The sequence below is a fragment of the Streptomyces griseobrunneus genome (assembly GCF_046713465.1).
Classification (GTDB): domain Bacteria; phylum Actinomycetota; class Actinomycetes; order Streptomycetales; family Streptomycetaceae; genus Streptomyces; species Streptomyces microflavus.
Genome location: NZ_CP177080.1, coordinates 3,074,614 through 3,128,312 on the forward strand (window position 1 = coordinate 3,074,614; position 53,699 = coordinate 3,128,312).

60 protein-coding genes and 1 pseudogene (1 of these 61 running past the window's edge) are annotated in these 53,699 nt (G+C 71.2%); 19 read left to right on the forward strand and 42 right to left on the reverse strand.

Annotation, left to right across the window (positions count from 1 at the left end):
* Window positions 1-47: 47 nt before the first annotated feature.
* The 5 genes from ACK8N7_RS13610 (at window position 48) to ACK8N7_RS13630 (ending at window position 5,450) form a co-directional block, all read left to right on the forward strand.
* Window positions 48-1,172 (forward strand): LacI family DNA-binding transcriptional regulator, encoded by a 1,125-nt coding sequence (locus ACK8N7_RS13610; protein WP_500442520.1) that lies wholly within the window; start codon window positions 48-50, stop codon window positions 1,170-1,172.
* Window positions 1,173-1,304: 132 nt separating this feature from the next.
* Window positions 1,305-2,633, forward strand: a complete 1,329-nt coding sequence (locus ACK8N7_RS13615; protein ID WP_500442522.1) for an ABC transporter substrate-binding protein — start codon at window positions 1,305-1,307, stop codon at window positions 2,631-2,633.
* The gene (locus ACK8N7_RS13620) at window positions 2,630-3,592 is read left to right on the forward strand and encodes a carbohydrate ABC transporter permease (protein ID WP_500442524.1); all 963 of its coding nucleotides are present in this window, start codon (window positions 2,630-2,632) and stop codon (window positions 3,590-3,592) included. Before ACK8N7_RS13615 ends, ACK8N7_RS13620 begins: the two co-directional genes overlap by 4 nt.
* Window positions 3,589-4,440, forward strand: a complete 852-nt coding sequence (locus ACK8N7_RS13625) for a carbohydrate ABC transporter permease (RefSeq protein ID WP_403216147.1) — start codon at window positions 3,589-3,591, stop codon at window positions 4,438-4,440. The genes ACK8N7_RS13620 and ACK8N7_RS13625 overlap by 4 nt, the downstream gene beginning before the upstream one ends.
* Window positions 4,437-5,450 carry a hydroxyacid dehydrogenase gene (locus ACK8N7_RS13630; protein ID WP_500442526.1) on the forward strand — a complete coding sequence of 338 codons (1,014 nt, stop codon included), beginning with the start codon at window positions 4,437-4,439 and terminating at the stop codon, window positions 5,448-5,450. Before ACK8N7_RS13625 ends, ACK8N7_RS13630 begins: the two co-directional genes overlap by 4 nt.
* 90 nt (window positions 5,451-5,540) lie before the next feature.
* On the opposite strand, the gene ACK8N7_RS13635 is transcribed toward ACK8N7_RS13630, so the two are convergent.
* The 3 genes from ACK8N7_RS13635 to groES all read right to left on the reverse strand — a co-directional run bounded on the left by ACK8N7_RS13635 (window position 5,541) and on the right by groES (window position 9,059).
* On the reverse strand, window positions 5,541-6,776 hold the full coding sequence (locus ACK8N7_RS13635) for an IS30 family transposase (RefSeq protein ID WP_500445639.1): 1,236 nt from the start codon (window positions 6,774-6,776) through the stop codon (window positions 5,541-5,543).
* A 250-nt stretch (window positions 6,777-7,026) separates the two neighbouring features.
* Window positions 7,027-8,652: a chaperonin GroEL gene (gene groL / locus ACK8N7_RS13640; RefSeq protein WP_403216608.1), complete on the reverse strand. Its 1,626-nt coding sequence runs from the start codon at window positions 8,650-8,652 to the stop codon at window positions 7,027-7,029.
* A 98-nt stretch (window positions 8,653-8,750) separates the two neighbouring features.
* On the reverse strand, window positions 8,751-9,059 hold the full coding sequence (gene groES, locus ACK8N7_RS13645; protein WP_003966899.1) for a co-chaperone GroES: 309 nt from the start codon (window positions 9,057-9,059) through the stop codon (window positions 8,751-8,753).
* A gap of 278 nt (window positions 9,060-9,337) precedes the next feature.
* On the opposite strand from groES, the gene ACK8N7_RS13650 reads away from it, so the two are divergent.
* On the forward strand, window positions 9,338-9,811 hold the full coding sequence (locus ACK8N7_RS13650) for a DUF6234 family protein (RefSeq protein ID WP_500442528.1): 474 nt from the start codon (window positions 9,338-9,340) through the stop codon (window positions 9,809-9,811).
* A 38-nt stretch (window positions 9,812-9,849) separates the two neighbouring features.
* On the opposite strand, the gene ACK8N7_RS13655 is transcribed toward ACK8N7_RS13650, so the two are convergent.
* Window positions 9,850-10,773 (reverse strand): polysaccharide deacetylase family protein, encoded by a 924-nt coding sequence (locus ACK8N7_RS13655; protein WP_500442530.1) that lies wholly within the window; start codon window positions 10,771-10,773, stop codon window positions 9,850-9,852.
* A gap of 202 nt (window positions 10,774-10,975) precedes the next feature.
* On the opposite strand from ACK8N7_RS13655, the gene ACK8N7_RS13660 reads away from it, so the two are divergent.
* Complete coding sequence (locus ACK8N7_RS13660; RefSeq protein WP_500442532.1) at window positions 10,976-12,199, forward strand: THUMP-like domain-containing protein; 1,224 nt, start codon at window positions 10,976-10,978, stop codon at window positions 12,197-12,199.
* On the opposite strand, the gene ACK8N7_RS13665 is transcribed toward ACK8N7_RS13660, so the two are convergent.
* Window positions 12,117-12,428, reverse strand: a complete 312-nt coding sequence (locus ACK8N7_RS13665; protein ID WP_403216601.1) for a hypothetical protein — start codon at window positions 12,426-12,428, stop codon at window positions 12,117-12,119. The two genes, ACK8N7_RS13660 and ACK8N7_RS13665, sit on opposite strands and share 83 nt — an antisense overlap.
* 54 nt (window positions 12,429-12,482) lie before the next feature.
* Window positions 12,483-12,830: a hypothetical protein gene (locus tag ACK8N7_RS13670; RefSeq protein ID WP_403216599.1), complete on the reverse strand. Its 348-nt coding sequence runs from the start codon at window positions 12,828-12,830 to the stop codon at window positions 12,483-12,485.
* Between the two features lie 106 nt (window positions 12,831-12,936).
* On the opposite strand from ACK8N7_RS13670, the gene ACK8N7_RS13675 reads away from it, so the two are divergent.
* A complete protein-coding gene (locus ACK8N7_RS13675; RefSeq protein ID WP_403216598.1) occupies window positions 12,937-14,898 on the forward strand; it encodes a serine/threonine-protein kinase in 1,962 nt (653 codons plus the stop codon).
* A gap of 86 nt (window positions 14,899-14,984) precedes the next feature.
* Here ACK8N7_RS13675 and ACK8N7_RS13680 read toward each other — a convergent pair whose 3' ends face one another.
* Both ACK8N7_RS13680 and ACK8N7_RS13685 read right to left on the reverse strand, forming a co-directional pair.
* A complete protein-coding gene (locus ACK8N7_RS13680) occupies window positions 14,985-15,449 on the reverse strand; it encodes a VOC family protein (protein WP_403216621.1) in 465 nt (154 codons plus the stop codon).
* Between the two features lie 122 nt (window positions 15,450-15,571).
* Complete coding sequence (locus ACK8N7_RS13685) at window positions 15,572-17,062, reverse strand: MFS transporter (protein WP_403216596.1); 1,491 nt, start codon at window positions 17,060-17,062, stop codon at window positions 15,572-15,574.
* A gap of 104 nt (window positions 17,063-17,166) precedes the next feature.
* On the opposite strand from ACK8N7_RS13685, the gene ACK8N7_RS13690 reads away from it, so the two are divergent.
* The gene (locus ACK8N7_RS13690; protein ID WP_500442536.1) at window positions 17,167-17,868 is read left to right on the forward strand and encodes a TetR/AcrR family transcriptional regulator; all 702 of its coding nucleotides are present in this window, start codon (window positions 17,167-17,169) and stop codon (window positions 17,866-17,868) included.
* Window positions 17,869-17,913: 45 nt separating this feature from the next.
* Here the strand turns inward: ACK8N7_RS13690 and ACK8N7_RS13695 are convergent, their stop codons facing one another.
* The 4 genes from ACK8N7_RS13695 to tsaB are packed head-to-tail and all read right to left on the reverse strand — an operon-like array spanning window position 17,914 to window position 20,478.
* Window positions 17,914-18,183, reverse strand: a complete 270-nt coding sequence (locus tag ACK8N7_RS13695) for a hypothetical protein (protein ID WP_500442538.1) — start codon at window positions 18,181-18,183, stop codon at window positions 17,914-17,916.
* The gene (gene tsaD, locus ACK8N7_RS13700; protein WP_403216590.1) at window positions 18,180-19,286 is read right to left on the reverse strand and encodes a tRNA (adenosine(37)-N6)-threonylcarbamoyltransferase complex transferase subunit TsaD; all 1,107 of its coding nucleotides are present in this window, start codon (window positions 19,284-19,286) and stop codon (window positions 18,180-18,182) included. Before tsaD ends, ACK8N7_RS13695 begins: the two co-directional genes overlap by 4 nt.
* Window positions 19,286-19,774, reverse strand: a complete 489-nt coding sequence (rimI, locus tag ACK8N7_RS13705) for a ribosomal protein S18-alanine N-acetyltransferase (RefSeq protein WP_358267192.1) — start codon at window positions 19,772-19,774, stop codon at window positions 19,286-19,288. Before rimI ends, tsaD begins: the two co-directional genes overlap by 1 nt.
* A gap of 56 nt (window positions 19,775-19,830) precedes the next feature.
* Entirely contained in the window at window positions 19,831-20,478 is a 648-nt protein-coding gene (gene tsaB, locus ACK8N7_RS13710) for a tRNA (adenosine(37)-N6)-threonylcarbamoyltransferase complex dimerization subunit type 1 TsaB (RefSeq protein WP_015610775.1), read from the reverse strand.
* Between the two features lie 228 nt (window positions 20,479-20,706).
* Between tsaB and ACK8N7_RS13715 the strand changes: the two genes are divergently transcribed.
* Complete coding sequence (locus ACK8N7_RS13715; protein WP_500445744.1) at window positions 20,707-21,261, forward strand: hypothetical protein; 555 nt, start codon at window positions 20,707-20,709, stop codon at window positions 21,259-21,261.
* 10 nt (window positions 21,262-21,271) lie between these two features.
* On the opposite strand, the gene ACK8N7_RS13720 is transcribed toward ACK8N7_RS13715, so the two are convergent.
* From ACK8N7_RS13720 to ACK8N7_RS13755, 8 genes are all read right to left on the reverse strand, one after another.
* Window positions 21,272-21,457 (reverse strand): hypothetical protein, encoded by a 186-nt coding sequence (locus ACK8N7_RS13720; RefSeq protein WP_401822893.1) that lies wholly within the window; start codon window positions 21,455-21,457, stop codon window positions 21,272-21,274.
* Between the two features lie 142 nt (window positions 21,458-21,599).
* Window positions 21,600-22,145 carry a tRNA (adenosine(37)-N6)-threonylcarbamoyltransferase complex ATPase subunit type 1 TsaE gene (tsaE, locus tag ACK8N7_RS13725; RefSeq protein ID WP_500442540.1) on the reverse strand — a complete coding sequence of 182 codons (546 nt, stop codon included), beginning with the start codon at window positions 22,143-22,145 and terminating at the stop codon, window positions 21,600-21,602.
* Window positions 22,114-23,355: an alpha/beta fold hydrolase gene (locus ACK8N7_RS13730; RefSeq protein ID WP_403216586.1), complete on the reverse strand. Its 1,242-nt coding sequence runs from the start codon at window positions 23,353-23,355 to the stop codon at window positions 22,114-22,116. The genes tsaE and ACK8N7_RS13730 overlap by 32 nt, the downstream gene beginning before the upstream one ends.
* Window positions 23,352-24,515 (reverse strand): alanine racemase, encoded by a 1,164-nt coding sequence (gene alr / locus ACK8N7_RS13735; protein ID WP_403216584.1) that lies wholly within the window; start codon window positions 24,513-24,515, stop codon window positions 23,352-23,354. Before alr ends, ACK8N7_RS13730 begins: the two co-directional genes overlap by 4 nt.
* A 201-nt stretch (window positions 24,516-24,716) precedes the next feature.
* On the reverse strand, window positions 24,717-26,171 hold the full coding sequence (locus ACK8N7_RS13740) for an NAD(P)H-hydrate dehydratase (RefSeq protein ID WP_500442542.1): 1,455 nt from the start codon (window positions 26,169-26,171) through the stop codon (window positions 24,717-24,719).
* A gap of 65 nt (window positions 26,172-26,236) precedes the next feature.
* Window positions 26,237-26,605: a holo-ACP synthase gene (locus tag ACK8N7_RS13745; protein WP_015610767.1), complete on the reverse strand. Its 369-nt coding sequence runs from the start codon at window positions 26,603-26,605 to the stop codon at window positions 26,237-26,239.
* Between the two features lie 45 nt (window positions 26,606-26,650).
* Window positions 26,651-28,498 (reverse strand): glutamine--fructose-6-phosphate transaminase (isomerizing), encoded by a 1,848-nt coding sequence (gene glmS / locus ACK8N7_RS13750; RefSeq protein WP_403216580.1) that lies wholly within the window; start codon window positions 28,496-28,498, stop codon window positions 26,651-26,653.
* Between the two features lie 106 nt (window positions 28,499-28,604).
* Window positions 28,605-29,969, reverse strand: a complete 1,365-nt coding sequence (locus ACK8N7_RS13755) for a M14 family metallopeptidase (RefSeq protein ID WP_403216578.1) — start codon at window positions 29,967-29,969, stop codon at window positions 28,605-28,607.
* 265 nt (window positions 29,970-30,234) lie between these two features.
* On the opposite strand from ACK8N7_RS13755, the gene ACK8N7_RS13760 reads away from it, so the two are divergent.
* On the forward strand, window positions 30,235-30,696 hold the full coding sequence (locus ACK8N7_RS13760) for a DUF5707 domain-containing protein (RefSeq protein ID WP_403216576.1): 462 nt from the start codon (window positions 30,235-30,237) through the stop codon (window positions 30,694-30,696).
* 166 nt (window positions 30,697-30,862) lie between these two features.
* Here the strand turns inward: ACK8N7_RS13760 and ACK8N7_RS13765 are convergent, their stop codons facing one another.
* The 5 genes from ACK8N7_RS13765 to ACK8N7_RS13785 form a co-directional block, all read right to left on the reverse strand.
* Window positions 30,863-32,167 (reverse strand): RNA polymerase sigma factor, encoded by a 1,305-nt coding sequence (locus tag ACK8N7_RS13765; RefSeq protein WP_403216574.1) that lies wholly within the window; start codon window positions 32,165-32,167, stop codon window positions 30,863-30,865.
* 5 nt (window positions 32,168-32,172) lie between these two features.
* Window positions 32,173-32,523, reverse strand: coding sequence for a YciI family protein (locus tag ACK8N7_RS13770; protein ID WP_015610760.1), 351 nt, complete (start codon window positions 32,521-32,523; stop codon window positions 32,173-32,175).
* A 112-nt stretch (window positions 32,524-32,635) separates the two neighbouring features.
* Window positions 32,636-33,040, reverse strand: a complete 405-nt coding sequence (locus tag ACK8N7_RS13775; RefSeq protein WP_403216572.1) for a type II toxin-antitoxin system VapC family toxin — start codon at window positions 33,038-33,040, stop codon at window positions 32,636-32,638.
* Between the two features lie 9 nt (window positions 33,041-33,049).
* Window positions 33,050-33,247 (reverse strand): hypothetical protein, encoded by a 198-nt coding sequence (locus tag ACK8N7_RS13780; protein ID WP_403216570.1) that lies wholly within the window; start codon window positions 33,245-33,247, stop codon window positions 33,050-33,052.
* Between the two features lie 131 nt (window positions 33,248-33,378).
* Complete coding sequence (locus ACK8N7_RS13785) at window positions 33,379-34,413, reverse strand: hypothetical protein (RefSeq protein WP_500442546.1); 1,035 nt, start codon at window positions 34,411-34,413, stop codon at window positions 33,379-33,381.
* Between the two features lie 349 nt (window positions 34,414-34,762).
* On the opposite strand from ACK8N7_RS13785, the pseudogene ACK8N7_RS13790 reads away from it, so the two are divergent.
* From ACK8N7_RS13790 to ACK8N7_RS13805, 4 genes and pseudogenes are all read left to right on the forward strand, one after another.
* A pseudogene (locus tag ACK8N7_RS13790) lies at window positions 34,763-35,038 on the forward strand (RNA polymerase sigma factor); the annotation flags it as partial.
* The gene (locus tag ACK8N7_RS13795) at window positions 35,026-36,033 is read left to right on the forward strand and encodes a CU044_5270 family protein (RefSeq protein WP_500442548.1); all 1,008 of its coding nucleotides are present in this window, start codon (window positions 35,026-35,028) and stop codon (window positions 36,031-36,033) included. The pseudogene ACK8N7_RS13790 and the gene ACK8N7_RS13795, both read left to right, overlap by 13 nt.
* Window positions 36,034-36,126: 93 nt before the next feature.
* The gene (coaA, locus tag ACK8N7_RS13800; RefSeq protein WP_403216566.1) at window positions 36,127-37,122 is read left to right on the forward strand and encodes a type I pantothenate kinase; all 996 of its coding nucleotides are present in this window, start codon (window positions 36,127-36,129) and stop codon (window positions 37,120-37,122) included.
* 18 nt (window positions 37,123-37,140) lie between these two features.
* Window positions 37,141-38,106: a DUF389 domain-containing protein gene (locus ACK8N7_RS13805; protein WP_500442550.1), complete on the forward strand. Its 966-nt coding sequence runs from the start codon at window positions 37,141-37,143 to the stop codon at window positions 38,104-38,106.
* Window positions 38,107-38,115: 9 nt separating this feature from the next.
* Here the strand turns inward: ACK8N7_RS13805 and glmM are convergent, their stop codons facing one another.
* The 4 genes from glmM to ACK8N7_RS13825 all read right to left on the reverse strand — a co-directional run bounded on the left by glmM (window position 38,116) and on the right by ACK8N7_RS13825 (window position 42,605).
* Window positions 38,116-39,474 (reverse strand): phosphoglucosamine mutase, encoded by a 1,359-nt coding sequence (gene glmM, locus ACK8N7_RS13810; RefSeq protein WP_403216562.1) that lies wholly within the window; start codon window positions 39,472-39,474, stop codon window positions 38,116-38,118.
* A gap of 265 nt (window positions 39,475-39,739) precedes the next feature.
* Complete coding sequence (gene rpsI / locus ACK8N7_RS13815; RefSeq protein WP_015610747.1) at window positions 39,740-40,276, reverse strand: 30S ribosomal protein S9; 537 nt, start codon at window positions 40,274-40,276, stop codon at window positions 39,740-39,742.
* Window positions 40,277-40,320: 44 nt separating this feature from the next.
* Entirely contained in the window at window positions 40,321-40,764 is a 444-nt protein-coding gene (rplM, locus tag ACK8N7_RS13820; RefSeq protein ID WP_007453147.1) for a 50S ribosomal protein L13, read from the reverse strand.
* 221 nt (window positions 40,765-40,985) lie between these two features.
* Window positions 40,986-42,605: an ABC-F family ATP-binding cassette domain-containing protein gene (locus ACK8N7_RS13825; RefSeq protein WP_403216560.1), complete on the reverse strand. Its 1,620-nt coding sequence runs from the start codon at window positions 42,603-42,605 to the stop codon at window positions 40,986-40,988.
* A gap of 90 nt (window positions 42,606-42,695) precedes the next feature.
* On the opposite strand from ACK8N7_RS13825, the gene ACK8N7_RS13830 reads away from it, so the two are divergent.
* The 4 genes from ACK8N7_RS13830 to ACK8N7_RS13845 all read left to right on the forward strand — a co-directional run bounded on the left by ACK8N7_RS13830 (window position 42,696) and on the right by ACK8N7_RS13845 (window position 45,046).
* On the forward strand, window positions 42,696-43,544 hold the full coding sequence (locus ACK8N7_RS13830; RefSeq protein WP_403216558.1) for a hypothetical protein: 849 nt from the start codon (window positions 42,696-42,698) through the stop codon (window positions 43,542-43,544).
* Window positions 43,545-43,644: 100 nt separating this feature from the next.
* Entirely contained in the window at window positions 43,645-44,118 is a 474-nt protein-coding gene (locus tag ACK8N7_RS13835) for a nuclear transport factor 2 family protein (protein ID WP_403216556.1), read from the forward strand.
* Window positions 44,119-44,162: 44 nt separating this feature from the next.
* The gene (locus tag ACK8N7_RS13840) at window positions 44,163-44,711 is read left to right on the forward strand and encodes a TetR/AcrR family transcriptional regulator (RefSeq protein WP_403216554.1); all 549 of its coding nucleotides are present in this window, start codon (window positions 44,163-44,165) and stop codon (window positions 44,709-44,711) included.
* Entirely contained in the window at window positions 44,708-45,046 is a 339-nt protein-coding gene (locus tag ACK8N7_RS13845; protein WP_403216552.1) for a hypothetical protein, read from the forward strand. The genes ACK8N7_RS13840 and ACK8N7_RS13845 overlap by 4 nt, the downstream gene beginning before the upstream one ends.
* A 12-nt stretch (window positions 45,047-45,058) precedes the next feature.
* On the opposite strand, the gene truA is transcribed toward ACK8N7_RS13845, so the two are convergent.
* The 13 genes from truA to rpsE all read right to left on the reverse strand — a co-directional run.
* Complete coding sequence (truA, locus tag ACK8N7_RS13850) at window positions 45,059-45,913, reverse strand: tRNA pseudouridine(38-40) synthase TruA (RefSeq protein WP_500442554.1); 855 nt, start codon at window positions 45,911-45,913, stop codon at window positions 45,059-45,061.
* 89 nt (window positions 45,914-46,002) lie between these two features.
* Window positions 46,003-46,542 (reverse strand): 50S ribosomal protein L17, encoded by a 540-nt coding sequence (gene rplQ, locus ACK8N7_RS13855; protein WP_403216548.1) that lies wholly within the window; start codon window positions 46,540-46,542, stop codon window positions 46,003-46,005.
* A 92-nt stretch (window positions 46,543-46,634) separates the two neighbouring features.
* Window positions 46,635-47,657, reverse strand: coding sequence for a DNA-directed RNA polymerase subunit alpha (locus ACK8N7_RS13860; RefSeq protein ID WP_003966937.1), 1,023 nt, complete (start codon window positions 47,655-47,657; stop codon window positions 46,635-46,637).
* Between the two features lie 137 nt (window positions 47,658-47,794).
* Window positions 47,795-48,199, reverse strand: coding sequence for a 30S ribosomal protein S11 (gene rpsK / locus ACK8N7_RS13865; protein ID WP_003956432.1), 405 nt, complete (start codon window positions 48,197-48,199; stop codon window positions 47,795-47,797).
* 104 nt (window positions 48,200-48,303) lie between these two features.
* Window positions 48,304-48,684, reverse strand: a complete 381-nt coding sequence (gene rpsM, locus ACK8N7_RS13870) for a 30S ribosomal protein S13 (RefSeq protein ID WP_007446719.1) — start codon at window positions 48,682-48,684, stop codon at window positions 48,304-48,306.
* A 194-nt stretch (window positions 48,685-48,878) separates the two neighbouring features.
* A complete protein-coding gene (gene rpmJ, locus ACK8N7_RS13875; protein WP_003956441.1) occupies window positions 48,879-48,992 on the reverse strand; it encodes a 50S ribosomal protein L36 in 114 nt (37 codons plus the stop codon).
* Window positions 48,993-49,051: 59 nt separating this feature from the next.
* Window positions 49,052-49,273: a translation initiation factor IF-1 gene (gene infA / locus ACK8N7_RS13880; RefSeq protein WP_003956442.1), complete on the reverse strand. Its 222-nt coding sequence runs from the start codon at window positions 49,271-49,273 to the stop codon at window positions 49,052-49,054.
* A gap of 182 nt (window positions 49,274-49,455) precedes the next feature.
* Entirely contained in the window at window positions 49,456-50,292 is an 837-nt protein-coding gene (gene map, locus ACK8N7_RS13885; protein WP_403216546.1) for a type I methionyl aminopeptidase, read from the reverse strand.
* 144 nt (window positions 50,293-50,436) lie between these two features.
* Window positions 50,437-51,093: an adenylate kinase gene (locus ACK8N7_RS13890; RefSeq protein ID WP_015610737.1), complete on the reverse strand. Its 657-nt coding sequence runs from the start codon at window positions 51,091-51,093 to the stop codon at window positions 50,437-50,439.
* Window positions 51,093-52,406 carry a preprotein translocase subunit SecY gene (gene secY / locus ACK8N7_RS13895; RefSeq protein ID WP_403216544.1) on the reverse strand — a complete coding sequence of 438 codons (1,314 nt, stop codon included), beginning with the start codon at window positions 52,404-52,406 and terminating at the stop codon, window positions 51,093-51,095. The genes ACK8N7_RS13890 and secY overlap by 1 nt, the downstream gene beginning before the upstream one ends.
* A gap of 380 nt (window positions 52,407-52,786) precedes the next feature.
* The gene (rplO, locus tag ACK8N7_RS13900) at window positions 52,787-53,242 is read right to left on the reverse strand and encodes a 50S ribosomal protein L15 (protein WP_015610735.1); all 456 of its coding nucleotides are present in this window, start codon (window positions 53,240-53,242) and stop codon (window positions 52,787-52,789) included.
* A 1-nt stretch (window position 53,243) separates the two neighbouring features.
* On the reverse strand, window positions 53,244-53,426 hold the full coding sequence (gene rpmD / locus ACK8N7_RS13905; protein WP_015610734.1) for a 50S ribosomal protein L30: 183 nt from the start codon (window positions 53,424-53,426) through the stop codon (window positions 53,244-53,246).
* Window positions 53,426-53,699, reverse strand: the end of a protein-coding gene (gene rpsE, locus ACK8N7_RS13910) for a 30S ribosomal protein S5 (RefSeq protein WP_003966944.1). It continues 332 nt past the right edge of the window; 274 of the gene's 606 nt are visible here — the last part of the coding sequence; its start codon lies beyond the right edge, outside the window — the gene reads right to left on this strand; the stop codon is at window positions 53,426-53,428. The genes rpmD and rpsE overlap by 1 nt, the downstream gene beginning before the upstream one ends.

The following is a 53,699-nucleotide window of genomic DNA, read 5'->3' on the forward strand; positions in this document are numbered from 1 at the left end:
GGCCATCACTCATGGTTCGATCATTCTGCTCAAGGGGGGCTGTCACCGTGCGCGAAGGTGGAGCCGAACGACATGACCGGCTGCTGAACCTGGTCCGCGAGCGCGGGACCGTAAGGGTGTCGGACCTGGCGGGACGCCTCGGCGTCTCGGTGGTCACGGCCCGGCGCGATGTCGAGGCGCTGGCCTCCAGGGGGCTGCTGGAGCGGACGCACGGTTCGGTGTCCTGGCCCGCCGACCGGGGTCCGGCCGGTACGCCGGTGGGCGGCGGCCCGGTGATCGGGATGCTCGCCCCGGCGGCCGCGTACTACTTCGCCGAGGTCATCCGGGGCGCCCACGAGGCGGCCGCCCGGCTCGGCGCCCGGCTGATCCTGCGGGTCACCGACTACCGCCCCGAGGACGACGCCGCGCACGCCGCCGGGCTGCTGGCGGCCGGGGCCCAGGGGCTGCTGCTGGCGCCGAGCTGGACGGAGCCCGAGCACCCGGGGCGGTACAGCGACTGGATCGCGCGGCTGCCGGTCGAGAAGGTGCTGGTGGAGCGGGAAGGGGAGCCCGGCGGTCCGCTGGAGGGGCTGGACCGGGTCGGCTCCGACCACGCTCACGGGGTTCTCCTCGCCGTACGGCATCTGGTGCGGCTGGGGCACGGGACGCCGATGCTGGTCGCGCGGACGGACAGCCCCACCGCCCGGGCGGTACGCGCCGGTTACGGGCGGGCGTTGGAGACCCTGGGTCTGGCCGGGACCGAACCGCTGGTCGCCGCCACCTCCGCCGACCGGGACCCGGCCCTCTTCGAGCGGTCGGCGCTGGCCGTGCGGGACGCGGTGCGCGAGGAACGGGCGAGTTCGGTGCTGGTGCACAACGACGAGGACGCCATCCGTATGGTGCGCCGCCTGGCCGAACTGGGGGTGCGGGTCCCCGGCGACCTGGCGCTGGTCACGTACGACGACGAGGTGGCCGCGCTCGCCGACACCCCGCTCAGCGCGGTGGCCCCGCCCAAGCGGGAGGTCGGGCGGTGCGCGGCGGAGCTGCTGGTGGAGCGGCTGTCCGGGCACCGGTATCCGGGGGGCGAGGGGGCAGCGCCCCGGCGTCATGTGGCGCTGCTGCCGGCCTTGCGGGTGCGGGGGTCCTGCGGTCGGCCGGGGGCCGAGGAAGCCGACCGCATTGCAGCGGTATGACCCTCTTCGCACCTTCCTGAATCGATCATTATTCGATCATTCAATCTTTCGCTCTTGACTTCGCTCAGGAGGGATCGAAATATCGCGGCTACCCCGCTCGTACCGTCGTCACGTCCGTACAGGAGCCATGCCGTGAGCCGCAGTTGGTCCCGTTCCGTCCATGCGCTGGTCGGCGCCGCCACCGCCCTCGCCGTTGTCACGGCGTGCGGCGGCGCCGGGGACTCCCGCGCCCGAGGTACCGCCGACGACCCGGTGACCGTGTCCTTCTGGGCATGGACCAGGGGGTCGCAGGAGGTGGTGGACGCGTTCAACGCGACCCACGAGACAATGAAGGTGGAGTTCGAGGAGATACCGTCCGGCGGTCTCGGCGGCTATCCGAAGATCGCCAACGCGGTGAAGGCGGGCATCGCCCCCGACCTGCTCTCCATCGAGTATCCGCAGCTGTCCGCGTTCGTCAGCCAGGGCTCGCTGCAGGACATCAGCGGCTATCTGACCGAGGACATCAAGAAGAAGTTCCTGCCGCAGACCATCGAGATGACCACGCTCGGCGGCAGGAACTGGGCGGTCCCGTTCGACGCCGCGCCCCAGGTCTTCTACTACCGCAAGGACTTCTTCACCGAGCACGGCATCACCCCGCCCACCACCTGGGACGGGTTCCGCGACGCGGCCGAACAGGTGCGGAAGGCCGAGCCGAGGACCCGGATCGCCACCTTCTTCCCCGACGACCCGACGTTCTTCCAGGCCATGGCGTGGCAGGCGGGCGCGCAGTGGTTCCGGGCCGACACCGACGCCTGGCGGGTCCACACCACCGACCCCGCCTCCGCCCGCACCGCCGCGTACTGGCAGGGCATGATCGACGACAGGCTCGTCTCCACCGCCTCCTCGTTCAGCCCCGAGTGGACCGGCTCCCTGAAGCAGGGCACCACCGTCGGCTACCTCGGGGCCTCCTGGGGCGCCGGTGTGCTCGCGGGCATCGTGCCCGAGCAGAAGGGCAAGTGGGCGGCGGTGCGGCTGCCGAGCTGGGAGGCGGACCGGCCGGCCAGCGGGATGATCGGCGGCTCCACGTTCGCCGTCAGCAAGGGCAGCTCCAAGACCGAGGCCGCCGTCGAGTTCGCCCTGTGGATGTCGACGCACGAGGACGCGATCAACGCCCGGATCGGGGCGAGCACGTCGAGCGCCCTGCCCGCCTCCCCCGCCATGGTGCCGATCGCGAAGAAGGCCTTCGACACGAGCTTCTACGGGGGCCAGGACCTGTACGGCCTCTTCGAGGAGGCGGGCGCCTCCATCGGGCCCGGCTGGGTGTGGGGCCCGAGCCCCGGAGCCACCAACTCGGCGCTGGGCGACGCGCTCGGCGAGGTGGCCGGCGGCGGCTCGACGCTGCCGGACGCGATCAGGCGGGCCCATGACGCCACGGTCGCCGACCTGAGGAAGCGCGGCCTGAAGGTGGAGGACCCGTCATGAGCACCAACGGCGGAGGACGTCCACCGAAAGCGCCCAGCTCACGGGGGCGTCCCTCGAAGGTACTCAGCTCACGGGCACGGACCCGGCTGGCGGCGGGCACCCTCCTCGCCCCCTTCTTCGTCCTCTTCACCGTGGCGATGATCGTCCCGGTCGCCTACGCGCTCTGGCTCAGCCTCTTCACCGAGAAGCAGTCCGGCCTCGGCTTCGACGGTCCGCGTACCGTCTTCGACGGGCTCGGCAACTACGCGGCGGCCCTGGGCGACCAGGCGTTCCGCGAGGGCTTCTGGGTGCTGCTCGGCTACTGCGCCTTCTACATCCCGCTGATGGGCGGCGGCGCGATAGTCCTGGCCCTGCTCCTGGACACCGCCCTGGCCCGCGCCCGCCGCTTCTTCCAGCTGGCGCTGTTCCTGCCGCACGCCATCCCCGGCCTTATCGCCGCGCTGATCTGGATCTACCTCTACACACCGCAGCTCTCCCCCGTCGTCGCCGCGATGGAGGCGGGCGGGATCGGCTTCGACTTCTTCTCCTCCGAGGGCACGCTCCCCTCCGTCGTGAACATCGCGCTGTGGGAGTGGCTCGGCTACAACGTGGTGATCTTCTACGCCGCGCTCCGGGCCGTGGACCGCTCGCTGCTGGAGGCCGCGACCGTGGACGGCGCGGGCAACTGGCGGATCGCCTTCTTTATCAAGCTCCCCCTGATCCGCCCCTCCCTGGTGATGGTCCTGCTCTTCACGATCATCGGCTCGCTCCAGCTGTTCACCGAACCCCTGATCCTCAGCCGCGGCTCGGGCTCCGCGGTGACGAGCACCTGGACCCCGAACATGTACGCCTACAGCGCCGCGTTCGAGCGCAACGACTACGGCCTCGCGGCCGCCGCATCCGTCCTCATCGCCCTCGTCGCCGCCGTGCTCTCCTTCGCCGTCACCCGCTTCACCAACCGGAAGGAGGCACGGCCATGACCTCCGGCACCAAGAACCGGTGGCTGTCGAAGACCGCGGTCAACGGCGTGCTCCTGATCGCCGCCCTCTACACGCTCTTCCCGCTGATCTGGCTGCTCACGGCGGCCACCAAGGACGCCGGGAACCTGCTGGGCGGTGACGTCTTCTCCTTCGAGGGCTTCGACCTCGCGCACAACCTGTCGGAGCTGACGTCCTACCAGGACGGCATCTACTTCCGCTGGTACGGCAACTCCCTGCTGTACGCGGGCATCGGGGCGCTGGGCTGCTCGCTGATCAGCGTCGCCGCCGGGTACGCCTTCGACAAGTACCGCTTCCGGGGCAAGGAGAAGCTCTTCGCCCTGGTGCTGCTGGGCGTGCTGCTGCCCTCCACCGCCCTGTCCCTGCCGCTGTATCTGCTGGCCGTCGAGACCGGCACCGTCAACACCTACTGGGCGGTGCTGATCCCGGCGCTGGTCAACCCGTTCGGCGTGTACCTCTCACGGATCTTCAGCGCGGGCTACATCCCCGACGAGGTCCTGGAGGCCGCCCGGATCGACGGGGCCGGTGAGCTGCGGACCTTCTGGTCGGTCGGTCTGCGCATGGTCATGCCGGGCTTCGTGACGGTCTTCCTCTTCCAGTTCACCGCGATCTGGAACAACTTCTTCCTCCCGCTGGTGATGCTCTCGGACAAGGACCTCTACCCGCTGAGCCTGGGTCTCTACAACTGGCACAGCAACGCCAACGCCGACCCCGCCTTCTACCCGATGGTCGTCACCGGCTCCCTGCTCGCCGTCACCCCGCTGATCGTCGCCTTCGTCGTGCTCCAGCGGCACTGGAAGGCCGGTCTGACCGCGGGGAGCGTCAAATGACCGCCCCTACGGCCCTCCTTTCCATGGGCCCCGGCATCGCGGAACGCCTCTTCACCCCCGTACAGCGGGAACGGCTCACCGCGCTCGTGGACACCGACCCGGCGCTGGTCGCCCACCGGCTGACCGATCCGGCGCCCGGGGTCGCGGCCGCGCTCGCCGGGGCGGAGCTGCTCATCACCTGCTGGGGCGCGCCCCCGCTCACCGCCTGCGTCCTCGCCGCCGCCCCCCGGCTGCGCGCCGTCGTCCACGCGGCCGGGAGCGTCAAGCACCACATCACCCCGGCCTGTTGGGACCGGGGTATCCAGGTCACCTCGGCGGCCGGGGCGAACGCGCTGCCGGTCGCCGAGTACACGCTGGCCGCGATCCTGTTCGCCGGGAAGAACGTCCTGGGCACCGCCCACCGCTACCGGCAGCTGCGCGCCCCGCACGACTGGCGGGCGGAGCTGGCGGGGCACGGCAACTACCGGCGGTGCGTGGGGATCGTGGGCGCCTCGCGGATCGGCCGCCGGGTGATCGAGCTGCTGCGCCCGTTCGACCTGGACGTCCTGCTCTTCGATCCGTACGTGGACACGGGGGCGGCGGCGAGGCTCGGCGCGGTGAAGGTGGGGCTCGACGAGCTCTGCGCCCGCAGCCGGGTCGTCTCGGTCCACGCGCCGGAGCTGCCCGCGACCCGGCACATGATCGGCGCCGCGCAGCTCGCGGCGATGGCGGACGGCACCACGCTGATCAACACCTCGCGGGGTTCGCTGATCGACGGGGACGCGCTGCTGCCCGAGCTGGTGTCGGGGCGGCTGAACGCGTTCCTCGATGTGACGGAGCCGGAGGTCCCGCCGGCCGCATCCCCGCTGTACGACCTGGAGAACGTCCTGCTGACCCCGCATGTGGCGGGCTCCCTGGGGGACGAGATCCACCGCATGGGGGATTTCGCGCTGGACGAGGTGGCGCGTTACGTACAGGGGCTGCCGTTCGCGGACCCGGTCACGCCGGACGGGCTGGCCCGCATGGCGTAGGCGGCAGAGCGGCGGCCCGGAACGCACCGAGGCCCGGTGCCCCCGCGACGGGGGCTTGGGTTCCAGGGGTCATCGCAACACCACTTGGTTTTAGGTGGTGAGTAGATCACGTAGACGCTCGGCTGGGGTATCCCAGTCGAGCGTCTTGCGTGGGCGGCCGTTGAGTTCCTGGGCGACGTGTTCGAGGTCTTCGGGGCTGTGGAGGCTGAGGTCGGTGGCTTTGGGGAAGTACTGGCGGAGCAGGCCGTTGGTGTTCTCGTTGGAGCCGCGTTGCCAGGGTGAGGCGGGGTTGCAGAAGTAGACGGGCATGCCGGTGGCCAGGGTGAACTGCTGGTGGCGTGCCATCTCGCTTCCCTGGTCCCAGGTGAGCGATCCCCGCAGATGTGCGGGCAGGGTCTGGATGGTGCGGACGAGGCCGTCACGGACGGTTTCGGCGTCGTGGGCTCCGCCGGGCAGGTGGACCAGCATGGTGTAGCGGGTGCTCCGCTCGACCAGGGTGGCGATCGCGGAGCGGCTGCTGGCTCCGATGATCAGGTCGCCTTCCCAGTGCCCGGGAACGGCCCGGTCCTCGATAGCGGCGGGACGATCGCTGATCATGACCATTGGGTCGGTGAACCGTGGCGTGCGCCGCTCGGGGTCCCGGCGTGCTTTGCGGCGGGTGCGACCGGAGCGGATTGCTGCCTGCACTTCCCGCTTCAGGCCGCCACGGGCCTGGAAATACAGTGCCTGGTAGATCGTTTCCACGCTCACCCGCATGCTCTGGTCGTCGGGATGCTCCTTGCGCAGAGCGTGGCAGATCTGCTCCGGCGACCATCGTGTCCGCAAGCCGTCCTGGACGAAGCGGCGCAGCCGGCTCTCGCGTAGCAGCTTGCGGTCCTTGGGCCGGGGCCGGCGTGCTGCGGCTGCGCGGTGGGCCGCATAGGGCTGATAGCCCTCGACGCCCGAGTTCGCATCGATCTCCCGCTTGATCGTGCTGGCGGGCCGGCCCAGGGCGCGTCCGATCGCCCGCAGCGAGTGGCCCACCGCGAGCAGATCCCGGATCCGCTCGCGCTCGGAAAGAGCCAGGAACCTGGGGTGCAGCTGCTTGTCCAGGGTCGCCAGACCCATCGATGCTGTGGTCACACCGAACATCGTGGCGGTCCCCGCCGCGTAATCGACACGGCGGCCGTCGGCGTAGGTCCGCGTGGTGCGAGTTTTCTTGACGCCCTGGTCCCAGTCCCTGGCTGTGCGCCTGTTCACCCCGATGCGCCGGGCCGCCTCGGACTGCGAGGCGCCCGTGGCCCGCAATTGCTCGTACTCCTCCCGCCGCGGATGCCGCCGCGGCAGACGTACCGACCCGCGACCGGATCTCCGAGCCCAACCGAACGCCGTGTTCCGGTTCACACCCAGCTCACGCGCCACCACCGTCACGTTCCCCACGGCATCCAGCCGTGCAAGGAAACGCTCCTTCAACCCCGCAAGATCAACCCGCTCAACGGCCACGGTCCTCGCAACTCCCACAGATCGTGGGTGTTGCGAGGACCGTTAGAACCCAAGGGGTACCGGGCCTCGGGCGTACCGAAAGGTACTGCGCGTACTAGTGGGAGTGGCCGTGACCGCCGTGACCGGCGTCGCCCTCTTCCTCGGCCGGCTTCTCGACGACCAGGGTCTCGGTCGTGAGCAGCAGCGACGCGATGGACGCGGCGTTCTCCAGGGCGGAGCGGGTGACCTTGACCGGGTCGATGACGCCGGCCTTGACCAGGTCGCCGTACTCGCCGGTGGCGGCGTTGAAGCCCTGGCCCTTGTCGAGCTCGGAGACCTTGGAGGTGATGACGTAACCCTCGAGGCCGGCGTTCTCGGCGATCCAGCGCAGCGGCTCGACGGCGGCGCGGCGGACGACCGCAACACCGGTGGCCTCGTCGCCGGTCTTGCCGAGGTTGCCCTCCAGGACCTTCACCGCGTGGACGAGAGCGGAGCCACCGCCGGAGACGATGCCCTCCTCGACCGCGGCGCGGGTGGCGGAGATGGCGTCCTCGAGGCGGTGCTTCTTCTCCTTGAGCTCCACCTCGGTGGCGGCACCGACGCGGATGACGCACACGCCGCCGGCCAGCTTCGCGAGGCGCTCCTGGAGCTTCTCGCGGTCCCAGTCGGAGTCCGTGGACTCGATCTCGGCCTTGATCTGGTTGACGCGGCCCTTGACGTCGTCGGAGTTGCCCCCGCCGTCGACGATGGTCGTGTCGTCCTTGGAGACGGTGACGCGGCGGGCGGTGCCCAGCACGTCGAGACCGGCGCCGTCGAGCTTGAGGCCGACCTCTTCGGCGATGACGGTCGCACCGGTGAGGGTGGCGATGTCGCCGAGCATGGCCTTGCGGCGGTCACCGAAGCCCGGGGCCTTCACCGCGACGGCGTTGAAGGTGCCACGGATCTTGTTGACGACGAGGGTGGAGAGCGCCTCGCCCTCGACGTCCTCGGCGATGATCAGGAGCGGCTTGGAGCCACCGCCCTGGATGACCTTCTCCAGCAGCGGGAGCAGCTCCTGGATGGAGCCGATCTTGCCCTGGTGGATCAGGATGTACGGGTCGTCGAGGACGGCCTCCATACGCTCCTGGTCGGTCACCATGTACGGGGACAGGTAGCCCTTGTCGAAGGCCATGCCCTCGGTGAACTCCAGGTCCAGACCGAAGGTGTTGGACTCCTCGACGGTGATGACACCGTCCTTGCCGACCTTGTCCATGGCGTCCGCGATGAGCTCGCCGACCTGGGTGTCCTGCGCGGAGAGCGCGGCCACGGCGGCGATGTCGGACTTGTCGTCGATCGGCCGGGCGGTCGCGAGGAGCTCCTCGGACACGGCCTTGACCGCGGCGTCGATGCCCTTCTTCAGGGCGGCCGGGGAGGCGCCCGCGGCGACGTTGCGCAGGCCCTCGCGGACGAGCGCCTGGGCCAGGACGGTCGCGGTGGTGGTGCCGTCACCCGCTACGTCGTTGGTCTTGGTCGCCACCTCCTTGACGAGCTGGGCACCGAGGTTCTCGAACGGGTCGTCGAGCTCGACCTCGCGCGCGATGGTGACGCCGTCGTTGGTGATGGTGGGTGCGCCGAACTTCTTGTCGATGACGACGTTGCGGCCCTTGGGGCCGATCGTCACCTTGACCGTGTCGGCAAGCTTGTTGACGCCGCGCTCAAGGGCGCGACGGGCGTCCTCGTCGAACTTCAGAATCTTCGCCATGGGCTGTACTTCCCTCTCGGACGAACTGCGCCCCTCGCCACCCGGCTAGTTATTTCGCAGGGGGCCAGGGGCGCAGAACACAAGCAAACGTGGGTGAATTACTTCTCGACGATCGCGAGAACGTCGCGGGCCGAGAGGACGAGGTACTCCTCGCCGTTGTACTTCACCTCGGTGCCGCCGTACTTGCTGTACAGGACGACGTCGCCGGTCTTGACGTCGAGCGGAAGACGCTCGCCGTTCTCGAAGCGGCCCGGGCCCACGGCGAGGACGACGCCCTCCTGGGGCTTCTCCTTCGCGGTGTCCGGAATGACCAGGCCGGAAGCCGTGGTCTGCTCGGCGTCGAGCGGCTGGACCACAATGCGGTCCTCAAGCGGCTTGATCGCAACCTTGGAGCTGGTGGTCGACACGATCCGGTCTCCCCCTTCGGAGATCTCACGGGGTTTAGCAGTCATTGGGCGGCGACCAGACCGATCCGTCGTCGCGGGTGCCGGACCTGCCCTGTCGCACAGTGTGGTGCTGGCACTCTCCAGGGGGGAGTGCCAGACCCGAGACTATGACCGCGATTAGCACTCGGTCAAGCGGAGTGCCAATTCACCACCCTCGCGCCGTCTCGATCGGGGCTCCGTCGGATCACCGTCCGGACAACGCGGGGGCGGAGCCGGGTGTTCCGTACGACGGTACGGAGATGACGCATCCCGAGAGCGGCCTGCCCGGAAGACCGGCGGAGCGGGCCCTGGACGAGCGGCCCGGCGGCTGCGCCGATCCCGCCGCGGGCCTCCTGCTCACGGTCGCCGAGGCGGTCGTCCTCGCCGTGCTGCTGGTACTGCTGGGGCTGCGCGGCCTGGCGCGGTCCCATGCGCCCATCGACAGCGGCGCGCCCTCGCCCGCCGGTGCCGGAGCGGAGACCGACTGGGTCCCCACCGTCGCGTTCGGCGTCCTGGCCCTCACGGTCGCCGTCCTCGCCGCCATGCTGCTGCGTGACCGGTGGTACTGGGCGGGCGGCATCCAGGTGCTCGTGGCCGTGGCCCTGTGCGCGGTGACCCTGGCGTCCGTGTCCCGGGCCGACGGCCCCGCGCTTCCGGGCCCCGCCCCCACCTGGAACTCCCCGCCCTGCCGCAGCGGGGGCGACAGCGACGAATGCGCGCGCAGCGGGGGCTGAGCGCGCATTCGTCGGCCGTACGCCGGGCGGGCGGGGAGTCAGACGTAGTCCTCCAGCTTCGCCACCGCGTACCCCTTGTCCGTGATGGTCTTCATGACCAGGCGGATCATGTCGGGCATGGTGCCCTTCCAGTCGTCCTTGCCCCGGAAGTGGGTGAGGACGATGTCGCCGGGGTGCAGGTCCCGGTCCCACTCGCGCCACTCCATGTGGTCGGCGAACGCCTCGGCGGACCACAGGGGGACGGCGGTGATGCCGCAGGACTTGGCGACGACGAGGGTGTCGCGGTTGTAGTTGCCGTAGGGCGGGCGGAGGAGGGTGGGCCGCTTCCCGTAGTTCTTGAGGATCTTCTCCTGCTGGCCGCAGATCTCCCGCTTCTGCTCGGCGTAGGAGAGGCCCGGCAGATAGCGGTGGTTGAGCGTGTGGTTGCTGATGACCACCCCGCGCTTCTGCATCTGCTTGAAGTAGCCGTAGTCGTCGTTGATGACGTAGTCGCTCAGGAAGGCGCTGTAGGGGATGTCCAGTTCGGTCATCATCCGCAGCAGCGCGGGGTCCTTCTCCGCCCCGTCGTCCATGGTCAGGAAGACGATCTTCTCCTTGGTGGGGACGGTGGTGAAGACGGGCGGCAGCCCCTCGTCGTCCCGGACCTCGAACCCCTTGCGGGTGGTGATGCGCGGCTTCACCTCCGGCGGTTCGGGGGCCGCGAGCGGCACCTTGGCCAGGCCCCACCTCTTCGCGGCGACGGCCCGTGCGGCCTGCTTCTTCTTGAGCTCCTCGGCGTACGTGCCCAGGGCGCGGGCGGGGCCGGCCTGCTGGGCGGCCTCGCCCTGCTGTCCGGCGGCGGGCTTCGCCGGTCCGCCCGGGGCTCCCGTACCGCCGTCGGCCGTCTCCGACGCGCAGGCCGAGGTGACGGTGGCGGCCAGGAGGGCCGCCAGCACGACGGAGACCGGCCGGTGCCGCTTCATGGGTGATTTTCCTTTTTGTCGTACTAGCTGCATGGCGCCGCATCCTGCCAGCCACCCGCCCGCCTCCCGCCCCGACACCGCGAGGGGGCCGCACCCGTCCCCCGGCCGGCCCACAGGGACCCGCGCTGCCTACCAGGGACCCGCGTCGACGTATTAGGGCCCGCGTCGCCCCATAGGGGCCCCCGTCTGCGCACCGGCCACAATGGGCCGGGTGAACGCATCGACCCCCGCCACCCCGGCCGACGACCCCGCCCGCGCCGCCTTCGCCGCCCTGCGCACCCCCGAGGGCGAGCACCTGCTGGCCGAGCTGCGCGACCACGACCCCGCCGAGGAACTGGCCACCGCGACCCGGCTGCGCCGCACGCACCCGGCGGAGCTGGTGTCGGCCGCCCTGGGCCAGGCCCGGCTGCGGCAGCGGGCGGTGGCGAAGTTCGGGTCCGAGGACGCGTACCGCATGTACTTCACGCCCAACGGCGTCGAGCAGGCCACCCGCACCTCGGTCGCCACCCACCGCGCCGCCCGGTTCGCCGCGCTCGGCGTGCGGAGCGTCGCGGACCTGTGCTGCGGCATCGGCGGCGACGCCATCGCGCTGGCCCGCGCCGGGATCGCCGTCCTCGCCGTGGACCGCGACCCGCTCACCGCCGAGGTGGCCCGCGCCAACGCCGAGGCGCTCGGTCTTGCCGCGCTGATCGAGGTGCGGTGCGCCGACGTCACGGAGATCGACACCACTCCGTACGACGCCGTCTTCGTGGACCCGGCCCGGCGCGGCGGCCGGGGCAGGATCTTCGACCCGGAGGCGTACTCACCACCGCTGTCCTGGGCGACGGCCGCCGCGCTCAAGGCGCCCCGGGCCGCGCTGAAGATCGCCCCGGGCATCCCGCACGAGGCGATCGGGCCGGAGGCCGAGGCGGAGTGGATCTCCGACGGGGGCGATGTGAAGGAGGCGGTGCTCTGGTACGGCGACGGCTTCGCGCCCGGTTCGTTCCGGGCCACCCTGCTGCCGTCCGGGGCCACCCTCACCGCCCCGGCCCCGCTGCCCGCCCCGCCGGTGGGCCCGGTCGGGCGCTATCTGTACGAGCCGGACGGCGCGGTGATCCGGGCCCATCTGGTCGCCGACATCGTGGAGCGGTGCGGCGGGCGACTGGTGGACGAGACGATCGCGTACGTCACGAGCGATATGCCGTACTCCTCCCCGTACGTCGCCGGGTACGAGATCACCGACCGGCTGCCGTTCGGCCTGAAGAAGCTGAAGGCGCTGCTGCGGGAGCGCGGGGTGGGCGTGCTGACCGTCAAGAAGCGCGGCTCGGCGGTCGAACCGGAGGAGCTGCGCCGCCGGATGAAGCTCAGCGGCCCGAACTCGGCGACGGTGTTCCTGACCCGGGTCGCCGGGGCGCCGACGATGCTGATCGGCCACCCGCTGGGGTGAGCCGGTCCGCAGCGGGCGCGGTCAGGACGCGCAGCACCCAGCGGCGGTGCGCCAACGCCTTGACGGCGCCGATGAGTCCGGTGAGCCAGGCGGCCATGCCCAGGCCCATGACCAGGGCGACCGTGCCGTACGTGTCGTCGCCGGGCCGGGCGCTCGCCGGGCCGACAACGCAGAGCGCCAGCCCCGTCGCGCCCAGGACGAACGACAGCAGCAGCCACACCAGGCTCACCCCGGGCAGCCGCAGTTCCCGGTCGCGCTCCGGGTCGCGGTCCAGCGCACCCCACTACACGAGCAGCGCGCGGACCTTCCGGTCGCGGGCGACGTAGAGGCAGACGAAGGCGATGCCCGGCACCATCGCCCCCACCCCGAGGAGCAGGGACAGGAGTCCGGCCAGCCCGCCGAAGACGTCCTGCGCCTGCTCGAACACGACGAACGCCGACCCCGCCAGCAGCCAGCCGAACGCGGCCAGCCCGGCCCACATCACCAGCACGCCGAACCGCCCCGGCCCCACATGCATCCGCACCAGTACGCCCAGGATCAGCGCCCGGTCGGTGAGCATCGCCTCGCGGTCGGGCCAGGACCTGATCTCCACGGGCGGCGGGGGCGGCGGCAGCAAGGGGCGGCGTTGCATGTAACCGGACACTACCGACCGCCGGAACGCTCCGCCGGAGCAGCCCTGTTGCGGATACAGTACGGCTCGTTTCAGGACAACAGGCGCCGTCGGGGGAAGCAACACGATGACCAGTCAGCAGCAGGGCCGCGAAGGGGTTTTCCAGCCGCTGGAGGAGAGCGATCCGCGGACGGTGGCCGGTTACCGGCTGACCGCGAAGCTCGGCTCCGGCGGGATGGGCAAGGTCTACCTCTCGTACACCCCCGGCGGGCGGCCCGTCGCCATCAAGGTGATCCGGCCGGACTTCAGCGAGGACGCCGAGTTCCGCCGCCGCTTCCAGCAGGAGGTGCAGGCCGCCCAGCGGGTCCAGGGCCTGTACACGGCACCGGTCATCGACAGTGACACCGAGAGCGCGCAGCAGTGGCTCGCCACCGCCTATGTGCCGGGCCCGTCCCTCGCCGCGGCGGTCGCCGAGCACGGACCGCTGCCGGTCCCCGCGATCCTGCTGCTCATCGCGGGCATGGCCGAGGCGCTCCACGTGATCCACGGGGCGGGCATCGTCCACCGCGACCTCAAGCCGTCCAACGTGCTGCTGGCGGCCGACGGGCCGAGGGTGATCGACTTCGGCATCGCCCGGGCCGCCGACGCGACCTCGCTCACCGGCAGCGGGGTCACCGTCGGGACCCCGGCGTTCATGGCCCCGGAGCAGGCGGCGGGCAGGGCGGTGACGGCGGCGACCGACATCTTCGCCCTCGGGCAGGTCGCCTCCTACGCCTCGACCGGCGCGCCCGCCTTCGGCGAGGGCACCTCGCACGGGGTGCTGTACCGGATCGTGCACGAGGAGCCGGATCTGACGGGGGTTCCGGAGGAGCTGCGGGAGCTGGTCACCCGCTGCCTGGCCAAGTCCCCCGAGGACCGGCCCTCGGTGGCCGAGGTCATCGACATGTGCCGCAACGCCAACAGCGAGACGCAGTTGCGCCGCCCGGAGGACTGGCTGCCGGGCGCGGTGGCCGCCGACATCACCGTACGGGCGGCCGCGCCCGCCCCCGACCGCACCCCGCCGCCTCCGGCCGCCCCGCCCACGGCCCCGCTCACCGCGCCCGGGACGCCCCCGGCGACCGCGCCGGTGACGGTGGCCCAGCAGCCGCCTGCCGTGCCCGCACCGGCCGCGTCCGCCGCCCCGCCCGGGACCCACCAGCAGCCCACCGGGCCGGCGAACCCGGCGCCCGGTGCGTACGGGTACCCGACGCAGCCGCAGGGCGCGTACGGCTACCCGGCGCACGCGGGGCCCGCGCAGCAGCAGCCCGGCCCGTACGGCTACCCGCAGACGGGCTCGCCCGCCGGGGGTTACGCCACCGGCGGCTACCCGACGGCGTACCCGCCCACCGGCCAGCAGCCCCACCAGCCCCCGCAGCCGCACCAGACCCACCAGACGCCCGCGCCGGAGAAGCCGAAGAAGAAGCGCACCGGCCTCTTCGTCACGATCGCCGTCGTCACCGCCCTCCTCGTCGGCGCCGGCGGCGGGTACGCGCTGTTCGGCCCCAAGGGCGGCACGGACAGCGGCAACGACCGGAAGCAGGAGCAGAACCAGGCGGGCGACACCGCGAAGCCGCAGAAGAAGGAGCCCGCCGTGAGCACCCCGTCGGCCGGTGCCGAGGTGCCGGACGACGACGAGGGAAGCGGCGCCGCACCGCTGCCGGACCCCGAGCCGGTCCCGTACAAGTCCATCGATCTGACCGGCGGTTACCACCTGTCGTTCGCGGACAGCACGGACAGCCCGCTCAACGGCAGCGGCAGCGGTGACTTCTCGTACAGCTCGGTCAGCGATGTGGTGCGCACGGACGGGTCGATGGTGCTGCTGAACCCGGGGCAGCAGGGCGACCTCCGGACCTGCCGGTCCGAGACCCGGTTCTCCACGGAGCTGGAACTGGACCGGCTGGTGCGGGGCACCCAGATCTGTGTCCGTACGGAGAACGGGCACCTGGGCCTGATCGTCGTGCGCGCCCTGCCGACGGAGAACGCGGCGAGCAACTACATGACGCTGGACGTGACCGTGTGGCGCAACGCGATCGCGGTCGAGGAGTCGTAGCCCGGCACCGCAGAGGGGCCGAGGAGCAATGACCCGGTGACACCGGGAGGCACGGCTCAGGCGTCCCGGTGACACCGGGAGAGGGCTCAGGCGTCCCGGAGCGCCTGGATGTCCAGCTTGCCCATGGAGAGCATCGCCTTCATCGTCCGCTCCGCCTTCGCCGGGTCCGGGTCGGCCAGCAGCCGGGGCAGCTCGTTGGGGACGATCTGCCAGGAGACGCCGTACCTGTCCTTGAGCCAGCCGCACTGGCTCTCCTCGCCGCCCTCCGAGAGCGCGGTCCAGAGCCGGTCCACCTCGGCCTGGTCGGCGCAGTCCACGGCGAGGGAGATGGCCTCGGTGAACGGGAACTGGGGGCCGCCGTTGAGCCCCATGTACTCCTGGCCCGCCAGGCTGAAGGTGACGGTGAGGACCGAGCCCGTCTCACCGGGGGCGGCTTCGCCGTAGTAGCTGACGTCCAGGATGCGGGAGTCGCCGCCGAAGATCGCGACGTAGTGCTCGGCCGCCTCCTTCGCCGTGCCGTCGTACCAGAGACAGGGGGTGATCTTCTGCATGGTCGTCGTCTCCTCTTCGGGCCGCCCCGCGTCCGGACCGGCCGGTCCGGACGTCATGGGCCTCGTGGCCGTCGCGGGCCTCGCGGGCCCCGTGGAAGGTAGACCGGCCCGGGCGCCCGGACTCATCGGCCGGCGGCGTCCTCCTCATGCTCCGCCGCGTCCGGCCGGGAGGCCACCGGACCCGGACCGCCGGAGGCCCGGCGCTCCCCCGGCAGCAGGGCGTACGCCGCCAGTGCGGCGGCCGCCAGGAGCCCGGCCGCGACCCAGAACGCGGCCGCGTACCCCGAGGACAGGTCGGCGACCCCGGTGGCACCACCCGTGACCTGGGCGGCGACGGTGACCAGGACCGCGAGGCCGAGCGAACCGCCGACCTGGCGGGAGCTGTTGAGCAGCCCGGACGCCATGCCGGTCTCGCCGGGCACCACGTCGGTGGTGGCCGCCGTGCCGAGCGGGACGAAGCAGAGGCCGATGCCCAGGGAGCAGAGGAGCGACGGGCCGAGGATCGAGGTGAGGAAGGAGCCCTCGACCGTGGCGGTCGCCGCGAACCAGGCCATCCCGAGCGCCGCGAGCGTGCCGCCCACCGCCATCAGCCGCCGGATCCCGAGCACCGCGACCGCTCGGGTGGCGAGGATCGAGCCCGCGACGACGCCCACGCAGAACGGCAGGAACGCGAAACCGGCGGCGGTCGGCCCGTACCCCAGGACCAGCTGCATGTAGAGCGAGACGAAGTAGAACGCGCCGAACTGGGCCGAGGCCAGCAGCAGGCAGAACAGGTTGGCGGTGAGCACCGGCCGCTGCCTCAGCAGTCCGGGGCGCAGCAGGGGCGATGCCGTACGGAGTTCGACGGCGACGAAGGCGGCCAGCAGTATCACCGCCGCGCCCAGGGTGGCCGCCGTGGTGGCCGAGGACCAGCCGTCGCCCGAGGCCCGCACCAGTCCGAGGACCAGCAGTGTGGTCCCGCCCGTCGCGAGGAGCGCCCCGGCGATGTCCAGCCGCGCGCCGGCCCGGCGCTGCCCGCCGACGGGTCCGGTGCGCGCGGCGGCGGCCAGGGCGAAGGCCACGATCGGCACGTTGACCAGCATCACGGACCGCCAGCCCGCCGCGTCGGTGAGCACGCCGCCCGCCAGCACCCCGACCGCGCCGCCCGCCGCGCCCGCCATGCCCCACAGCCCGAGCGCGCGGGAGCGGGCGGGCCCGGCCGGGAAGGCCAGGGTGATCAGGGCGAACGCCACCGGGGCGAGGACGGCCGCGCCGACGCCCTGGACGGCCCGTGCCGCGACCAGCGAACCGGGTGACCAGGCGAGGCCGCCGGCCAGGCTGGCCAGGCCGAAGAGGACCAGGCCTGCCGTGAGGACGCGGCGGGGTCCGGCCAGGTCGGCGAGGCGGCCGCCGAGCATGAGGAGCCCGCCGAAGGCGAGGGCGTACGCGTTCACGACCCAGAGCAGCCCGTCCCGGCCGAAGCCGAGGTCGCTGCGGATGTCGGGCAGCGCGACGTTCACCACGGACATGTCCAGCGACACCAGGAACTGCACGGTGAGCGCCACCACCAGCAGCCACCGCGCATGCCGCGCCGTCCCGTCCGTCTCCGACCCGCCTGCCACCTTGCCGTCCATGACGCGCCCTCCCCTTCGCCACCCTCGATCAGAGAATTACCATACACGTATAGAAAATAAACCCGCCGTGCACGGAACAGGACCCGGAAGGGGAGAATGCCCAGGTGTCAGGCAGCGAGAAGACCGAGAAGACAGAGAAGACCGGGCGGAAGAAGAAACCGGTGGGCCGCCCCCGCAGGCTGGACCCGGACGTGATGGTCGCCACCGCGCGGCGCATCGTCGAGGAGGAGGGCGTGGCGGCCCTGTCCATGCGTCGGGTGGCGAAGGAGCTGGGCAGCACGCCGATGGCGCTCTACCACTACGTGCAGGACAAGGACGAGCTGCTGATGCTCACCCTCTCCGGCACCGCGGCCGCCTTCCCGCGCCCGGAGCTGCCCGAGGACCCGCGCGAGCGGCTGGTGGCGGTGGCCGTGCACATGCACGACATCATCGGCAAGATCCCCTGGGTGCTGGACATCCTGGCGCTGGGCGAGCTGACCGACCGGAACGCGCTGTGGATGGTGGAGGAGATCATCGACTGCTCCCTGGCCTGCGGCCTCTCCCCCGCGCGCTCGGTGCGCGCGTACCGGACGATCTGGAGTTACGTCTACGGCGACCTGGTCTTCCGCAGGGCGGCGGCCCGCCGGGCGGAGCAGCCCTCCCGCCGGGAGTTCTTCCCCGAGATGATCACGGAGAAGGACACGGCGGAGCTGCCCCGGCTCACCGAGGTGAAGGAGCACTGGCGGGAGTACGCCGCCGACTACGAGACCGCCGCCGAGCTGGACGCGATCGTGGAGGGGCTGATCAGCCGGGGGGCGAGAGGCTGATCAGCCGGGGGTACGCGAGGCTGACGGGCGCCGAGGAGTCGCTGCTCACCCCACAGCCTCGAACCGCCACCGGTGCACCGGCCGGGTGATCAGGGCGGCGTCGGGCTCGGGGAGTTCGGGGAGGTCGTCGGCGTACGCCGCCTCCTCCCACCACGTCATGACCAGCACCCGGTCCTGCGGGGCGCGCAGCAGTTCGCGGCGGACCGGTTCGCGCGACAGCTCGGCGGACCGCGCCCGGGCCCACTCCAGGAGTTCGGCGCCGCGGCCCTCCACCGCGCGGGCCTCCCACATCAGGACGATGGTCGCGGCGCTCATGAGTAGAGGTTGTCCTTGCTGATCTCGTGCACGTGGTCGTGGTCGTGGGAATGATCCGCCCCCGGCACGTGCGGTTCCGTCACCGGCAGCGACGAGTCCGCCGACAGCTCCAGGTCGGAGGGGCGCCGGTTGCGGGCGACCATCTCCGCGCCGAGCGCCGCGACCATCGCCCCGTTGTCCGTGCAGAGGCCGGGACGCGGCACCCGCAGCCGGATACCGGCCCGCTCGCAGCGCTCCTGGGCCAGGGCGCGCAGCCGGGAGTTGGCGGCCACCCCGCCGCCGATCATCAGGTGGTCGACACCCTCGTCCTTGCAGGCCCGGACCGCCTTCCGGGTGAGCACGTCCACCACTGCCTCCTGGAAGGACGCCGCCACATCCCGTACGGGCACCTCCTCGCCCGCCGCGCGCTTCGCCTCGATCCAGCGGGCGACCGAGGTCTTCAGGCCGGAGAAGGAGAAGTCGTACGGGGCGTCGCGCGGGCCGGTCAGGCCGCGGGGGAAGGCGATGGACTTCGGGTCGCCCTCCTTCGCGAGGCGGTCGATGACCGGGCCGCCGGGGAAGCCGAGGTTCAGCACCCGGGCGATCTTGTCGAACGCCTCGCCCGCCGCGTCGTCGATGGTCGCGCCGAGCGGCCGGACGTCGCTGGTGATGTCGGGGGCCAGCAGGAGGGAGGAGTGGCCGCCGCTGACCAGGAGCGCCATGGTCGGCTCGGGCAGCGGGCCGTGCTCCAGCTGGTCGACGCAGATGTGCGAGGCGAGGTGGTTGACCCCGTAGAGCGGCTTGTTCAGGGCGTACGCGTACGCCTTCGCGGCCGAGACGCCGACGAGCAGGGCGCCCGCGAGCCCGGGGCCCGAGGTGACCGCGATCCCGTCGAGGTCGCGGGCGCTGATCCCGGCCTCCTTCAGGGCGCGTTCGATGGTGGGGACCATCGCCTCCAGGTGGGCGCGGGAGGCGATCTCCGGGACGACGCCGCCGTAGCGGGCGTGGGTGTCGACGCTGGAGGCGACGGCGTCCGCGAGCAGGGTCGTCCCGCGCACGATGCCGACGCCGGTCTCGTCGCAGGAGGTCTCGATGCCGAGTACGAGGGGTTCGTCGGCAGCCATCATTCAGTCCCGGTCTCTGGTGCGTGCTCGTGCACTGCTTCTTCTTGCATGGTGAGGCGCATGACCAGGGCGTCGATGTTCCCCGGCTGGTAGTAGCCGCGCCGGAAGCCGATGGGCTCGAAGCCGAACCGCTCGTACAGCTTCTGCGCGCGGGCGTTGTCGACCCGGACCTCCAGGAGCACGGTGGCGCACTCGAAGGCGGTCGCGGCCTTCAGCAGGTCGGTGAGGAGTTCGGAGCCGAGTCCGGTGCCCCAGGCCTCGCGGCTGACCGCGATGGTCTGGACGTCGGAGAGGTCACCGAGGGCGGCCAGCCCGGCGTACCCGGTGATCCGGCCGGTGGCCGGGTCCTCGGCGACGACGTAGTGGCGGGTGGCGCCGGGGCCGCGGGCGTGGGCCAGCTCGGACCAGAACATGCCGGGCGACCAGGCGTCGTCCGGGAAGAGAGCGTGCTCCAGCTCCAGGACGGGTTCGATGTCCCACCAGCGCATCTCGCGCAGGACGGCCGTGCCGGCCGTGGTCGCGGTGGTCGCCGTGTTCGCAGCGCTCACTTCGGGGTGACCACCTTGTAGTTCTTCGGGACCTGCGCGTCGGGCCGGCGCAGATAGAGCGGCTGGGGCTCCAGCAGCTCCTGCCCGGCGGCGAGCCGTTCGGCGGCGAGTGCGGCGAGCGCCCCGGCGGCGACGTGCTCGGGACCGCGCGCGTCCGGGAAGGCCTCGGGGTAGAGCACCGCGCCCGCGCCGACCACGGGCAGCCCCGCCAGCTCGGCGGCGATGTCGGCGGGCCGGTCGACGGCGGGGTCGCCCGTACGGGTGCGGGCGTCCTCGTACCGCGCCCAGTAGACCTCCTTGCGGCGGGCGTCCGTCGCCACGGCGAAGGGCCCTTCCAGGCCGCCCTGCCCGGCGGCGTACGCGAGTCCGTCCAGGGTGCAGAGGCCGTGCACGGGTACGGAGAGGGCGGAGCCGAAGGTGGCGGCGGTGACCAGGCCGACCCGCAGCCCGGTGTAGGGGCCGGGGCCGACGCCCACGACCACGCCAGTCACGGCGTCGAGCTTCACCCCGGCCTCGGCGAGGACCCGGTCGACGGCCGGCAGCAGCAGTTCACCGTGCCTGCGGGCGTCGACCTGGCCGGAGGAGGCGATGACGGACGCACCGTCGTGCAGGGCGACGGTGACGGCGGGCGTGGCGGTATCCATGGCGAGCAAGAGCACGCAAACAGCCTACGGCTCCGCCGACGGCGGTACGGCGTCCGTACGGCGTCCCGGCCTGCCCGCCCCCTGCTGCTACCGTCACCGGATATCCGCGGGTACGACGTAAACGCTTGTACGACAACGCCCCTACGGCGCTTGTACGACAACGTTTGTACGACATGCGGCAGACGGCAGGCGAAAGGGGAGTTCACGGTGGCAAGGGGAAGCTCGGGAATGGTGGCCGGGCTCACTGCGGCGGCGGTCGTCGTGGTCGCCGTTCTCGCCTACCAGGCATCGGCGAGCGCGCCCGATTCGGTGGCGTCGTCCTCCTCCGCCACCCCGAAGGCCTCGGCCTCGGCCTCCGCCTCCGCCCAGCCCTCCGCGAAGCCGAAGCCCACGAAGGACCCCCTCGCGGTCCCGGCGGGCTCGGACACCGGTGAGCGCGTCGTCTACGCGCTGAAGGACCGGCGGGTGTGGCTGGTGGACGGGAACGACAAGGCGCTCCGCACGTTCACCGTGATGCCGAGCCCGGTGAACCCGCCGCCCGGCGTCTACCAGGTCACCTCGCGCTCGGGCACGGTCCAGGGCTCCGACGGTGTGCCCATCGAGCACGTGGTGCGCTTCGCCAACGTCGGCGAGGTCGCGGTGGGCTTCAGCGCGGCGCAGGACGGGTCGATGGAGGCCCCCGACCCGGGGTCGAAGACCGGCGGCGTACGGATGAAGCGGGCGGACGGCAACGCGATGTGGACCTTCGCGACGGTCGGCGCCAAGGTGGTCGTCGTCCCGTAGGGCTCCTGCCCTACGCCGCCCGGCGCCGCACAGCGCGCTCGTCACCGGTCTCTTCGTCCCCGTCGGCCGGCTCCGGCTCGCTCGGTGGGGTGGAGACCGCGGTGGCCGCCGCGCCCGCGGCCAGCAGGTCCTTCATGGACAGGGCGGACGGCGTCGGCTGCTGCCGCGGCTGCTCCGCACGCTCGGGCGTCGGCATGGATGCCTCCTGGGGGCTCCGGTGGAGGTCGTGGTTAGGTAGACCTAACCAGGTCTCGTACCCATGTGACCACGACCACGGTCCCGTGCGCAACAATTTACCGACAGTCCGTCGGGAAGGCGACCTCCGCGTCACGTCCCGGCTACACCAGGTCCTCGCGCAGCCCCTTCCAGCGCCCCCCGATGCCCACCAGGGTGACCTCGCGCCGCTCGTCGTCCGTGTCGCCGGTCGCCCGGTCGATGAGGACCCGCAGCCGGTCGTCGGAGAGCTCCTCCACCTTGCCGTCGCCCCACTCCACGACCACCACCGACTCCGGCAGCGACACATCGAGGTCCAGGTCCTCCATCTCGTCGAGGCCGCCGCCGAGGCGGTACGCGTCGACGTGGACCAGGGCCGGACCGCCGACCAGCGAGGGGTGGACGCGGGCGATGACGAAGGTGGGCGAGGTGACCGCGCCGCGCACTCCGAGACCCTCGCCGAGGCCCCGGGTCAGCGTCGTCTTCCCGGCGCCCAGCTCGCCCGTGAGCATGACCAGGTCGCCGGGGGCCAGGACCCGGGCGAGGCGGCGGCCCAGGTCCTGCATCTGTTCGGGGGACTCGACGGTGATCGTCACGGTGACGGCCTCGGGGAGGTCCGTGGGGGCTCCCGGAGCGGTCTCAGCGGCCGGGCTGCTGTGCGGTGCTTCCATGCTCGCCAACGTTAGCGGCAGCCACCGCTCCGCTGCGTACGAGCAGGTCGGCCAGCCGGTCGGTGACCGTCTCCGGGTGCTCCAGCATCACCAGGTGCCCGGCGTCCGGCACCAGGATCAGCTCGGCGTCCGGCAGTACGTCGGCGATGGCCTCGCTGTGCGAGCTGGGGGTGACCAGGTCCTTCTCCCCGGCCAGGATCAGCACGGGCACGTCCCGGAACGCGGGCAGCGCACCGCTCTTGTCGTGCTCGGTGAAGGCCGGGTAGAACTCGGCGACCACGTCGATCGGGGTCGATTCGATCAGCCGCTCCGCGAACCGGGCGACCGCCGGGTCCACGTCCCGCGAGCTGAACGAGTACCGCTTGATCAGCCCGGCGAAGAGGTCGGCCGTGGCCCGGCGCCCCTTCTCCACCAGCTCCGCCTGCGAACCCAGCGCCCGCAGCACCCCGGGCAGCACCCGGCGCACCGCGTTCACGCCGGCCACCGGCAGCCCGAAGTTCACCTCGCCGAGCTTGCCGCCGGAGGTGCCGACGAAGGCGACGGCGGCGACCCGGTCGCGGATCAGGGCCGGGTACTGGTCGGCCAGCGCCATCATCGTCATGCCGCCCATGGAGTGGCCGACGAGCACGATCCGCCCCTCGGGGGCCGCCGCGTCGATGACGGCCTTCAGGTCGCGGCCGAGCTGGTCGATGCCGACCGGCACCCCGTCCGCCTGGGCCCGGCCGCGCTCGGAGCGGCCGTGGCTGCGCTGGTCCCAGTAGACGGCGCGGACGAGGCCGCGCAGGGCGGCGCGCTGGAAGTGCCAGGAGTCCTGGCCGAGGCAGTAGCCGTGGCTGAAGACGACGGTGACGGGGGCCGGGGCCTTGCGCCCGAAGAGCCGGCGACGGCGCGGGCCGTCGGAACCGGCTCCGTCGGCCGCCTGCGCGGGCTCCACCTCGTCGACCTCGTAGTACAGCTCGGTCCCGTCGTCGGCGAGGGCCCGGCCCGGCGTCCCGCGCAGCGAGCCGTAGGGCCCGGTCGCGTCCAGCGCGAGGCGGGCCTTCTTGCGCATCCCGCGCCCGACGGTGAGCCGCTCGACGGCGACCCCGGCCGCCGCACCGGCGGCGAGCACTCCTATCGCGGCCCCGGCCACGCCCGCCCGGCGCCAGCCGGCCGCTGTCGTGGCGGCGGCCGCCACGATGTCCCCCGCCCCCGCACTGCTCTCGCTCACCGTGCCGCGCTCCCCGTCGGATCGGCTGTCCCGTTCACGTACACCCTCGGTACCCGGGCCCCGATCCGGGTGACGATCTCGTACCCGATCGTGTCGGCGGCCACCGCCCAGTCCTCGACGCCCGGCTCGCCCCGGTCGCCCGGTCCGAACAGCACCGCCTCCGCGCCCGGTTCGGGCCGGTCGCCGCCGAGGTCGACGACGAACTGGTCCATGGCGACGCGGCCCGCCGCCGTACGGACCTTGCCGCCGACCAGGACGGGGCCCCTGCCCGAGGCGTGGCGCGGGATGCCGTCCGCGTAGCCGACGGGGATCAGGCCGAGCGTGGTCTCGGCGGGCGTGGCGTAGTGGTGGCCGTAGCTGACTCCGTGTCCGGCCGGGACGTCCTTGACCAGGGCGACGGCGGCGGTGAGCGTCATCACCGGGCGCAGGCCCAGCTCGGCGGGGGTGCCCAGCTCGGGGGCGGGCGAGATGCCGTAGATCGCGATGCCGGTCCGTACGAGGTCGAAGTGGGCCTCGGGGAGGGTGAGCGTGGCCGGGGAGTTGGCCAGGTGGCGCACCTCCGGCTCGACGCCCTCCTTCTCGGCGTAGGCGACCATGTCCCGGAACACGGAGAGCTGGGCGGCGATCGAGGGGTGGCCGGGCTCGTCGGCGCAGGCGAAGTGGGACCAGAGGCCGGTGATCCGGATCGTGCCCGCCCGCTCGGCGGCGCGGGCCTCGGCGACGAGTTCCGGCCAGTCGGCGGGCTGGCAGCCGTTGCGGCCGAGGCCGGTGTCGGCCTTGAGCTGGACGCGGGCCGGGCGGTCGGCCCCGGCCGCGACGATCTCGCGCAGGGCCCACATGGCGCTGACCGACACATCGATGTCGGCCTCGATCGCCTCGCGCCAGGGGCCGCCCGGTGTCCAGAGCCAGCACATGATCCGGCCGTCGAGACCGGCGGCCCGCAGGGCGAGGGCCTCGTGCGGGGTCGCGGTGCCCAGCCAGGTCGCCCCGGCCTCGCGCGCGGCCAGGGCGCAGGGCACGGCCCCATGGCCGTACCCGTCGGACTTCACCACGGCCATGAGCTGTGCCCCGGCCGCGCGCTCGCGCAGGGCGCGCACATTGGCGCGCAGCGCGGCGAGGTCGATCTCGGCACGGGCTCTCAGGGACGCTGTCTCGTTCATCGCGTTCAGTGTCTCAGAGGCGTCTGCCGCCTCCCCGGCAGCGCACGCCGGCAGGCAGGCCTATGTACGTTTCATCACATGCCGCGACCAGGACGCGGGTGCCGTCGCCGTCCTCGGCCGGGTCGTAGACCCTTCGTACGCGTACGGGTTCGGTCACCGCCTGGACCGCCCTTCTGCCGGGGCTTCCACGATGGCCCTCGCTCACCCCGCCCGCACGTCGCGCCAGGCCGCCGGGATGCCGTCCGCGACGTCCTGTGCGGAGACCGGGGCCCCGCCGGAGCCGTGCCGGGCGGCGAGTCCGTGCAGGTACGCGCCGACGGACGCGGCGTCGCGCGGTGCGAGCCCGGCCGCCAGCAGGGACCCGGTCAGCCCGGACAGCACATCGCCGCTGCCCGCCGTGGCGAGCCAGGCGGTCCCGGTCGGGTTGACCCGTACGGGGGTGTCCCGGGCCTCCGCGACGAGAGTCGTGGACCCCTTCAGGAGCACGGTGGCGCGGTAGCGGGCGGCCAGCTCCCGTACGGCGGCGAGCCGCCCGGCCTCCACCTCCTCGCGCGCCACGCCGAGCAGGGCGGCGGCCTCCCCGGCGTGCGGGGTCAGGACGGTGGCGGCGGTCCGGGTCCGTACGGTCTCCGCGTCCAGCAGCCGCAGCCCGTCCGCGTCGACCAGTACGGGGACGTCGGCGCCGAGCACGTCGGCGACGGCCTCCTCCGCCCACCTGCCGTCCCCGAGACCGGGCCCGACCACCCAGGCCTGCACCCGCCCGGCCTTCGACGGCGGCCCGGCGTGCACCAGCGCCTCCGGGAAGCGGGCGATCACGGCGCCCGCGCCGGGGCCGACGTACCGCACCGCCCCCGCCCCGCCGCGCAGCGCGCCCGCGACCGCGAGGACCGCCGCGCCCGGGTAGCGCTCGGACCCGGCGACGAGGCCGACGACACCCCGGCTGTACTTGTCGCTCTCGCCGCCCGGCACCGGCAGCAGCGCCGCCACGTCCGCGTACTGGAGCGCCTCCAGGTCCGGCGGCTCCGGCAGCTCCGGGCCGAGCCCGATGTCCACCAGCCGCAGGGCGCCCGCGTGTTCGGCGGCCGGGTCGATCAGGTGGCCCGGCTTGTACGTGCCGAAGGTGACGGTCGCATCGGCCTTCACGGCTTCGCCGTGCACCTCCCCGCTGTCGGCCTCCACCCCGCTGGGCAGGTCGACGGCGATGACGGGCGTACGGTCCCGGTCCCGGGTCACCGCCCGCAGCAGCGCGACGGCGTCCTCGCGGAGCCCTCCGCGCCCGCCGATCCCGGTGATGCCGTCCACGACGAGATCGAGCGCGCCGAGCCCGTCCGCTCCTTCGGCCACCTGTCCCCCGGCGGCCAGGAACGCGGCGAGGCCACCCGCGTGCGCTCGGCCGGGCGAGAGGAGGAGGGCGCGCACCGCGGCGCCCCGGCGGGCGAGGCGCGCGCCGGCGTACAGGGCGTCGCCCCCGTTGTCGCCGCTGCCGACCAGGAGCAGGACCCGGGACCCGTACACCCGGCCGTTGCGCCGCAGCAGATCACCGCAGGCCACGGCGAGGCCGGCGGCGGCGCGCTGCATCAGGGCGCCTTCCGGCACCCGCTTCATGAGGGCGGCCTCGGCGGCCCGTACGGTCTCCACGCTGTAGGCACGTCGCATAGGACCAACCCTGGGCGATCACGGGACCGAACGCCACCCCCGCCGGGCCGCACGAGGCGCGGGCCTCACCCCTCCGCGATCACCACCGCCGACGCCACCCCCGCGTCATGGCTGAGCGAGACGTGCCAGCCGCGCACGCCCAGTTCGGCCGCGCGGGCGGCCACCGTGCCGCTCACCCGCAGGCGGGGCTGCCCGCTCTCCTCCACCCAGACCTCGGCGTCGCTCCACAGCAGCCCGCCCGGCGCCCCGAGCGCCTTGGCCAGGGCCTCCTTCGCGGCGAACCGGGCGGCGAGCGAGGCGATTCCGCGCCGCTCGCCGCTGGGCAGCGTCAGCTCACTCGCGACGAAGAGACGGTCGGCCAGCTGGGGCGTACGCTCCAGCGCGGCGCCGAACCGCTCGATCTCGGCCACGTCGATCCCGACTCCGATGATCACGAACCCACCCTCGCCATCCCCATCACCCGGGGCGCGCGCCCCGGCTCACTCCACGGTCACGGACTTCGCCAGGTTGCGCGGCTGGTCCACTTCGTTGCCACGGGCCGTCGCCAGCTCGCAGGCGAAGACCTGGAGCGGCACGGTGGCGACCAGCGGCTGAAGCAGCGTAGGCGTTGCGGGGACGGTGATGAGGTGGTCGGCGTACGGGACGACGGCCTCGTCGCCCTCCTCGGCGACGACGATGGTGCGGGCGCCCCGGGCCCGGATCTCCTGGATGTTGGAGACGATCTTGTCGTGGAGGACGGAACGCCCGCGCGGGGACGGCACGATGACGACGACCGGAAGGCCCTCCTCGATGAGGGCGATGGGCCCGTGCTTGAGCTCCCCGGCCGCGAACCCTTCGGCGTGCATGTAGGCGAGCTCCTTGAGCTTGAGCGCGCCTTCGAGGGCGACCGGGTAGCCGACGTGACGCCCGAGGAAGAGCACGGTGTCGTGGTGGGCGAGGGAGCGGGCAAGCTCGCGGACGGGCTCCATGGTCTCCAGTACGCGGTCGACCTCGCCGGAGATCGCGGAGAGCTGGCGCACCACCGTACGGATCTCGTCGCCCCACTTGGTGCCGCGCAACTGGCCCAGATACAGGGCGACGAGGTAGCAGGCGACGAGCTGGGTGAGGAAGGCCTTGGTGGAGGCGACGGCGACCTCGGGCCCGGCGTGCGTGTAGAGGACGGCGTCGGATTCTCGCGGGATCGTCGACCCGTTGGTGTTGCAGATGGCCAGCACCTTGGCGCCCTGTTCACGGGCGTGCCGCAGGGCCATCAGGGTGTCCATGGTCTCGCCGGACTGGGAGATGGCGATGACGAGGGTGCGCTGGTCGAGGATCGGGTCGCGGTAGCGGAACTCGCTGGCGAGCTCGGTCTCGCAGGGCAGCCGGGTCCAGTGCTCGATGGCGTACTTGGCGATCATCCCGGCGTGGAAGGCGGTCCCGCAGGCGACGATGACGACCTTGTCGACCTCGCGGAGTTCGGCGTCGGGGATACGCACCTCGTCCAGAGTCAGCGACCCCTCGGCGTCGATCCGGCCGAGGAGGGTGTCGGCGACGGCCTGGGGCTGGTCGGCGATCTCCTTGAGCATGAAGGAGGCGTAGCCGCCCTTCTCGGCGGCGGAGGCGTCCCAGTCGACGTGGTACTCGCGCACCTCGGCGAGGTCCCCGTCGAACCCGGTGACGGTGACGCCCTCGCGGCTCAGCTCGACGACCTGGTCCTGGCCCAGCTCGATGGCGGACCGGGTGTGCGCGATGAACGCGGCGACATCGGAGGCGAGGAACCACTCGTCCTGCCCCACCCCCACCACGAGCGGCGAGTTGCGCCGGGCGCCGACCACGACGTCCGGCTGGTCGGCGTGGACGGCGACGAGGGTGAACGCCCCTTCCAGCCGCCGGCACACCTGCCGCATGGCGTCCGCGAGGTCCCCGCCCGCCGAGAACGCCTCGGCCAGCAGATGCGCGACGACCTCGGTGTCCGTCTCGGACTCCAGGGCGTGCCCGCGCCCGGTCAGCTCGCGCCGCAGGGCCGCGAAGTTCTCGATGATCCCGTTGTGGACGACGGCGACCCGGCCCGCGTTGTCCAGGTGGGGGTGGGCGTTCACGTCGTTGGGCGCCCCGTGCGTCGCCCACCGAGTGTGCCCGATCCCGGTCCGTCCGGCCGGCAGCGGCCGGTCCCCCAGCTCCTTCTCCAGATTGACGAGCTTGCCCGCCTTCTTCGCGGCGGCCAGCCCGCCGTCCGCGAGAACGGCGACACCCGCCGAGTCGTAGCCCCGGTATTCGAGGCGCTTGAGTCCTGCGACGACGACGTCCTGCGCCGACTGCCCACCGACATAACCCACGATTCCGCACATAGCGGCACCCTAAGGCCGGAAGCGGCTCGTGCGCCGCCGCGCGGGTGGGGCCCGGCGGTGCGTCGCACCGCCGGGCCCCACCGAGTGGAGCGAGAACCGCCCACCGCTAGCAGTACTGCGCCTCCTTGCCGATCGACCGGTACATGCAGTCCGCGTTCTCGATCAGCTGGAGCACCGCGTCCCGGTTGCGGGAGGTCTCGCGTTCGATGACCTCGTCGGGCGGGTAGAAGCCGCCGCCCGAGGACGAGCGCGGGTACATCTCGAAGGTGTAGCCGAAGATCCTCTGCGAGCCCCACAGCCAGTCGTCGATCGACCCGTCCGTGATGTAGAGGTCACTGGACTGCTCGGCGGTGTACCCGTTGCTCGCCGCCATCTTCTGGCCCACAGCGGCGAACGCGTTGCGGTCGTCGGCGCTCATGCCGGGGGCCGTGTCGTTGTACGTGTAGCCGAACGGCCAGAGCACCAGCTCGCTGTAGGTGTGGAAGTCGATGGCAGCGGTGATCTGCTGCTTCCCGCCGACCACCCGGCTGCGCACGAAGTCCGCCACGACCTTCGTCTCGGGTGCGGACTCGGCGGCCCTGCCGCGGTACGTGTCCGAGGACGGGCTGGAGGAGGAGCCGCCGCAGCAGCCCCACTTGAAGGCCCAGTTGCGGTTGAGGTCGGTGCCCACCGCGCTGGAGCCGGAGTTGGGCTGCCGGTTCTTGCGCCAGCTGCGGTACGAGCCGGAGGCGATGTCGTACTCGCCGCCGTCGGGGTTGATGTCCGGCACGATCCACAGCTCGCGGCCGTTGACCGCCTGGGTGATCCGGGAGTCGCTCCCGTACCCCGCGGCGAACTCGCGGAGCAGGTAGAGCGCCATCTCGACGGTCAGGTGCTCGCGGGCGTGCTGGTGGGAGGTGAAGAGCACCTCGGGCTCGGCCTCGTCGGCGCCCACGTTGTCGCTGACCTTGATCGCGACGATGTCCCGGCCCTGGTAGGTCTTCCCGATGACGCGCTTGCTCATGATCGAGGGGTTCGCCGCGATGCGCGCGTCGATCGCCGCGGTCATCTCGGCGTAGTTGTGGTAGCGGGAGTCGGCCGGCGGGAAGTCGAGCGCGCTGACGCCGTCCGCCCCGTGCGCGTGGGCGTCGGGTGCGGGCAGCGCCTCCAGGACGTGTCCCTTGGCCCGCAGCTTCCTGGCCTGGGCGGCGTCCGCGGTGATGACGATGCCGTGGTCGTGCACCTCGTCGATCGAGACGCCCGCGCGGGCGATCTCGGTGCGGGCGGCAGGGGTGGTGCGCCCGGTGATCTCGTACTGGAGCACCCGCTCGTCCGCGGCGACGACCGCGTTCGGGGCGGAGGTCTCGGCGGTGGCGACGGCGCTCGCCGGGGCGGCGAGGCCGAGGGCGAGCAGGACGGCGATGGTGGCGTTCCGTCGGGCCTTCGCCGGCCGGGTTCTCGGCCGGGAATTCCGTGCGTTGGCTGGTCGCATGCTGGCAGTCTCCTGAGTCCGTCGGGGTGGGGGGTGGAGCTGTGCGACGGGCACAGGATGAAGCCATGTCATGACCGGGTCAAGAATCGGATTTCGGCCACACCCTGCCCGCCCCGGTCCGGACACACCGTCACATGAGTCATATGGACTGCTGAGTACGACGAATGAGCACTTGTACTCACGCCCCAGGCCCCTCTGCCGCACCACCATGGACCCAGCGCCACGAACCCGGCGCCTCTGTCCGCACCACCCCTGAGGAGCCCCCATGTCCAAGCGTGTCGTCGCCATCTCCGCGCTCGCCGGTGTCGCCCTGCTGGGAGGGGCGGGCGCCTACGCGTTCGCCGGGGAGTCCGGGAGCGACGGGCCCGAGGTCACGAAGGGCTCCGTCGCGTACGTCGCACCGAGCCAGGGCAAGGACGGCTCGCTCACCTTCACCGCCCGGGTCTCCGACGATTCAGGCGTCCGGAACCTGAAGGTGCTGGCCTGGCCCGAGAGCATGGCGCCCGCCCCGGACGCGAAGGCGATGGCCCACGTGGAGTCCGCCACCTGCGAGCCCTCCGGGCCCTCGGGGGACAGGGCCGCGCTCTGCACGTACACCATCAAGGTCACCGGCGCGGAGGCGGCCGAATCACCGAAGGGCCCGTGGCACGTGGCGGTCCTGGCCTCCGCGAAGGACGGCGGGAAGACGTTCGTGCCGAAGGCGGCGGGGTTCACGGTCAAGGGCTGAGGGGCGCGGTTACGGGACAGGTGACGCGACGACAGCCACCGCAGCCGCAGCCGGGGACGCAGACAGCCCAGCCTCAGCCGCAGACGTGGATACGGCGACGAGCGCGGGGGCGGCCGGCAGCTGCGCGTGGGGCACCCGGCATCAGCTGCGCGTGGGGCACCCGGCATCAGCTGCGCGCGGGCCCGCCGCCCCGCCCCACTCCCTCGCCACTCTCCGGCCCCTCCTCCAGCTTCCGCAGCAGCACAGCCCTCTCCGGCTCGGTGCCCGCCAGTGCCAGCGCCTCCCGGTACGCCGCAGCCGCCTCCCCGCCCCGCCCCAGGCGGCTCAGCAGATCCCCCCGCGCCACCGCGTACGGCTGGTACGCCCGCAGCCGGGGCTCCCCGCCCAGCGCGTCGAGCAGCGCCAGGCCCGCCCCCGGCCCGTCCCGCATCGCCACCGCCACGGCGCGGTTCACCGCGACCACGGGGGACGGCGTCAGGGTGAGCAGCACGTCGTACAGGGCCACGACCTGGGCCCAGTCCGTGGACTCCACGTCCGCCGCCTCGTCGTGCAGGGCGGCGATGGCGGCCTGCACCCCGTACGGCCCGGCCGGCCCCCCGGTCAGCGCCCGCACCACCAGCGCACGCCCCTCCTCGATCATCGCCCGGTCCCAGAGCCCCCGGTCCTGGTCCTCCAGGAGCACCGGCTCCCCCTCCGGACCGGTCCGCGCCGCGCGCCGGGCGTGGACGAGGAGCAGCAGCGCGAGGAGCCCGGCGCTCTCCCGTTCGGCGGGGAGCAGGCGGTGCAGTATCCGGGCCAGCCGGATCGCCTCCTCGGCCAGGGCAGGCCGCTGGAGACGGGGGCCGGAACTGGCCGCGTACCCCTCCGTGAAGACCGAGTAGACGACCTGGAGCACCCCGGGCAGCCGCTCGGGCAGCTCGTCGGCACCGGGCACCCGGAACGGGATCCGGGCCTCACGGATCTTCTTCTTCGCCCGCACGATCCGCTGGGCCATGGTCGCCGTCGGCACGAGGAAGGCCCGCGCCACCTCGGGCGTGGTGAGCCCGGCGAGGCAGCGCAGGGTCAGGGCGGTGCGGTCCTCCGCGGCGAGCGCGGGGTGGGCGCAGGTGAAGAACAGCTGGAGCCGCTCGTCAGGAAGTTCACCGCCGCCGGACACCTCGGCAACCGGTGCGGCCTCCGCCCGTTCCGCGTCGGCCTGGAGGACGGCGAGCCGCGCCGCGTACGCCTGGTCCCGCCGCAGCCGGTCCACGGCCTTGCGCCGCGCGGTCGTCAGCAGCCAGGCCCCGGGCCGGGCGGGGACGCCCTCGGCGGGCCAGTGGCGCAGGGCCGCCTCGATGGCCTCGGACGTCACCTCCTCGGCCAGGTCGAGATCCCCGAACCGGCGTACGAGGGAGGCGAGCAGCAGCCCGCGCTCCTCCCGGAACACGGCCTCGACGGCGACCTGGGCCTCCTCCGGCTCCGCACCCGCCACCGCTCTCAGCCCCCGAAGTCCGCGACCGGCCGGACGACGACCGAGCCGCCGTCCCGCGCGCCGGGACAGCGGGCGGCCCAGTCGAGGGCGGTGTCGAGATCCGGCACGTCGATGACGAGGAACCCGCCCAGCAGCTCCCGCGTCTCCGCGAACGGCCCGTCCGTCACGGTCCGCTCCCCGGCCGGCGAGACCCGCACGGTGGTCGCCGTCACCAGATCGGCCAGGGACTCCCCGGAGACGAGGATCCCCGCGTCGCGTACGTCCTTGTCGTAGGCCATCCAGTCCTCGACGGTGCACTGCGGCGCCCCGCCCTGCTCGTCGACGGCCCCGCTGTGGATCAGCAGCATGTACTTCATGGTCCGACTCCTGTCGTCCGTGTCCCGCGCCCGCTGTGCGGGTCGCCTTACACGATGACGACGAACGGACCGGGTCCCGATCGACACGCCCCGAAAAGAAACCGGCGATTTCCTACTGCTCCCCGAGGATGCGCAGCCGGTGGTGATCCCTGAAATACGCGTAGTCCTTCAGGTTCAACGTCGCGAGAGGCAGGTCGTAGGTGAGGCAGCAGGCAGCGATCCACATGTCGTTGACCGGCTGGGGCGACCCGGCCTTCCGCCCTGCGGCGGAGAGCCTCCCCCAGGTCGCGGCCACCGCCTCGTCAGCGGGCAGGACAGGAATCGCGGAGAGCCAGTCGGCGAGCTCCTGGCGGCGCGGGCCACCCCAGTCCCGGATTTCCGCCCACTGTGTCAGCTCACCGAGGGTGACGAAGGTGATGAGGGGCCTCCGGCCGATCAGCCGGGTGGCGGTGGGCCCGGTGAGCCGGCCCTTGTGGGTCAGGGAGCTGATGTCCGTGTCCAGGACAACAGGTTGCATACCGGCGGCTCAGGCGACGTCGCGGCGGCGCTCGGAGTAGGTGAAGGCCACGAACTCCTCTACCTCCTCGTCCGACGCGAAAGTGTCGGCTGTCAGGTCGTCCAGTGAAGCGATCGGCCGCGTACCTTTCGCAGCCAGCAACTCCTCGACCGTCTGTCGCGGGCGGGTCGGCGGGTGGATCGGCTGCTCGGAATCCGCAGAACTCATGGCATGCACCTCTCCGCTCGTGACGGTCACAGCCCGTCGGAGCCCATGATAGAGCTGGGGAGCATCAGCAGACCCTCGCCGAGCACCCACCCGGTTCGCATGTACGGACATCGCCGGCTTCCTCATCTCTTTCACGCGCTCATGGGGAACGGCTCGGCAGCGTCCGTACGGGCCTCGCCGCACCCCCGGCACACCCCGGGCACCGATGACCGGAACGCCCGGTCGCAGTCCCCACAGGTCTGGAGGGGGACAACCGACGCGGCGACGGGCAACGGCGGCGGGAGCAGCGCGGTCAGGCGGTGGCGCAGCAGCTTCGCCGGGTGCCGGAGCGGTACGGGCGGGTCGTCGGTGAGCGACTTGCGTACGGCATCGGGCCGCATCCCCCGCTCCAGCCAGGCGGCGACCCCCGGAACCAGCCGCCGCACATCCTCCTCGGAGAGGACGAACAGGGGCGCGGTCCGCCGCAGACCGGCGAGCAGGTCGGCCGCCGCCGCGTAGAGCGCCTCGGAGGGACGGCACGGCCCGGGCAGCGCCGCGCGCGGCGGCCTGGGCGCGGCGGGCGGCGGCCTGGGCGCGGCGGGCGGCGGCACGAGCCGGGGCGCCGGGGCGGGCGCGGGTTCTGCCCGCACGGGTTCGGGCTCAGCCAGCGGTACGGGCGGCGCTGCCTCAGGCTCCCGCACGGGCTCCGGTACGCGTGCGAGCGCGGCCGTCGACACCCGTACAGGCGCGGCCTTCGGCTCCCGTACGGGCACAAGCGCAGGTGCTGGTACCGGCGCGGGCGCCGCTCCCCCGCCGCTGCCGACGGCCACCGCGCGCCGGGCCGCCGCCTCCGGGTGGTTGTACGACTCCGTGCGCGTGGCCACCCGGCCGCCTCCCACGCGCTCCCGGGTGCGGCGCAGGAATCCGTGGTGCTCCAGCTCCCTCAGCCCGGCCGCGATGGCCGCCTCGCTCTCCGGGAAGGTCGCGGCCAGCACCTTGATGCCGATGCGCCTCCCGGCGGGCAGCGACTGGATGTGGGTGCCGAGGCCGATCGCCAGCAGGGACAGGCCCCGGTGCTGGGAGAGGCGGTTGGAGATGATCGTGTAGCCGTCGGTGAGGCGGATGTTGACGTGTACGACGCCGGAGGACGGGGCGCGCGAGGGCGCGCTAATCTGCTGGGTATCCATCGGGAAGGTTCCTGCTTCCTCGGTGGTCAGGCCTTCGGCCGGGATGCCAGTCCCGGCCGGGGGCCGTCTCATGTCTGTGGTTGTGGTCAGCGTGAGCATATGCCCGCCAACAGGGCCAAAATCCAGCCCGGTTGGCACACTTCACCCGTGTGAGTGACGACGCCCCCGGGTTGGGTTGGGTTGGGTTATTTCTCCAGTACTTAAAAGCACGTACTCAAAAGCTTTTACGTCGTGGCCGACCACGACGCGGTCCACCACGTCGCGGCCACCCACGTCCCGGCCCACCGGATCCCGGTCCACCGGGTCGCGGCAGTCACGATCCGGTGGGAGCCACCTCCGCCCGGACCGTCCTGGTGCTGCGTCCTGGAGCGACCGGGCCGACGACCGGATCGCCGCGCTGTCGCCCGGTGACCGGCACGTCCTGCTGCTCGTCGCCTGGGCCGACCTCGGCTACCAGGAGGTGGCCGACGCGCTGCGGATACCGCTCGGCACCGTCAGGTCCCGGCTGAACCGTGCCCGCCGCAAGGTCCGCGAGGCGCTGAACACCGATCCCGCCTTCACCTCGGCACTCGACCCGTCGCCCGCCCCGGCCGGACAGGAGCTGAACCCGTCATGGACGAAATGACCCGGCTGCGCGAGCTGCGCGCCGACGCGCCCGTACCCGACCGGGCCGGCCTCGCCCCCGGCCGTGAGCGCCTGACCGACGCCATCGCGGGCAAGGACCGGCGCCGCGCCTTCGCCCTGAGGCTGCGGGCGGACTGGCGGATCGCCTCGCTCGGCGCGGTGGTGGCGGTCACCGCGGCGGCCCTGGTCCTCACCCAGGTCATCGGCGCGTCCGCGCCCGCCCCCTCCGCCCCGGCGACCGTCGCGGGCGACCTCGACCTGTCCAGCCCGGCCGCCGCGCTGAACCGGGCCGCCGACTACCTGGAGTGGCAGGAGGTGCCTCCGGAGCCGCGCTCCGACCAGTGGATCTACACCCGCGAAGTGGACGGCGCCTCCGGGAACGCGGAGGCCGTGGAGCAGCTCCGTAAAGAGGGCATCGAGCTGCCCGTGGACTACAGCCCCGACCAGTGGATCCCGTACGACGACAAGGCCGCCGGGAACGACGAGTCCGACACGGACTACCGGACCGCCCGCGAGTCCTACCGGATCGCCGCCGCCCTGCCGGAGGACCCCGAGGCGCTCCTCGCGGAACTACGCGAGGTCTTCCCCACCGGCAGCGGCCCCGACGGAGCACCCGAGGCGAAGGACGAGCACAGCTTCCGCGCCCTGTCGGTCCTGCTGGAGTCCTACCCGATCCCGCCGGACGCGCTGGCCCGGATCTACCGGGCGATGGCCACGGTCGGGGGCGTCAAGGTGACCGACCACCTGATCCGGGACGCCTCCGGCCGCGAGGTCATCGCCGTGACCCGCAAGTACGACGGGAGCGACAGCCGACGCGAGATCCTCATCGACCCGGTGGACTACAGCTACGCGGGAGAACGCGACGTCGTCACCAGGACGCACGAGTTCAGTCAGGGCGATGTCGGCCCGAAGACGGTCTACAAGCGCGGAGAGATCCTCAGCGACATCGCCCGCACCCACGCCGCCGTCGTCGACCGCAAGGGCCAGAAGCCCTGACCGTACGGCCGTCCCGGCGGACGGCCCACGGGCCCGGCACCCACGTGACCGACCCCACCCCCCACTCCGTTGAAACTCCCGCGACAATGAAGGGTGATCACTTCGCCCGCACGGAGCCCGCAGCGCCGCACCGAGCATGCGCCGACCCCCTACGTCGACCTCTCGCGCGACGAGTGGAGCGCCCTGCGGGACAAGACCCCGCTCCCGTTGACCGCCGACGAGGTGGAGCGGCTGCGGGGTCTCGGCGATGTCATCGACCTGGACGAGGTGCGGGACGTCTATCTGCCGCTCTCCCGGCTCCTCAACCTGTACGTCCAGGCCACCTCCGGGCTGCGCGGGGCGCTGAACACCTTCCTCGGGGACGCCGGGAACGGGCACGGGGCGCAGCGCGGTACCCCGTTCGTCATAGGGGTCGCGGGCAGTGTCGCCGTCGGCAAGTCCACCAGCGCCCGTATCCTCCAGGCCCTGCTCGCCCGCTGGCCCGAGCACCCGCGCGTCGAGCTGGTGACCACGGACGGGTTCCTGCTGCCGATGAAGGAACTCCGCTCGCGCGGGCTGACCTCGCGCAAGGGGTTCCCGGAGTCCTACGACCGGCGGGCGCTGACCCGGTTCGTCGCGGACATCAAGGCGGGCAAGGACGAGGTGACCGCGCCCGTCTACTCGCACCTGATCTACGACATCGTCCCCGGCGAGCGGCTCACCGTCCGCCGCCCGGACATCCTCATCGTGGAGGGGCTCAACGTCCTCCAGCCCGCCCTGCCGGGCCGGGACGGCCGGACCAGGGTCGGGCTCGCCGACTACTTCGACTTCAGCGTGTACGTGGACGCGCGCGCCGACGACATCGAGACCTGGTACCTGAACCGTTTCCGGAAGTTGCGCGACACCGCGTTCCAGGACCCGTCCTCGTACTTCCGCAAGTACACCCAGGTCTCCGAGGAGGAGGCGCTGGACTACGCGCGCACGATGTGGCGGACCGTGAACAAACCGAATCTGCTGGAGAACGTCGCTCCGACGCGCGGCCGTGCCACCCTGGTGCTCCGCAAGGGCCCGGACCACAAGGTCCAGAGGCTGTCCCTGCGCAAGCTCTGAACACCCTGGAGTCTCAGCGTGCTGCATCTGCGTCTGCTCGTGCCGGCCGACCGGACCGAGGAGGTGGTGCGTCTGATGGAGACGACCGTCGGCACGGCCCACCTGGCGGTGCTGTCCGGCGCGGCCCGCGACCCGGTGGGCGATGTCGTGCTGTGCGACGTGGCCCGCGAGGCGGGGGACGAGCTGATCGGCGGACTGCGCCGGCTCGGGATCGACGAGTGCGGGTCGATCACCGTCGAGAACATGGACCTGACGCTCTCCAGGCGCGCGGACCGGGCCGAGAAGGACGCCCCGGGCGAAGGCATGGACGCGGTGCTGTGGGAGGAGCTGAGCGAGGTGACCCACGAGGAGTCGACGTTCAGCGTGACGTACGTGTCCTTCCTCGCCGTCGCCACGATGCTCGCGGCCTGCGGTGTGATGCTGGACAACGCCATCCTGATCGTGGGCGCGATGGCGGTCGGACCGGAGTTCGGTCCGCTGGCCGGAATCTCCACCGCCCTGGTCCAGCGTGCCCCGCGTCTGGTGGCGCGTTCCCTCTGGGCCCTGATCGGCGGTTTCGCCGTCGCCATGGTGCTGACAGCGGGCTTCGCCTGGCTGATGGATGTCTTCGGCCTCTTCACCCGGGACATGGTCGACGCGGACCGGCCCAACACGGCCTTCATCTGGAAGCCCGACTGGATGTCGTTCGTGGTGGCGTTCCTGGCCGGCGTCGCGGGGACCCTCTCTCTCACGTCCGCGAAGTCCGGGGCGCTGATCGGCGTGGCCATTTCCGTGACGACGGTCCCGGCCGCCGCCAACGCAGCCGTCGCGTTCAGCTACTCCGACTACCAGCAGACCGTCGGGTCGGTGCAGCAACTGCTGGCCAACCTCGGGGGCATCATTCTCGCCGGCACGCTGACGCTGCTGCTGCAGAAGGCCCTGTGGAACGTCCAGCGCACACGGAAGCCCCCGGCGGATACGCCGGGGGCTTCCGTACGAACGTGAGTGCGGAGGTCAGCCCAGCGCGGACTTCACCACATCGGCCAGCCGGCCCGCGACCGCGCGCGCCTGCCCGATGTCGGCGGCCTCGACCATGACCCGTACCAGCGGCTCCGTACCCGACTGGCGCAGCAGCACGCGGCCGGTCGAGCCGAGCTCGCGCTCCGCCTCGGTCACCGCGGTGGCCAGCTCGGGCGAGGTGGTGACCCGGGACTTGTCGACGTCGGGGACGTTGACGAGCACCTGCGGCAGGCGCTGCATGACCCCGGCCAGCTCGGCGAGGCTCCGGCCGGTGGCGGCGATCCGGGCCGCCAGCATCAGGCCGGTCAGCGTGCCGTCGCCGGTCGTGGCGTGGTCCAGGACGATGACGTGGCCGGACTGCTCGCCGCCGAGCGCGAAGCCCTCGGCCTTCATCGACTCCAGGACGTAACGGTCGCCGACCGCCGTCTGGACGAGCTGGATGCCCTCGCGCTCCATGGCGATCTTGAAGCCGAGGTTCGACATCACCGTGCCGACGACGGTGTCCTTGCGCAGCTGCCCGGCCTCCCGCATGGCGAGGGCCAGCACGGCGAGGATCTGGTCGCCGTCGACCTCCTCGCCCGCCGCGTCCACGGCGAGGCAGCGGTCGGCGTCGCCGTCGTGGGCGATGCCGAGGTCGGCGCCGTGCTCGACGACGGCGGCGCGCAGCAGCTCCAGGTGGGTGGAGCCGCAGCCGTCGTTGATGTTCAGGCCGTCCGGCTCGGCGCCGATGGTGACGACCTCGGCCCCGGCCCGTGCGAACGCCTCGGGCGAGACCCGGGCGGCGGCGCCGTGCGCCTCGTCCAGGACGACCTTCAGCCCGTCGAGCCGGTTGGGGAGGACGGCGATGAGGTGGGCGACGTAACGGTCGAAGCCCTCCGTGTAGTCGGTGACCCGGCCGACACCCGCGCCGGTCGGGCGGGTCCACGGCTCACCGGTGCGGTGCTGCTCGTAGACCGTCTCGATCCGGTCCTCCAGCTCGTCGGCGAGCTTGTGGCCGCCGCGGGCGAAGAACTTGACGCCGTTGTCGGGCATCGCGTTGTGGCTGGCGGAGAGCATCACGCCGATGTCCGCGCCGAGCGAGCCGGTGAGGTACGCGACGGCCGGCGTCGGCAGCACGCCGACGCGCAGGACGTCCACGCCCGCGCTGGCCAGACCGGCCACGACGGCGGCTTCCAGGAACTCTCCGGATGCCCGGGGGTCGCGGCCGACCACGGCGGTCGGGCGATGGCCCGCGAAGGTGCCCGCCTCGGCTAGTACGTGCGCCGCCGCGACCGAGAGCCCGAGCGCGAGCTCGGCCGTCAGATCCGCGTTGGCGACACCGCGCACTCCGTCCGTACCGAAGAGTCGTCCCACTGGTGTCCTCCGAGGTGCTCCGAAACCACAAAAACCAAAGCAAAGCAAAGCAAAGCGAAACTAAACAACCACAACTACGAAAACAGCAAAACGGCCCGACGGGCGGCATGGCGCGGCTCACGCGCGCGAGGTGTGCGCGGAGTACGAGAGTGCGGGCCGATGAACGTCTCATGCCGTTATACGCCTGCGAGGCCCGATAAACGAACGCCCCGGCAGCACGGAGTGTGCCGCCGGGGCGAACGTGTAACGCAGACGAGCAGGCGATTTAGCGCTTGCTGTACTGCGGGGCCTTACGGGCCTTCTTGAGACCGGCCTTCTTGCGCTCGACCGCACGGTCGTCGCGGGAGAGGAAGCCGGCCTTCTTCAGCGTGGCGCGGTTGTTGTCCACGTCCGCCTCGTTCAGCGAGCGGGCCACACCGAGGCGCAGGGCGCCGGCCTGACCGGAGACGCCACCACCCGAGATGCGGGCCACGACGTCGTAGCGACCGTCGAGCTCGAGAACCTTGAAGGGCTCGTTGACTTCCTGCTGGTGCACCTTGTTGGGGAAGTAGTCCTCAAGGGTGCGACCGTTGATCTTCCACTTGCCGGTGCCCGGGATGATCCGGACACGGGCGATGGCGTTCTTGCGACGGCCAAGGCCGGCGGCGGGCTGCGGGTCGCCGAAGCGGCCCGCGAGCGACTCGGAGGTGTACTCACCCTCGACGGGGACCTCGGACTCGAAGGTGGTCACCTCGGCGAAGGTCTCCTCGCCCTCGGTGCCCACCGTGTCGTCGGTGGTCGTCTCAACAGTGGTCTCGGCCACGATGCTCCTCAGATCTTTCTGTATGTCTTAGGGGGTGGCCGGAACTACTGCGCGACCTGGGTGATCTCGAACGGGACCGGCTGCTGCGCAGCGTGCGGGTGCTGGTCGCCCGCGTAGACCTTCAGCTTCGAGATCATCTGACGGCCCAGGGTGTTCTTGGGGATCATGCCCTTGATGGCCTTCTCGACGGCCTTCTCGGGGTTCTTCGCGAGGAGCTCGTCGTAGCGCACCGAACGGAGACCGCCCGGGAAGCCCGAGTGGCGGTACGCCATCTTCTGGGTCTTCTTGTTGCCGGACAGGTGAACCTTGTCGGCGTTGATGATGATGACGAAGTCGCCCATGTCCATGTGGGGGGCGTAGATCGCCTTGTGCTTGCCTCGGAGGAGGTTCGCAGCCGTGGTGGCGAGACGGCCCAGGACGATGTCCTGAGCGTCAATGATGTGCCACTGGCGAGTGACATCGCCGGGCTTGGGGCTGTACGTACGCACTTCGTAGCCTTCGCTTCGGTGGATGGGTCCAGACACACGTCACCTCTGAAGCGATCATGCAGCTGGGGCCCACAATGCCGGGACACCGCCCGTATGCGAGCCACTGGTAACTGCTCCAGAGAACTTACGTAAGGGCCCTTCGCGTGAAACGACGAAGCCAATACGTATAACAGGGTCCGACACTACCCGCCCCGCCCCGGACGGGTCAAAACGCGCCTGCCCTACCGCGCCCGCTGGACCCGCCGCTCGTCCCACACCGGCTCCGACGTCTCCCGTACGACCCCGTCGGAGCCGAAGACCAGGTACCGGTCGAAGGACTTCGCGAACCACCGGTCGTGCGTGACGGCCATCACCGTGCCGTCGTACACCTCCAGGCCGTCCTGCAGCGCCTCCGCCGACTCCAGGTCCAGGTTGTCCGTCGGCTCGTCCAGGAGCAGCGCGGTGGTGCCCGCCAGCTCCAGGAGCAGGATCTGGAACCGCGCCTGCTGCCCGCCGGAGAGCCGCTCGAACGCCTGGTCGCCCTGGCGCTCCAGCTCGTACCGCCGCAGCACCGACATCGCGCCGCCCCGGTCCTTGGCGTGCTGGGACCAGAGGATCTCCACCAGCGTCTTGCCGAGCAGCTCCGGATGCGCGTGCGTCTGGGCGAAGTGCCCCGGCACGACCCGCGCCCCGAGCTTCCACTCCCCCGCGTGCGCCACCGGCTCCCCCGCCAGCAGCCGCAGGAAGTGCGACTTGCCCGACCCGTTGGAGCCGAGGACGGCGACCCGTTCCCCGTAATAGATCTCCAGGTCGAACGGCTTCATCAGCCCGGTCAGCTCCAGGCCCTTGCAGGTGACCGCCCGCACCCCGGTCCGCCCGCCGCGCAGCCGCATCCTGATGTCCTGCTCGCGCGGCGGCTCCGGCGGCGGGCCCGCCTCCTCGAACTTCTTGAAGCGGGTCTGCATGGCGTGGTAGCGGTTGGCCATGTCGGGGCTGTTCGCCGCCTGCTGCCGCATCCGCAGGACGAGCGCCTTCAGCCGGGCGTGCTCCTCCTGCCAGCGCCGCAGCAGCTCCTCGAAGCGGGCGAACCGCTCCTTGCGCGCGTCGTGGTACGTGGCGAAGCCGCCACCGTGCACCCATACGTCGCTGCCCGCCGCGCTCGGCTCGACGCTGACGATCTTCTCGGCGGCCCTGGACAGCAGCTCCCGGTCGTGGGAGACGAAGAGGACCGTCTTACGGGTCTCCTTGAGCTTCTCCTCCAGCCAGCGCTTGCCCGGCACGTCGAGGTAGTTGTCCGGCTCGTCCAGGAGCAGCACCTCGTCGGGGCCGCGCAGCAGCGCCTCCAGGACCAGCCGCTTCTGCTCACCGCCGCTGAGGGTGCGCACCTCGCGCCACTGCGCCTTCTCGTACGGGACGCCCAGCGCGGCCATGGTGCACATGTCCCAGACCGTCTCGGCCTCGTAGCCGCGCGCCTCGGCCCAGTCGCTCAGCGCCTGCGCGTACGCCATCTGCGCGGCCTCGTCGTCGACGGTGAGGATCTTCTCCTCGGCCGCGTCGACCTCCTTGGCCGCGTCCCGGATGCGCGGCTGGGAGACGGAGACCAACAGGTCCCGTACGGTCCGCTCGTCCCGCACCGAGCCCACGAACTGCGGCATCACACCGAGCCCGCCGCTCACCGAGACCGTGCCGCCGTGCGGCTGGAGCTCCCCGGCGAGCAGCCGCAGCAGGGTCGTCTTGCCCGCTCCGTTCGCCCCGACGAGGGCGACGACAGCTCCGTCGGCCACCCGGAACGAGGCGTCGCCGAGCAGCACCCGCCCGTCCGGTAGGTAGTACTCCAGGTGGCCCGCTTCAAGATGTCCCATACAGAGCATTGTCACGGTCTGCGAAGCGATGGCCCAACCGGTTTACGAAGGCGGCGCTTCCGGTCGAACGGCAGGCCCTAGGATTCGCGCATGAGTTCATGGCAAGGGGGGCCCTCCTGGGGGCCAGGGGACAACGGGACTCCGGACTGGGCCGCGCTCGCCGAGGAGTCCGCCGCACGCGCCCGCCGCAAGCGGTGGCTGATGATCGGCGGCGGGGTGCTCGCCACCGCCGTGGTCGGGGCGATCGTGGCGACCGCCGTGGTCACCACGGGCGGCGGAAAGAGCGGTCCGACCGGCAGCGCGAGCAAACTGCCGGCGCCGGCCGAACTGCCCGAGGACACCTCGGCGCCCGCGCCGTCCTTCTCGTCGGTGGCCCCGCCGCCCCCGCCGGACCCGAAGGAGTACATAACGAGCGCCGACAAGGACAAGGCGCCGATCACCGTCGACGGCTTCTTCCCCGGCAAGAAGCTCGCCATGGGCGACCGCGTCCACATCAAGGGCGCCACCGGCCGCACCACCGACTGCGCGACCGGCACCCAGGGCGCCCTCGGCGCGGTCCTCGCGAAGAACGGCTGCAAGCAGCTCATCCGGGCGACGTACAGCAAGGACGGGGTGGCCGTCACCGTCGGCATCGCGGTCTTCGACACCGAGGCCCGCGCGCAGAAGACGGTCGACCAGGCGGCGGGCGGCCTCGCCTCCCTCAGCGGCGCGGGCGTGCCCACGTTCTGCCGCGGGGGCACGGTCTGCCGTCGTACCACCAACTCCTACGGCCGGTACGCCTACTTCACCGTCGGCGGCTTCACCGACGGCACCCGCGTCACCGCCAAGGACAAGAACGTCTTCGCGGTCGGCGACGACCTGACGAACTTCGTCTTCCGCCAGATCCACCAGCGCGGCCGGGTCCAGGCGTCACAGGCGGCGGCGGAACCCGCCCAGTAGCCGGACACCGCCACCCGGCACTTCTCGATCAGCATCCGACGATCGACGCCGTCGTCATGGGCTGTTAAGTTATAGGTCGACCACTAACCTAGGAGTCGCCATGACAGCCGAGCAGAACGACATCGACCGCCGCGCCGCCGCCCAGCACGCCGTGGCCGAACACCTGCGCCTCACCGCCGCGGGACGCGTCGACGAATGGGTGACCCTGTTCGCCCCGGACGCGGTGCTCGAGTTCCCGTTCGCGCCGGACGGCGTGGAGCGACGGGTGGCGGGGCGGGACGCGCTGGTCGCGCACATGAGGCACTTCCCCGAGACCTTCGACGTCGAGTTCGGCGACCTGGTGTTCCACGAGACGGTCGACCCGAGTCTCGTGATCGCCGAGTTCCGCTCCACGGGCACCGCACGGCCGACCGGCAAGCCGTACGAGCAGACCTGCATCTCCGTCGTCCGGACCGATGACGACGCACGCATCACCCACTACCTGGACTACTGGAACCCGCTGGTGGCGATCGAGGCGCTCACCCCCCACGACGCACCGTCCGAGCAGGGCCGCAGCGTTCCTTTCGGAGGCTGAGGGCCCTTTTGGAGGCTGAGGGAGGCCATGTTTAACTGACGCCCATGCCCGCCGCCGGTACCAGCACAAAGAGCGACGAACGCCGTCGGGCCCTGGTGGCCGCAGCGGTCGACTGCTTCGCGCAAAAGGGTTTCTACGGCACGACGACGCACGAGATGGCCCAATGGGTCGGCATCTCCCAGCCGTATCTCTACCGGCTGTACCCGAACAAGGAAGCCCTGTTCGCGGCGACCGTCGACCACGTGTCCGTCGTGATGACCGAGACCCTCCTCGCGCACGCGCCGACGGCGGGCGGGGCGGGCCCGGCACTGGACGCGGCGCGCGACGCCTACGCCGCGCTCGTCGAGGACCGGAACATCCTGCGCTTCCTCATGCACGCGAACTGCGCCACGGGCGAGCCGCTGGTGGCGGAGGCCGTGCGCCGGTGCTACGCCAAGCAGGTCGACACCGTGCGCCAACTGCTGGGCGACGACGAGGCCGTACGGCGCTGGTTCGGCGCCGGGATGCTCGACAACGTGGTCGCCGTGCTGGGCCTGGCCGACGTCGACGAGCCGTGGGCGCACGTCCTCACCGCTCGAAGGGCGACCCCATGAGCACCCCCGGCCCCCGCAGGGCCCGCCTCCTCGCCGCCTGCTACGTCGGCCTGGTAACGGCCGCCGCCCTGGTCCACGAGATCGCCGGACAGCCGGAGGGCGGCCGGATACCGCTGACCCTGGCCACCTTCCCGGGCGGGATCGTGCTGCTCGTCCTGATGTACCTGTCGGCGCCGCTGACCGGGGGCGGACCAGGCACCGAGGAGGCCGGGTTCAGCCTCCTCGCCCCCCTGTTCCACGGCGCCGGGGCGCTGCTCAACGTCCTGATCGCGTGGGGCGTCATCGCCTTCGCACGCCACTTCAGGAACGAGGCCCGCCGCAGCCGGAGCAGTTGAACACCCCCGGCCTCAGCAGCACCCGGCCCCCGGCAGCGTCCTGACGTTACGGGCCTCCGCAGCGCGCGCGGCGAGCAACTCGTCGGCCGGGTAAGCCACTTCCTCCAGCGTCAGCCCGTGCGGCCGCACCACGTGCACCCCGGGGTCGCGGACCTTCGCCGCGAGCACCTCGGCGGGCCAGGCGGCCGGGCGGCGGCCGTCGCCCACGAACAGGGCGGCACCGATCAGCGCGCGCACCATGTTGTGGCAGAACGCGTCCGCCTGCACGGTCGCGGTGAGGACGCCCGAAGCCGGATCCCGTACCCAACTCAGCTTCTGGAGCGTGCGGATGGTGGTCGCGCCCTCGCGCTTCTTGCAGTACGCGGCGAAGTCGTGCTCGCCCACCATCAGGGCGGCCGCCTCGTTCATCGCGTCCACGTCCAACGGCCGGTCGTGCCAGAGCACATGACCGCGCGTCAGCGGATCCACCCCGCCGGGCCGGTCACCGACCCGGTAGGCGTAACGCCTCCAGAGCGCGGAGAAGCGGGCGTTGAACCCGGCCGGGGCCGGGGCCGCCCGCCAGATCCGGACGTCCAGCGGCATCCTGCCCGCCAGCCGCCGCAGCAGCTTCTCCTCGTGCCCGGCCCACACCGCCTCCGGCAGGTCCACATGCGCCACCTGGCCCCGCGCGTGCACCCCCGCGTCCGTGCGGCCCGCCACCGTCAGGTCGTACGTCACCGGGGACCGGGTCACGGTCCGCAGCGCGTCCTCGATCTCGCCCTGCACCGTGCGCCGGCTGGTCTGCTTCGCCCAGCCGGAGAAGTCCTTGCCGTCGTAGGCCAGGTCCAGCCGCACCCGTACGAACCCGGGCTCCGCCTCGTCACTCACCGCGTCATCCTCTCACTGCCCCTGGTCAGCAGAACGGGCCCGCACCGCCCCGAAGGGTGATGCGGGCCCGTCCAGTGGTCTCAGAACGCTCAGGCGTCCTTGCCCTTGTCATCAGCCGCTTCCGCGGCGGGCTCGTCGGCCTTCTCGACCGGCTTGGCGTCCTCGGCGACCTCGGACTCGGCCGCGGGGGCCTCGTCCTTCTTGAGGGTGTCTTCCTTGACCGCGCGCTTCGTCGCTGCCTCGGCCTCACCGGTGGCCTGCTGGGCCACGGTCAGCGCCTCGACCAGCTCGATGACCGCCATCGGGGCGTTGTCGCCACGACGGTTGCCGATCTTGGTGATACGCGTGTAACCACCGGGGCGGTTCTCGTACCGGGGGGCGATCTCGGTGAAGAGCGTGTGCACGATGCTCTTGTCCGTGATCGTCTGCAGCACCAGGCGACGGTTGTGGATGTCGCCCTTCTTCGCCTTGGTGACGAGGCGCTCGGCGACCGGACGCAGGCGGCGGGCCTTGGCCTCGGTCGTCGTGATGCGGCCGTGCTCGAACAGCGACTTCGCCAGGTTGGCGAGGAGCAGACGCTCGTGCGCGGCGCTGCCGCCCAGACGGGCACCCTTTGCGGGACGCGGCATGGTGATTCTCCTTGTGTGCTGCACCGGCCGTATCAGGTACCGGTGTCAGTTCCCGTGAAGCGGACGCCTCACGGAAGTCGTGCGGGTGGTGCTCAGTACTGCTCGGTCTCCACGAAACCGGCGTCCGCGTCGTCGTCGGCGCCGAAGGCGTCGGCGGCGGCGGTCGGGTCGAAGCCGGGAGGCGAGTCCTTCAGCGCGAGGCCCATACCGGCCAGCTTCGCCTTGACCTCGTCGATCGACTTCGCACCGAAGTTGCGGATGTCGAGCAGGTCGGCCTCGGAACGCGCCACGAGCTCACCCACGGAGTGGATGCCCTCGCGCTTGAGGCAGTTGTACGAGCGGACCGTGAGCTCCAGCTCCTCGATCGGCAGCGCCAGATCGGCGGCGAGAGCGGCGTCCGTCGGGGACGGGCCCATGTCGATGCCCTCGGCGTCGATGTTGAGCTCGCGCGCCAGACCGAACAGCTCGACCAGGGTCTTACCGGCAGACGCCATGGCGTCACGGGGACGCATGGCCTGCTTGGTCTCGACGTCGACGATCAGCTTGTCGAAGTCGGTGCGCTGCTCGACACGGGTCGCCTCGACCTTGTACGTGACCTTGAGCACCGGCGAGTAGATGGAGTCGACCGGGATCCGGCCGATCTCCTGGCCGACCTGCTTGTTCTGGACGGCGGAGACGTAGCCGCGACCGCGCTCGACGGTCAGCTCCATCTCCAGCTTGCCCTTGCCGTTGAGCGTGGCGAGAACGAGGTCGGGGTTGTGCACCTCGACACCGGCCGGGGGCGCGATGTCGGCGGCGGTGACCAGACCCGGTCCCTGCTTGCGCAGGTACATCACGACGGGCTCGTCGTGCTCCGAGGAGACGACCAGCTGCTTGATGTTGAGGATGAGGTCGGTGACGTCCTCCTTGACGCCCGGCACGGTGGTGAACTCGTGCAGGACCCCGTCGATCCGGATGCTGGTGACAGCGGCACCGGGGATCGAGGAGAGGAGGGTACGGCGGAGGGAGTTGCCGAGGGTGTAACCGAAGCCCGGCTCCAGCGGCTCGATGACGAACCGGGAGCGGAACTCGTCGACGACCTCTTCGGTCAGCGACGGACGCTGAGCGATAAGCATGTGGTGATCCTTCAGTCGTGGGCACCCACTATTTGATGCCCGACAGATGTAACAAGGGTACGGGCGGTACGCCCCATATGAGGCGTACCGCCCGGACCCGGCGCTACTGACGCACGGCCGTCACCGGCCGATGCGGATCAGACGCGGCGACGCTTCGGCGGACGGCAGCCGTTGTGCGGCGTCGGGGTGACGTCCTGGATCGAACCGACCTCAAGGCCCGTGGCCTGGAGGGAGCGGATCGCGGTCTCACGGCCGGAGCCGGGACCCTTGACGAAGACGTCGACCTTGCGCATGCCGTGCTCCTGCGCGCGGCGGGCGGCCGACTCGGCGGCCATCTGCGCGGCGAAGGGGGTGGACTTGCGCGAGCCCTTGAAGCCGACGTGGCCGGCGGAGGCCCAGGAGATCACGTTGCCCGAGGGGTCCGTGATCGAGACGATGGTGTTGTTGAACGTGCTCTTGATGTGCGCGTGCCCGTGAGCGACGTTCTTCTTTTCCTTGCGACGCACCTTCTTGGCTGCGCCCTGACGACCCTTGGGGGGCATGTCTTGACTCCAGATGGAGAGGGGAGGTGATCGGTCCTACAGCGAAGACCGCTGGATGCTGCGGTGGTCCGGAAACCCGGATTGCGCAGTGCGTCCGCTGAGGACTACTTCTTGCCCGGCTTCTTCTTACCGGCGATGGCGCGACGCGGGCCCTTGCGGGTACGCGCGTTCGTGCTGGTGCGCTGGCCGTGCACCGGCAGACCACGGCGGTGACGAATGCCCTGGTAGCAGCCGATCTCGATCTTGCGGCGAATGTCGCCCTGAACCTCACGGCGGAGGTCACCCTCGGTGCGGAGGTTGGCGTCCACGTACTCGCGGATCTTGACCAGGTCCTCTTCGGCGAGGTCACGAACGCGGGCGTCCGGGTTCACACCGGTGCTGGCGAGGATCTCCTTGGACCGGGTGCGCCCGATACCGAAGACGTAGGTGAGGGCAACCTCCACGCGCTTTTCGCGCGGGATGTCAACACCTGAAACGCGTGCCATTCAATGGCTCCAGTTGTTATTTCGGGGGTCTTCCGCAGTGCCACTCCCGACCGCCGACCGCTCACTGGGAGAGGTGGTACGCCCGGGTCTCCGGCCCCCGCCGGAGGTGTCGTCAGCCGTGGCTTGGACGGGCACTGCGTATGTACGTACTACGTGCGTCGCGCGAAGAACTGCGAGATGCAGGCGGTCGTGCGTCAGCCCTGGCGCTGCTTGTGGCGCAGGTTGTCGCAGATGACCATGACCCGACCGTGACGGCGGATCACCTTGCACTTGTCGCAGATCTTCTTGACGCTCGGCTTGACCTTCATGGGATGTCAGGTTCTCCGGGTCAGTGCCATCACCCGCCGAAACGGAGTGCCGGCAAGATCTACTTGTATCGGTAGACGATCCGGCCACGCGTCAGGTCGTACGGAGAGAGCTCCACCACGACCCGGTCATCCGGGAGAATACGGATGTAGTGCATCCGCATCTTGCCGCTGATGTGCGCCAGGACCTTGTGACCGTTCTGGAGCTCCACCTTGAACATTGCGTTCGGGAGGGACTCGATCACGGTGCCCTCAATCTCGATGGCACCTTGCTTCTTGGCCACGCTTCGCCTTTCGAATCGGCTACCTTGATCGGCTCTCGCGATCTTGTGCCGTACATGTGATTGCATGCAGACACACGGATGCACCAGAGCCGACGAGTCAGTCTACGTCAGCGGACTCCAAAAGACGAATCCGTCAAGTTTGCCCACTACCGGTGATCCTTAGACCTACCGGAAGGGTTGCATCAGGCCAGCGGGTCGGGCGCGGCCTCGATGCCGTACTCCGCGAGCTTCGCCCTGCCGCAGTCCGGGGCGGTCAGGACCAGCGGGCCCTGTTCGGTGAGCGCGATGGAGTGCTCCCAGTGCGAGGACCAGGTGCCGTCAGTCGTGAGGACCGTCCAGTCGTCGCTCAGGACCTCCGTCTGCGCCGTACCCAGCGAGACCATGGGCTCGATCGCCAGGCAGACGCCCGGGACCAGCTTGATGCCCTTGCCGCGCTTGCGGGAGACGTAGTTCAGCAGGTGCGGGTCCATGTGCATCTCGGTGCCGATGCCGTGGCCGCCGTAGTCCTCGATGATCCCGTACTTGCCGGTGGCCGGGCGGGGCTGACGGCGGATGTACGACTCGATCGCCTTGGAGATGTCGACGAGGCGGTTGTTCACCTTCATCGCGGCGATCCCGGCCCACATCGACTCCTCGGTCACCCGGGAGAGCTCGACCAGCTCCGGAGCGTGACCGGTGCCCACGAAGGCGGTGTACGCGGCGTCGCCGTGCCAGCCGTCCACGATCGCGCCGGCATCGATCGAGATGATGTCGCCGTCCTTGAGGACCGTCTTGTCGTCCGGGATGCCGTGGACGACGACCTCGTTGACCGAGGTGCAGATGGTCGCGGGGAACCCGCCGTAACCGAGGAAGTTCGACCTCGCTCCGTGGTCGGCGATCACCTTGCGGGCGACCTGGTCCAGGTCCTTCGTGGTGGCGCCGGGCACGGCCGCCTCACGGGTGGCCGCGTGAATGGCAGCGACCACCAGCCCGGCCTCACGCATCTTCGCGATCTGCTCGGGGGTCTTGATCTGCACCATTGCTCGGCGCCTCTCTGCATCGACGGGTGACGGTGACGGGTTACGGGACCGCTGCGGGCCCACTCAACGATACGGGCGCAAGCAGTCGGCCGCGGCGCCCCGGGGCGCCGCGGCCGACTGCACAGCGGTGGTACGGGGTGGGGCTCAGCCCTCGTCGGACTTCAGCGCCTCCATGGCACGCGCGGTCACCTCGGTGACCTTGCCGAGCGCGGAGATGGTCACCACCAGGCCCTGGGCCCGGTAGTAGTCGATGATCGGCTCGGTCTGCGTGTGGTAGACCTCCAGCCGGGTCCGGACCGTCTCCTCGCTGTCGTCGTCCCGCTGGTACAGCTCGCCGCCGCAGGCGTCGCAGACGCCCTCGGTCTTCGGCGGGTTGTACGTCGCGTGGAAGACGTGCGCGCTGTCGTTGCGGCAGATGCGGCGACCCGCGATCCGCTTCACGACCTCTTCCTCGGGGACCTCGAGATCGAGGACCGCGTCCAGCTTCACGCCCTCGTCCTTGAGCATCACGTCAAGGGCCTCGGCCTGGCCCACGTTCCGCGGGAAGCCGTCCAGCAGGAAGCCGTTCACGGCGTCCGACTGGGCCATGCGGTCCTTGGCCATCCCGATGGTGACCTCGTCCGGCACCAGCTGGCCTGCGTCCATGTAGGCGCGGGCCTGCTTGCCAAGGTCGGTGCCCTGGCTGATGTTGGCGCGGAAGAGGTCGCCCGTGGAGATGTGCGGAATCGACAGGTTCTTGGCAAGGTACGCAGCCTGCGTTCCCTTGCCGGCACCCGGAGGCCCGACGAGGACGATTCGCATCAGCGGAGGAACCCTTCGTAATTGCGCTGCTGGAGCTGACTCTCGATCTGCTTCACGGTTTCCAGACCCACACCCACGATGATGAGGATGCTCGTCCCGCCGAACGGGAAGTTCTGGTTCGCACCGCCGAAGCCTGCCAACGCCATCGTCGGCACCAGAGCGATCAGGCCCAGGTACAGCGAGCCCGGCCAAGTGATCCTGTTGAGCACGTAGCTCAGGTACTCGGCAGTAGGTCGACCTGCCCGGATGCCCGGGATGAAGCCACCATACTTCTTCATGTTGTCGGCGACTTCGTCGGGGTTGAACGAAATGGCCACGTAGAAGAAGGCGAAGAACACGATGAGTACGAAGTACACCGCGATGTAATACGGGTGGTCACCCGTCACGAAGTGGTCCTGGATCCAGGTGGCCCAGCCCGAGGTGGAGCCGGAGAACTGGACGATCAGTGACGGGATGAAGAGCAGCGAGGAGGCGAAGATGACGGGAATCACACCCGCCTGGTTCACCTTGAGCGGGATGTACGTCGACGTACCGCCGTAGGACCGGCGTCCGATCATGCGCTTCGCGTACTGCACAGGGATGCGGCGCTGGGCCTGCTCGACGAAGACGACGAGGGCGACCATGACGAAGCCGATGAGGATGACCGTGCCGAACTCGATCCAGCCGTCGGCCAGCTTGCCGCTCTCCTTGATGGCCCACAGGGCACCGGGGAACGTGGCGGCGATCGAGATGAACATGAGGATCGACATGCCGTTGCCGATGCCGCGGTCGGTGATGAGCTCACCGAGCCACATGACGGCGGCGGTACCGGCGGTCATCGTGATGACCATGACCAGGGTCGTGAAGATGGACTTGTCGGCGACGATCTGGTCGGCGACGGAGCAGTTCTGGAACAGCGCCCCGCTCCGGGCGGTCGCGACGAGGCCGGTGCCCTGGAGGATCGCCAGCGCGACGGTCAGATAACGCGTGTACTGCGTGATCTTGGCCGTGCCGGACTGCCCCTCCTTCTTGAGGGCTTCCAGTCGGGGGATCACCACGGTCAGCAGCTGAAGAATGATGCTGGCCGTGATGTACGGCATGATGCCGAGCGCGAAGATGGTGATCTGCAACAGGGCGCCACCGCTGAACATCTGCATCAGACCGAGCAGGCCACCCGAATCGGCCTGGTCGATGCACTGCTGGACCTTCGCGTAGTCGACTCCGGGAGCCGGGATGTGAGCCCCGAGCCGGTAGAGCACGATGATGCCGAGCGTGAAGAGCAGCTTCTTGCGCAGGTCGGGCGTCTTGAACGCTCGGGCGAACGCGGTGAACACGGTGCCTCCTGCGACCCCCGCGCTATGCGTCAGAGGCGACGGGTCTGGATGGGACTGGATGGGATCGGATACAAGGCAGCCCTACATCGTAAGGAGGCCACAAAAGATTAACGGCGCCACCCTACCCGGCCCGGGACTGAGCAGGAAACACGCACTGCACACCGGTGCAACGCCCGCTCCCCGCCCCACGCCGTGAAAGACCGGCCAAGCCACACCATTTAGGACGTGAAAGCCCCTCGGCTCCCCCACCGCCGGTGCGGTGGACACCCGTTCAACCTTTCCCGAGCCTTTACGGTTCCCGTACAGCGCCACAAACACGAAAAAGCCTGGCCGGCCACCTCCGAAGAGGCAGCCGGCCAGGCCCAGTTCTGTCCCGTGGCTCAGACGAGCTCGGTGACCGTACCGCCGGCGGCGGTGATCTTCTCCTTGGCGGAGCCGGAGACGGCGTCAACCGAAACCTGCAGCGCTACGGAGATCTCGCCCTGTCCGAGGACCTTGACGAGGTGGTTGTTGCGCACAGCGCCCTTGGCGACCAGGTCGGCCACCGTGACCTCTCCACCCTCGGGGTAGAGCGTCGAGAGCTTGTCCAGGTTCACGACCTGGTACTCCGTGCGGAACGGGTTCTTGAAGCCCTTGAGCTTCGGGAGACGCATGTGGAGGGGCATCTGGCCACCCTCGAAGCGCTCCGGAACCTGGTAACGAGCCTTCGTACCCTTGGTACCACGGCCTGCGGTCTTACCCTTGGACGCCTCACCACGACCCACACGGGTCTTGGCGGTCTTGGCGCCCGGGGCAGGCCGGAGGTTGTGGGCCTTCAGCGGGCTGTTCTCCGCCATGTCAGTCAACCTCCTCAACCGTCACGAGGTGGCGGACGGTGTTGGCCATTCCGCGGAACTCGGGGCGGTCCTCCTTGACAACCGAGTCGTTCAGGCGCTTGAGCCCGAGCGAACGCAGGGTGTCGCGGTGGTTCTGCTTGCTGCCGATGTACGACTTCGTCTGCGTGATCTTGAGGCGAGCCATTACGCACCCGCTCCCGCACGTGCACGCAGCAGAGCCGCGGGGGCGACGTCCTCGAGGGGCAGACCGCGGCGGGCCGCGATCTCCTCGGGACGCTGCAGGCCCTGGAGGGCCGCCACGGTCGCGTGCACGATGTTGATCGCGTTGGACGAGCCAAGCGACTTCGACAGGATGTCGTGAACGCCGGCGCACTCCAGAACGGCGCGCACCGGGCCACCGGCGATAACGCCGGTACCGGGGGAAGCCGGCTTGAGCAGGACGACGCCCGCAGCCTTC

Excerpts from the sequence above, each read along its gene's own strand:
- ACK8N7_RS13620 (WP_500442524.1), top strand. The coding sequence starts at position 2,630 with ATGAGCACCAACGGCGGAGGACGTCCACCGAAAGCGCCCAGCTCACGG.
- ACK8N7_RS13625 (WP_403216147.1), top strand. The coding sequence starts at position 3,589 with ATGACCTCCGGCACCAAGAACCGGTGGCTGTCGAAGACCGCGGTCAAC.
- ACK8N7_RS13630 (WP_500442526.1), top strand. The coding sequence starts at position 4,437 with ATGACCGCCCCTACGGCCCTCCTTTCCATGGGCCCCGGCATCGCGGAA.
- groL (WP_403216608.1), bottom strand. The coding sequence starts at position 8,652 with ATGGCGAAGATTCTGAAGTTCGACGAGGACGCCCGTCGCGCCCTTGAG.
- ACK8N7_RS13650 (WP_500442528.1), top strand. The coding sequence starts at position 9,338 with ATGACGCATCCCGAGAGCGGCCTGCCCGGAAGACCGGCGGAGCGGGCC.
- ACK8N7_RS13655 (WP_500442530.1), bottom strand. The coding sequence starts at position 10,773 with ATGAAGCGGCACCGGCCGGTCTCCGTCGTGCTGGCGGCCCTCCTGGCC.
- ACK8N7_RS13660 (WP_500442532.1), top strand. The coding sequence starts at position 10,976 with ATGGGCCGGGTGAACGCATCGACCCCCGCCACCCCGGCCGACGACCCC.
- ACK8N7_RS13670 (WP_403216599.1), bottom strand. The coding sequence starts at position 12,830 with ATGCAACGCCGCCCCTTGCTGCCGCCGCCCCCGCCGCCCGTGGAGATC.
- ACK8N7_RS13675 (WP_403216598.1), top strand. The coding sequence starts at position 12,937 with ATGACCAGTCAGCAGCAGGGCCGCGAAGGGGTTTTCCAGCCGCTGGAG.
- ACK8N7_RS13680 (WP_403216621.1), bottom strand. The coding sequence starts at position 15,449 with ATGCAGAAGATCACCCCCTGTCTCTGGTACGACGGCACGGCGAAGGAG.
- ACK8N7_RS13685 (WP_403216596.1), bottom strand. The coding sequence starts at position 17,062 with ATGGACGGCAAGGTGGCAGGCGGGTCGGAGACGGACGGGACGGCGCGG.
- ACK8N7_RS13695 (WP_500442538.1), bottom strand. The coding sequence starts at position 18,183 with ATGAGCGCCGCGACCATCGTCCTGATGTGGGAGGCCCGCGCGGTGGAG.
- tsaD (WP_403216590.1), bottom strand. The coding sequence starts at position 19,286 with ATGGCTGCCGACGAACCCCTCGTACTCGGCATCGAGACCTCCTGCGAC.
- rimI (WP_358267192.1), bottom strand. The coding sequence starts at position 19,774 with ATGCGCTGGTGGGACATCGAACCCGTCCTGGAGCTGGAGCACGCTCTC.
- tsaB (WP_015610775.1), bottom strand. The coding sequence starts at position 20,478 with ATGGATACCGCCACGCCCGCCGTCACCGTCGCCCTGCACGACGGTGCG.
- ACK8N7_RS13715 (WP_500445744.1), top strand. The coding sequence starts at position 20,707 with ATGGTGGCCGGGCTCACTGCGGCGGCGGTCGTCGTGGTCGCCGTTCTC.
- ACK8N7_RS13720 (WP_401822893.1), bottom strand. The coding sequence starts at position 21,457 with ATGCCGACGCCCGAGCGTGCGGAGCAGCCGCGGCAGCAGCCGACGCCG.
- tsaE (WP_500442540.1), bottom strand. The coding sequence starts at position 22,145 with ATGGAAGCACCGCACAGCAGCCCGGCCGCTGAGACCGCTCCGGGAGCC.
- alr (WP_403216584.1), bottom strand. The coding sequence starts at position 24,515 with ATGAACGAGACAGCGTCCCTGAGAGCCCGTGCCGAGATCGACCTCGCC.
- ACK8N7_RS13740 (WP_500442542.1), bottom strand. The coding sequence starts at position 26,171 with ATGCGACGTGCCTACAGCGTGGAGACCGTACGGGCCGCCGAGGCCGCC.
- glmS (WP_403216580.1), bottom strand. The coding sequence starts at position 28,498 with ATGTGCGGAATCGTGGGTTATGTCGGTGGGCAGTCGGCGCAGGACGTC.
- ACK8N7_RS13755 (WP_403216578.1), bottom strand. The coding sequence starts at position 29,969 with ATGCGACCAGCCAACGCACGGAATTCCCGGCCGAGAACCCGGCCGGCG.
- ACK8N7_RS13760 (WP_403216576.1), top strand. The coding sequence starts at position 30,235 with ATGTCCAAGCGTGTCGTCGCCATCTCCGCGCTCGCCGGTGTCGCCCTG.
- ACK8N7_RS13770 (WP_015610760.1), bottom strand. The coding sequence starts at position 32,523 with ATGAAGTACATGCTGCTGATCCACAGCGGGGCCGTCGACGAGCAGGGC.
- ACK8N7_RS13775 (WP_403216572.1), bottom strand. The coding sequence starts at position 33,040 with ATGCAACCTGTTGTCCTGGACACGGACATCAGCTCCCTGACCCACAAG.
- ACK8N7_RS13780 (WP_403216570.1), bottom strand. The coding sequence starts at position 33,247 with ATGAGTTCTGCGGATTCCGAGCAGCCGATCCACCCGCCGACCCGCCCG.
- ACK8N7_RS13785 (WP_500442546.1), bottom strand. The coding sequence starts at position 34,413 with ATGGATACCCAGCAGATTAGCGCGCCCTCGCGCGCCCCGTCCTCCGGC.
- ACK8N7_RS13795 (WP_500442548.1), top strand. The coding sequence starts at position 35,026 with ATGGACGAAATGACCCGGCTGCGCGAGCTGCGCGCCGACGCGCCCGTA.
- ACK8N7_RS13825 (WP_403216560.1), bottom strand. The coding sequence starts at position 42,605 with ATGGGACATCTTGAAGCGGGCCACCTGGAGTACTACCTACCGGACGGG.
- ACK8N7_RS13830 (WP_403216558.1), top strand. The coding sequence starts at position 42,696 with ATGAGTTCATGGCAAGGGGGGCCCTCCTGGGGGCCAGGGGACAACGGG.
- ACK8N7_RS13835 (WP_403216556.1), top strand. The coding sequence starts at position 43,645 with ATGACAGCCGAGCAGAACGACATCGACCGCCGCGCCGCCGCCCAGCAC.
- ACK8N7_RS13840 (WP_403216554.1), top strand. The coding sequence starts at position 44,163 with ATGCCCGCCGCCGGTACCAGCACAAAGAGCGACGAACGCCGTCGGGCC.
- ACK8N7_RS13845 (WP_403216552.1), top strand. The coding sequence starts at position 44,708 with ATGAGCACCCCCGGCCCCCGCAGGGCCCGCCTCCTCGCCGCCTGCTAC.
- rplQ (WP_403216548.1), bottom strand. The coding sequence starts at position 46,542 with ATGCCGCGTCCCGCAAAGGGTGCCCGTCTGGGCGGCAGCGCCGCGCAC.
- ACK8N7_RS13860 (WP_003966937.1), bottom strand. The coding sequence starts at position 47,657 with ATGCTTATCGCTCAGCGTCCGTCGCTGACCGAAGAGGTCGTCGACGAG.
- rpsK (WP_003956432.1), bottom strand. The coding sequence starts at position 48,199 with ATGCCCCCCAAGGGTCGTCAGGGCGCAGCCAAGAAGGTGCGTCGCAAG.
- rpsM (WP_007446719.1), bottom strand. The coding sequence starts at position 48,684 with ATGGCACGCGTTTCAGGTGTTGACATCCCGCGCGAAAAGCGCGTGGAG.
- rpmJ (WP_003956441.1), bottom strand. The coding sequence starts at position 48,992 with ATGAAGGTCAAGCCGAGCGTCAAGAAGATCTGCGACAAGTGCAAGGTG.
- map (WP_403216546.1), bottom strand. The coding sequence starts at position 50,292 with ATGGTGCAGATCAAGACCCCCGAGCAGATCGCGAAGATGCGTGAGGCC.
- ACK8N7_RS13890 (WP_015610737.1), bottom strand. The coding sequence starts at position 51,093 with ATGCGAATCGTCCTCGTCGGGCCTCCGGGTGCCGGCAAGGGAACGCAG.
- rplO (WP_015610735.1), bottom strand. The coding sequence starts at position 53,242 with ATGGCGGAGAACAGCCCGCTGAAGGCCCACAACCTCCGGCCTGCCCCG.
- rpmD (WP_015610734.1), bottom strand. The coding sequence starts at position 53,426 with ATGGCTCGCCTCAAGATCACGCAGACGAAGTCGTACATCGGCAGCAAG.